Genomic DNA, 56,146 nt, shown 5'->3' with positions numbered 1-56,146 from the left:
CGGGTCTTGCCGATCCCCGGCGGCCCGGAGACGAGGACGAGCCCGCCGGAACCCCCGGCGGCGTCCACGATCCGGCCACGCAGGTCCGCCAGCTCGCCTGCCCTGCCCACGAATGGTTCCCGGCTCACGGAAGGAGTATCGCTCCCCGGGGCCGATTCCGTACCGGACTGCGTACTGGCACTGATGTCCCCGGACCGGCGACGGCGCAGAGTCGAGCACGTCCAACGGGAAAGGAAAAGCGCATGTACGCCACCGTCCACCAGTTCCGGCGTTCGCACGCCGACGAATCCGAGGGCTGGGGCCACGCCCTCGCCGCCGAACTCCACCCCGGCACCGGTTCGCCGGGAACCTGCACCCTGGCCCAGGTCGGCGGGCTGTCCGGACTCGTCGTCGCGCTGTGGCACGACCGTGGCTCCGCGCTCGCCGCCGCCGACCGCCGCACCCACGGCACCCTCGACGCCCGCGTGTTCGAGGTCTCCGACGTCGAAGGCGGTGCCGCCGAACCCCGGATCGCGCAGGCGACCTGGTTCGACCGGCCGCTCAGCCAGGCCGCGGCCGACGCCGCCGACTTCGGCGGACGCGAGCGGATCTGGCCCGCCGTCCGGAAACTCGACGGCGTCGGCGGGTTCTACGTCCTGACCGCCGAAGACCGCTCGACGCTCGTGCTCGGGTTCACCGAGTCGATCGAGGCGATGGAGACCGTCCAGAAGACGATCATGAGCACCGAACTGCTGCCCGGGGAGGATCCGGCGCTGCTGCCCGGCCCCGACCGGGTCGACGTGCACCGCGTGCTCCACACGTCCCTGCCCTCGCTCGGCCTGGTGGGTGAGCCGCGATGACCGCCGGGACGTCCTTGCGCACCGGTACCTGGACCGTGCTCGCCGACCGGACCGAGGCCACCTTCACCGTCCGGAACTTCGGTTTCCGCGAAGTCCGCGGCACGATCCCGGTCAGCCTGGGGTCGGTGCGGGTCGACGAAGGCCGCGTCAGCGCCGTCGAAGCCGCGCTCGACCTCGACGGCATCGACACCGGCAACGCCAAACGCGACGCCGACCTGCGCAAACCCGGTCTGCTGGCGATCGACACGCAGCCGGTGCTGACCTTCGCGGCGGACAGCGTCGAAGGCGGCTCCGGCACGTGGTCGGTCGAAGGCACTCTCGGCGCGCGAGGTGAGTCGTGTCCGCTCACGCTGACCGCGACCGGGCCCGAGGACAACGGCGACGGCACCTGGCGGGTTCACGCCAGAGGGGTCTTCGACCGGCAGGCGCTCGGTGTCCGCGCGCCGAGGTTCCTCATCGGCCGGGAGATCACGATCGAGCTCGACGTCGTCCTCACCCCGCCCCGCTGAGCGTCAGGCCCAGGCGGACAGTTCCTTGGCCAGCGCGGACGACCCGCCGGCGGTGCGCAGCGTCGGCGGTCCAGGCCAGCAGTCCTGGTGGTCACCGGTTCGCAGCGTCTCGGCGAACCGGGCCACCAGCCGCGGCTGCGACGCCGCCGTCCGGCCACCGAGGTAAGCGACGACGACGTGGTGGTCGTCGCCCGAATGCGTCGCGACCGCGGCGGACCAGCCGTGCTCCTCGTGCCACAGCAGGTCGACGTCGCGCTCGGGAAAACCGGGAAGACGCCAATTCAGCCGCATACGGGCGGTGACCGGACCGGTGAGGTCCGCCGTGCACGAATCCATCCGTATCCCCAAAGCCGAAGCCACGTCCTCCAGATACGCGTTCAGCCTGGTCATCAGATCCAGACCTGCTTCCGAGGGGGCGGGGGTCGAGGTCGTCACGGTCCTCAGCTTCCTGTCATCTTGAGTCGGCGTGACGGGAATTACCCACCCGGGCGCGGCTTCACACCCTTATTTCGTCACACCCAGGTTTCGGTTCGCTCAAGCCGTGGCTTCGATGACCCGGGACAGCGCCTTGTGCAGCGCCTCCAGCTCGGAGACCTCCATCCCGAGCTTCTCCACGACGCGATACGGGATCTTCTCCGCCTCGGCCCGGAGCGCGCGACCCGATTCCGTCAGCTCGACCGTCAGCAGGCGCTCGTCTTCGGAACGGCGCCGCCGCGTGACGTAACCGATCGTCTCCAGCCGCTTGAGCAGCGGCGAAAGCGTAGCGGGTTCAGCACGCAGGGCGACACTCAGGTCCTTCACCGCCTGCGGTCCCCGCTCCCAGAGCGCCAGCATGACCAGGTACTGCGGATGGGTGAGCCCGTGCGGCTCCAGCAGCGGACGGTAGATCGCGATGACACTGCGCGAAGCGACCGACAGCGCGAAACACACCTGACGCTCCAGCGCGAGCGGGTCCTCGCCCAGATCGATCGCCTTCATCCCCGGCCCTTCCGAACTCATGCCGCGATCCTAGCGGTGGCGTCGACAACACTAATGATTAGCACGCTAACCATTAGTGTACTGTCGCAGACGTCGAAGGAAAGGAGTCGCCCGATGCCCCGCAAGCGCCCGGACGCGATCCGCTGGCTGTGGTACTCGCTCGGCGGCAGGCTGCCCGAGCGCTACCACGACTGGATCCTCCACGACGCGACCGCCGGAAGCTGGCGCTGGCGGCACGTCGCCCGCAGCACGGTGATGATCGGGCCGCTCTGCGCGGTCTGGCTGCTCCTGCCCGGACCACTCCCCCTGCGGCTCGCGATCGTGCTGATGGCCGCGCTCGTCGCGTACTTCTATTCGACGGCGTACATGGAGGAGAGCATCGAGCACCGGCTCGCCAAGCACGGCTTCGAACCGGGCACCGGCCGCCGCATCCGCGCCGAAGCCACCGCGATCGCCGAGGCCGAGGTGACCGAGCGGTATCTCGCGCGCTATCGCGATCAGCCGGAATCCTGACCGGGTGCTCCCGGACGGCTTGCTTCCGGGCGGCTGCTTCGGATGTTGCGAAAGCCACTTTCGCAACGTTGGAGGTTGCGAAAGTGGCTTTCGCAACGTCCGGAAGTTATCCACAGTGGGGCTGATGTGGCGAGTTGTCCACAGGTCGGCGAAAAGGGGCTGGCGACCGACGGGGTGAGCGGCTGACGATCGTGGGGTGAAAACCGGAGACTGGGCCCGCGATCCCGAAGGGCTCTACAAACACAGCCGGGGTGGCGTGATCACCGTCGCCCGGCTCGGCGAACTCGGCGTTCCGTCGATGACGTGCTATCGGCGTTGCAGGCCGGGGAAGCCATGGCGACGCCTGCTGCCGGGCGTGGTGCTGTTGCACTCCGGCGAGCCGACGCGACGGCACTTGGTCGACGCCGCCCTCCTGTACGCCGGGCCGGATGCCGTGGTGACGGGAGCGGCAGCCTGTCGCCGGCAGGGGTTGCGAGCCTTGCCGGACCATCCGTTCCGTGTCCACCTTCTCGTGCCCCTTGAACACAAGATCTCCGGGTCGGGCCACGTGATCGTCGAACGGACGACCCGGATGCCGCAACCGATCGTCCACGATGGGATACCGCTGGCACCGTTGGTTCGAGGGGTTCTCGACGAATGCCGTCGCCTTGGCTCGCGACAGGCCGTCGCGGCCTTGCTCACCGAAGTGGTTCAGCGTGGCGTGGGTCTCCCGGAGTTGTTCGCCGAACTCGATGCCGGGAGTAGCCGTGGCACCGCGATCCCGCGTCAGGTGTTGCACCGGATCGCGGACGGGGCGCGGTCGGTCGCGGAGGTGGACGCGATGAGGGTCTGGCGCCTGAGCGGCTTGCCCGAGCCTCTGTGGAATCACGAATTGCGTGATGAATCCGGTGAGTACATCGCGACTTCCGATGGCTATTTCGTGGCAGCCCAGCTGGCCTGGGAGATCGATTCCTACGATTTTCACTTCGGCGAGCAACAGTACGCCGCGACAGTGGCGCGGAACGCCAGGTACGCGGCAGCGGGTATCGCGGTCCTGCAGACCTTGCCCAGCCGACTGCGAACGGAACCGAAGCAGGTGGCCGCCGAACTCGCCGCGGCTCACCGAGCCGCCGTTGCTCGACGCCGAGCTGCCTGATCGCCGCACGTTGCGAAAGCCACTTTCGCAACGTTGAAGGTTGCGAAAGTGGCTTTCGCAACACCGCAACACCGCGACGGCCGCCGATCGCACAGACCCCCGGCCCCTGATCCCGTCCGGCTAGAGTGCGCGGTGATGAGACGCAAGCTCCGCCCGCCGCTTCCGCCCCGGCACGGGCTCGATCCCGCGAGGCTGAAGATGCCCGCCGAGGGACCGTGGACGACGTTGCGGGAGCACCTCGTCGAACGGCTCCCCCGGGTCGCTCCCGAGCGGATCGAGGAGATGCTCCGCGAGGAGCGCATCGTCGGGCTCGACGGACCGCTGGGCGTCGACGCGCCGTTCGTGCCGGACTCGTTCATCTGGTTCCACCGCGATCTGCCCGACGAGGTGGACGTCCCGTTCGACGTCTCCGTCGTGCACCGTGACGAGCACATCCTGATCGCCGACAAGCCGCATTTCCTCGCGACGATCCCGCGTGGGCAGCACATCCTGCAGACCGCGCTGGTCCGCCTCCGCCGCGAGTTCGACCTCCCGCGACTCAGTCCCGCGCACCGGCTCGACCGGGTCACCGCCGGGCTCATCCTGTTCGTGATCACCCCCGAACACCGCGGCAAGTACCAGACGATGTTCCGGGATCGCTTGGTACACAAGGAATACGAGGCGATCGCGCGGTACGATCCGGACGTCGGGATGCCGCGCGAGATCAGCAGCCGCATCGTCAAGGAACGCGGGGTCATCGCCGCACAGGAGGTCGACGGGCCGCCCAACGCGGAGACCCGGGTCGAGCTCATCGAGCACCGCGACGGCCTCGGCCGCTACCGCCTGCTCCCCGCGACCGGCCGCACCCACCAGCTCAGGCTGCACATGAGCGGGCTCGGATTGCCGATCCTCGGCGACGACTTCTACCCCGAGCTGACCGAAACCCCGCTCGACGACTTCACCGAACCTCTGCAGTTGCTGGCCAAGGTCCTCGAGTTCACCGACCCGCTCACCCACGAACGCCGCCGTTTCGAGAGCGGGCAGACCCTCACGGCGTGGACGGACCTCGACGCTTGGCGCCGAGGTCCGTGACACCGGCTCCTCGCCCAAGTCCGTGAAAGCCTCCTTCCCTACGCTCAAGGTAGGGAAGGAGGCCTTCACGGCAGGCCAGGTGGGCTCACTTACGCCAGAACTTGACCCCACTCCACGTCACCTTCACCGGTCCGGCGCCACTGGCCGTCCGGTAGGCCCCGAACTTGTCGTAGTAGCTGCCACTGCTGCTGCTCACGGTCTGCTTCAGTGAGCCGTTGATGTAGACCTTGTGCGTGCTCCCGACCTGATGGACGGTGTTGACCCGCACCGACGTCCCGACGGTCGCCCCGCTGCCCAGGGTCTCCCCGCCGTGGACGGCGTAGAGCCGGCCGCCGCGTTCGACCGCGAGCATGAAGTACGGTCCGGCGCTCGGCGCGTCGCGGAAGGTCTGTTTCAGACTGATCCGGGTGCCCGCCATGCTGGTGATCCGGAACGAGCCCTCGAACTGCCGGGTTCCGCCGGTGTAGGTCACGTAGCGGCGCTCCGCCCGCTGGTCACCGCTGCCGGTGGAACAGGTCAGCTCGAAGTTGAGCCCGTCCACGGTGCCGCATCCGCGTTCCTGGACGTTGAACGAAGGACTCTCCGCCGTCCACGGCCCCGTTCCGACCTGCGCGCTCGCCGGCAGCGCCGACGCCATCAGGCCGAGGACGGCCGCCGCGATCACCCCGCCGGTCCGAAGTCGTCTCCGCATCCTGCCTCCTGCACACTCAGGGCGGCGGTGGTCCAGACCAGGACCAGATTGCGACTGTACGAGCACGAACCGTCATCGGACAAGGAGCCGGCGCCTCATCCTCCCGCTGACCGGGTAACGACGATGAACTTCTTCCTGCGGGCCCTCGAAAACGACTCCGCGCGGTCAGCGAGGATCCCGGTAGAACGCGCCGAGTTCCGGAGCCAGCCGCTCGGGCGGAACGTTGTGGAACTCGCCCTCCAGTTCGACATGCCGCGCGCCCGGGACCGCCTTCGCGGTGACCGCGGCCGCCGTCTTCAGCCAGTCCGTGCTGCCGTTGCTGTTCACCACGAGCGTCGGCGCCGTGATCGAGGCCAAGCGTTCCGCCGGGACCTGGGAGTCACCCATGACGCGGGCGTCGTAGACCAGCGTGGGGGCGAACGACCGGAGTTCGGCCCACATCGGCGTCGCCTTCGCTTCGGCGACGGCCTCCGCCGGCGACCCGACCGCGGACATCATGAACAGTGCGACGGCGTCGTCCCAGCGGTCCGCCGCGACGAGGTCGCGCATCTCGTCGGCGTATCCCTCGGGCACCTCTTCGACCTCGCCGCGATACGGGGGTTCGAAGACCGACAGCCGAGCCATCGGCACCCCGCTCGCCGCGGCGAGCAAAGCGAGCGCTCCGCCCGAAGAGATGCCGTGCACGATCACGGGTTCGCCGAGCGAGGCGACCACGGCGGCGAGGTCCTCGATCTCGCGCTCGACGGCGTAGGGCAGGTTGTCGCCACTGTCGCCCCGTCCGCGCCGGTCGTAGGTCACCACGGAGTACTCCGCCGTCAGCGCGGCGACCAGCGGTTCGTCGCCATGACGGTCGTTGCTCGCGCCCGCGACGATCACCACGACCGGACCCGCGCCCCGGCGCTCGACCACGATCGGCGTGCCGTCGGCGGAGATGATTGTGTCGATCATGCGACCCATCGTGCCGGGTGACGGCGTCCGGCGCAGGTCAATATTGGAATCGAACACGCGTTCGACAAATGGGCATCGCGGGGGTAGATTCGGTTGCCATGACCCCCGCGCTCCAAGCCTCGCTTTTCGACGAGTGCACCACCCTCGGGCTGGGCTCCCTCGGCGCGCTCCGGCGCACCGAGCTGACCCGTGGCGCCTGGATCGACGTGCTCCCGGGCTGGCTCACCGGCGCGGACGAACTGTTCACGCGCCTCGCCGAAGACGTGCCGTGGCATGCCGAACGACGGCAGATGTACGACCGCGTCGTCGCCGTCCCCCGGCTGCTGAGCTACTACCGCGACGGCATGCCGCTCCCCCACCCGCTCCTCACCGAAGCCAGGGAGACGCTCTCCGCGCACTACGCGGACGAGCTCGGCGAACCGTTCGTGACGTCCGGCCTCTGCTACTACCGGGACGGGCGGGACAGCGTCGCCTGGCACGGCGACGACACCGGCCGCTCGCGCACCGAGGACACCATGGTCGCGATCGTCTCGGTCGGCGCGGCCCGCCAGCTCGCCCTGCGCCCACGCGGCGGCGGCGAGACGATCCGGCACGCCCTCGGCCACGGCGACCTGATCGTCATGGGCGGCAGCTGCCAGCGGACCTGGGAGCACGCCATCCCCAAGACGGCCAAGCCGGTCGGGCCGAGGATCAGCATCCAGTTCCGGCCGAGAGGAGTCGCCTGAGACTCAGTCCAGCAGCACGGGCAACGCTTCGACGCCGTAGACGATCGAGACCTTCCGGAACTCCAGCTCGTCCGGTTCGATCGCGAGCCGCATCTCCGGGAACCGGCGCACCAGCGCGGGATAGGCGGTGCGCAGCTCCATCCGGGCGAGTTCGGCGCCGATGCACCGGTGGATGCCCCAGCCGAAGGCGAGATGCGACGTCGGCTCGCGGGTCGCGTCGAACTTCTCCATGTCCTCGCCGAGAACACCGTCACGGTTGGCGACGCTGAGCGAGACGAGCACGATGTCGCCCTTCGCGATCCGGACGCCGGCGACCTCCATGTCCTCCTTGGCGAACCGGGGGAAGGCCATCTGCACGACGGTCAGGTACCGCAGCAGTTCCTCGACGAACTTGTGGACGGCGTCGTCGTCGCCGCGGACGGTTTCGAACAGCTCGCGGTCCTTCAGCAACACGAGCGCGCCGAGCGCGAGCATGCTCGCCGTGGTCTCCAGCCCGCCGGTGAGCACGCCGTCCGCGAGGCCCGCCAGCTCGCGGTCGTCGATCTCGTCGCCGTGCTCCTTGATGAGCATGCCGAGCAGCCCGTCGCCCGGGTTCTCGCGCTGTTTCTTGACGATGTCGTCCAGATAGGACAGCGACTCGGTCATCGCACCGAGTGACGCGCCCGCGCCACCGAAGAGGTCGAAGCGCGCGGTGCTCAGCCGCTGGAAGTCGTCGCGGTCCTCGTACGGGACGCCCAGCAGCTCGCAGATCGTCAGCGACGGGATCGGCAGCGCGAAGGCCTCCCAGAGGTCGACGGGGCCGTCCGCCTTCTCCATCGCGTCGAGCTGGTCGGCGACGATCTCGTCGATCCGCGGCGTCAGCCGTGAAAGCCTCCGCATGGTGAACTCCGGCGTGAGCAGCCGCCGCAGCCTGGTGTGCACCGGAGGGTCGGCGAACCCGAGTCCGCCGGGGTTCTGGTCCTCGGTCACGCCCGCGCTGCCGACCAGGTTCGTGAAGTCGCTGCTGAACTCGGTCACCTTGCCGAGGACGGCCTTGGCCTCGTCGTAGCCGGTGACCAGCCAGCCGTTCATGCCGAACGGCAGATCCAGTTCGCTGATCGGCTCCTCGGCGCGGATCCGGCCCAGTTCCGGGACCGGGTCGAGACCGTCGCGCCTGAGCGGCGTCAGGAGGTTGTCCGGGATGAGGGACATCTTGGACAGGTCGAAGCCGTTCTTCTGCTGACGCGCGAGGTAGCGGCGGCCGATCCATGCCAGCACGCGCGAGCGAATGCTCCCCATATCTCGCACACTACTCCAGCCGCGTAGTACCTGACCTGGCACAACAGGCCGTGTTCGCCCGGCAGGGCAAGAATTTCGGCGTTCGTTCACCCGCCGTCCGACTCGATTCGTCACGTCCAGAAAGTCGGGTTCGGGCGGTGCGGGGTTCCCGGCGAGCGGGAGACGTCGATCACGAAGAGTGTTCGCGACCCGCGAGTAACGCCTGACATCCGGCGCGCGTCGTGAGATTGTCGGACCCAACTGGGAGGATTCGGGCATGTCAGCCGCGCTCATCGGACGTGACCATCCCGCGCGAATACTCCGCGCGGAGATCGGCCGCGCCGCCGAAAGCCACGGCGGGCTGGTGCTGGTCACCGGCGAGGCCGGGATCGGCAAGACCACGCTCGTCACCGGCGCCGCCGAAGAGGCGAAGCGTCTCGGCGCCCTGGTGCTCAACGGGTCCTGCTGGGACTCCGCCAGCGCACCGGGGTACTGGCCGTGGACGCAGGTGGTGCGCGGGCTGCGGCGTTCGGTCGAGCCGGGCCGGTGGACCGCGATGGCCGACAGCGAACTGGACGTCCTGCTCGGCGAGGCACGCGGCGACGGAGCGGCGGACGGCTTCCGCCTCTACGACGCGGTGACGAGCGCGCTGGTGGCCGCTTCCCAGGAACGGCCGGTCGTGGTGGTGCTCGACGACCTGCACTGGGCCGACACCGCGTCGTTGCGGCTGCTCGAATTCGCCGCGCAGCACACCTGGTTCGAACGGCTGCTGCTGATCGGCACCTACCGGGACGTCGAGGTCGAGACGACCGATCACCCGCTTCGCTCGCTCATACTGCCTCTGCTCGCGAAGGCCACTTCGGTCACGCTCACCGGTCTCGAACCGGACGAGGTCGGCGCGCTCATGGCGAGGACGGCGGGCGCGGAACCGGACGGTGACCTCGTCGCCGAAGTCCATCGCCGCACCGGCGGCAACCCGTTCTTCGTCGAGCAGACGGCGCGGCTTTGGCACAGCGGCGGTTCCGCCGAGACGATCGCGCCCGGGGTCGCCGACGCCCTGCAGCGACGGCTTTCCCTGCTCCCCCAACCGGTTCTCGATCTGCTGACCACCGCGGCCGTACTCGGCCGGGAGTTCCACCGCAGACTGCTCGCGGGGGTGGCGTCGGCGCCGGTGCCGCAGGTGGACAGGCTGCTCGACCAGGCGGTCGCCGCCCGGCTGGTCGCGGTGCACGGGCAGGGCCGGTTCGCGTTCGCCCACGACCTGGTCCGCGAGACGCTGTACGCGAGCCTGTCCGAATCGGAACGGGAGAAACTGCACTCCGCGGTCGTCGCGGCGGTCCGCGGTATGCCGAAGTCACCGGACCGGATCTTCCCCGCGGACCTGGCCCGGCACGCGCTGCTCGCCGGCCGGGAACTCGATCCGGACCAGGCCGTCGATCTGTTGCTGGCCGCGGCGGTCGACGCCACCGGGCGGATGGCGACCGAGGAGACCGCGACGCACTATCGCCGGGCGATGGACGTTGCCGCGGATCCCCGGCGGCGGGCGGTCATCGCGCTCGAACTGGGCGCGCAGCTGAACCGCCACCACGAGACCGAGGAGGGCAGGCAGGTACTGGACGAGGTCACCGCGGTCATCCGCGCTCTCGACGAGGACGATCTGCTCGCCCGGCTCGCGTTGACCCTGACCCGGACCGATCACAAGGGCCTGCGCGCCGCGGAGACCGCCGCATTGCTCACCGAAGCTCACCGGCGGCTGTGCGGCGGCAAACCGGGCGACGAGATCTCCGTCGACCGGATGACCCAGGAACTGACCGCGACGATCACCATGTCGGCCCGCGACGACCACGACGATTCCGCCCTGATGTTCGGGTTGTGGGCCCGGCACGACGCGATCTGGGGCCCCGGCAGCGCCGAGGAACGCGAAAGGCTCACCGACGAGTTGATCGTGGTCGGCCGCCGCACGGACAACGCGGAACTGGTGCACTACGCGTCGTCGTTCAAATGGGTCGCGCTGCTGGAGCAGGGCGACCCCCGCTACCTCGACCAGTACCGGGATTTCATCGCCATGTCCGGTGACGGCCAGGTCCCGAGTTCCCATCTGGCCTCGATGATCGATCAGAGCATCATCGCCACGGTCCAAGGCCGGTTCGCCGAGGCCGAAGCCTTTCTCCAGCAGGCGTTGCAGGGGCACGAGGGCCACCACGAACACCCGCACTTCGGCGACATGACCCGGCAGCAGCGGTGGATGCGCTGGTGTCTCGAAGGTCGTTACGAGGACCTCGCCAAGCTGCACCGCGAGGTGGCGAGGGAGGGCTTCACCTACGGCAGGATCATGGAGGCGATCACCGCCGCGGAGCGGGAAGACGCCGAGGAAGCCGTGCGGCTCACCGATCTGGTGGCCGAGGCGAAGCCCTATCCCCGCGAGCTGCAGCTGCTGTGGCTCCGCTGCCAGGCGCAGACCGCCGCGGTGTCGGCCGATCCCGCGCGCTGCGAAGCGGCACGTGCGGCGCTCGCGCCCTACAGCGGACAATGGGTGATCGCGTTGTTCGGATGCGACATCAGCGGGCCCGTCGATCTCTGGCTGGGCAGGCTGGACCTGGCTCAGGAGCGCTGGAACGACGCCATCGAGCGACTCACCGCGGCGGTGCGTTCCGCGGACCGCCTGCACGCCACGCCCTGGGCGGTCGAAGCCAGGTCCCAGCTCGCGAAGGCGCTTCTCGGGCGGAATCTCGAAGGAGACGTGGCCACGGTGACGGCCCTGCTGTCCGATTTGGACAGAGAAGCCGCCGAACTCGGGATGCGGCAGATCCCGGCCCGCGTCGCGGAGATCCGGAAACGCCTGCGGGGTCCGGTGGTGCCGTCGGCGGAGTTCCGCCGCGTCGACGCCGTGTGGACCCTGCACTTCGACGGCGTCACCACCCGCCTGCCCGACTCGAAAGGCTTGCGGGATCTGCATTTCCTGCTCGGCAGGCCGGGTTCGGAGGTGACGGCCGTGCGACTGCTCGACCCCGCGGGCGGCGAGGTGGTCGTCGCCGCCAAGAGCCTCGGCGGAGACGCCGTCCTGGACGACGAGGCGAAGGCCCGCTATCGCGCACGGCTCGACGAACTCGACGAACTGATCGACACCGCGACCGACCTGGGCCAGGACGAACGGGCCGCGGCACTGGATCGCGAGCGGGACACGCTCCTCTCGGAACTGAGGTCCGCCGCCGGGCTCGGCGGCCGAACCCGGCGGCTCGGCGACGAGGCCGAACGCGCCCGCAAGACGGTGACCGCCCGGATCCGGGACACCCTGCGCAAACTCGACGAGCAACATCCGGCGCTGGCCGCGCATCTTCGCGCGTCGGTCACCACCGGGTCGTCGTGCCGGTACTCGCCCGACGACAAGGTCCCCTGGCGGCTGTGAGCCACCAGGGGACCATGTCACCCCCGGATCATTTCCTGTTGTAGAGCCGCATCGTCAACGTGCCGAACACGGCGAGGATTACGCCGCCGACGATGAGCACCCAGGTGATCTCGCCACCGTCCCAGTTGCCGTCCATCATCGATCGGACCGCCGCGACCACATGGGTCACCGGGTTGACGTCGACGAAGGCCTGCAACCAACTCGGCATCGTCTCCGGGTTGACGTAGATGTTGCTGAGGAAGGTCAGCGGGAACAGCACCATCATGCTGACCCCCATCACCGACTTCTCGCTCCGCAGCAGCAGCCCGAACATCGTCCAGATCCACGAGAACGCGAACGAGAACGCCAGCAGCAGGAGGATCGCCGCGGCCACGCCGCCGACCCCGCCGCCAGGGCGGAAGCCCATGATCAGGCCGACACCAAGGATCACCAGCGACGCGATGAGGTAGCGCAGCATGTCGCCGAGCAGGTAGCCGACCATCGCCGACGGCCGCCAGATCGGCAGCGTGCGGAACCGGTCGAACACACCCTTCTCGATGTCGGTGTTGACCGCGAGCCCGGTGTACATGGTGATCATCAGGATGCTGCTCGCCATGATGCCCGGGAGCACGAACTGCAGGTACTCCGTCGGGGAGCCGGACAGCGCGCCACCGAACAGGTAAGTGAACATCAGCGTCATCATGATCGGGAACGCCGTGACGTCGAACATCTGCTCCGGCACGTGCTTGATCTTCAGCATCGCGCGCCACCCGAAGGTGACCGAAGCCGACAACGCGCTCGGGCGCCGCGGGCGATTCTTCGAGATCAGGATCGCGGCGAGGTCTTCGGGCTTCGGTGCCGCGAGGACGGGTTCGTTCTCTTTGACGGTTGTGGTGCTCAAGCTGCTTCCTCCTCGATGGCGCGCGCGTCCGCGATCGGGTCGCCAGGGCGCGTCTTGGAAACAAAGTTCCTGTTCGTCGGATAGGGCGCCCTGCCGCCCCGATAGCGGGGCGTTGCCGAAGCGCGCTCTGTGGTCACCGGCCATCCGGCCACCCGGCCGAACTCCGTGTTCATGCCGCACTTTCCTCGGGCGTGGCGGTGCGATCGGTCAGGGCCAGGAAGACCTCGTCGAGGCTCGGCTGGCCGAGGGAGAAGGTGTCGACGACGACGCCCGCGCGGGCGAGTTCGGCGAGGGCTCGCGCGGCGTGCTCGGCGGCGCCCTGTTCGGTGCTGTCGCCCGAAAGCCGGGCGGTCAGCGCGAGCGGGTCCGGTTCGAGCTGCACCTGCGCCCCGAGGATCCGGGTCAGCAGCGCCTCGGCTTCGGGCCGCTGGTCGGCCTCACGCAGCCGGACGTGGACGGCGCCCGCGCCGACCGACGCCTTCAGCTGCCCCTTGGTGCCTTCGGCGATGACCTTGCCGCTGTCGATGACCGCGATCCGGGACGCCAGCTGATCGGCTTCGTCGAGGTACTGCGTGGTCAGCAGGACGGTGGTGCCGTGCTGGACGATGGCGCGCACGATGTCCCAGACCTGGTTGCGGCTGCGGGGATCGAGCCCGGTCGTGGGCTCGTCGAGGAAGAGCACGTCCGGGGTGTTGAGGATGCTCGCGGCGATGTCGATCCGCCGCCGCATCCCGCCGGAGTAGTTCTTCACCTGCCGTCCCGCGGCCTCGGTCAGGCCGAACGCAGCCAGCAGTTCCGCCGCCCGCTCCCGCGCGGCCGGTTTGCGGTGCCCGGTCAGCCTGCCGATCAGCATCAGGTTCTCGGTTCCGGTCAGTTCCTCGTCGACCGAGGCGTACTGCCCGGTCAGGCTCACCATGGTCCGGACGGCGTCGGCGTCGCGGACGACGTCCTTGCCGAAGATCCGTGCCTCGCCGCTGTCGGGGCGGAGCAGGGTCGCGAGCATCTTCACCGCGGTGGTCTTGCCGGCGCCGTTCGGTCCGAGGACGCCGTACACGGAGCCCGCGGGGACCTTCAGATCGATCCCGTCGACCGCCCGGTTCTTCCCGAACACCTTGACCAGCCCCGAGGCTTCGATGGCCAGTTCACTCATTTTCCTTGTTCCTTTCAGAAGTTTCAGCAGACGTACGGGCGGGCGGTGCGTGCTTCGCGCAGGGCGAGGCCCCACCAGACGAGTTCGTCGATCAGGGTCGTCGCGGACTGTCCCTGGCCGTCGGCGTCGAAGGGGGTCCCGTCGCGGGCGAAAGTCCCGTCGAGGAGGTTGAAGGCGACCGTGTCCCGCATCGTCACGGTGTGCAGTTCGGTGAAGATCGTGCGCAGCTGCTCCACCGCGTAGAGGCCCTGCGACCGGTAGCCGTAGGAGACGAAACCGACCGGCTTCGCTCGCCACTCGTCGTAGGCGCAGTCGATCGCCTGCTTGAGCGACGCCGGGAAGCTGCGGTTGTACTCCGGGGTCACGACGACGAACGCCTCGGCGTCGTCCACCCTGGCTGCGAATCGCTTCATATCCGGCGTCGCCTGCTCCGGCAGCCCGGCCGGCAGGTCGAAGTCGACCAGGTCCAGGACGTCGAGGACGACGTCGTCCCTGGCTTCCGCGCGGCCGGTGAACCACTTCCCGACGGCGTCCCCCACCCGCCCCTCACGAGTGCTGCCGATGATCACCGCGACCCGCAGCGGGCTCTTGTTCATCTCCGACCTCCTCTCGCCTCACCCCTCAGGCGCGAGAAAGCCGCCGGGCCTTCGCTAGATCGGATCTAGCGAAGGCCCGGCGGCTTCGGTCCGTGATCGCGCTCAGGCGTCCAGCGCGATGGCGATCGCCCCCAGCAGGGAGGCGTCCTGGTCGAATTTCGCCGAGACCAGTTCCGGCGGGAACGGGACGGCCTGCGCGAGCCGTTCCCGCAGCGCGGGCAGGAGGACGTCGGCCGACCGCACCAGTCCCCCGCCCACGGCGATCCGCCGCGGGTCGAGCGAGATCGCGAGGTTCGCGACGTGCATCGAAAGCTCGTCGAGCGCGGCCGTGACCAGTTCCTTGGCCTGTGCGTTCTCCCTGGCGAGGCCGAACAGCTCGCCCGCGGTTACCGGGCGGCCGAGCAGCACACTCGCCCGGCCGCCCAGCCCACGCCCACCGACGGCTTCCTCCAGCGGCGCCGCTCCGCTGGCGAACCCGTCGGTGTCCTGCGGCGAGAGGAGGTTGTACCCGATCTCTCCCGCAGCGCCATTCGCGCCGGCCAGCAGCCGGCCGCCGACCAGGACCGCCGCCGCGATCCCGGTCCCCAGCGAGAGGAACACCGCCGGATCGGTGTCCGCCAGCGCTCCCCACCGCCATTCCGCGAGCGCCGCCGCCTTGGCGTCGGTGCCCACCGAGATCGGGACGCCGCCGAACTCTTCGGCGATCAGTTCCCGCAGCCGCAGTTGCTCCCAGCCCGGCACGTTGGGGGCCAGCAGGATGCGGTCCTCCAGCACGATGCCGGGGCTCACGACGCCGATCGCGGCGAGGTCGTCGGCGGCGCCTTCGTCGGCGAGCAGTTTCCGGGCGGCGGCGAGCGCGCGGCTCACCACCTGTTCGGCGCCCGCCTGCGCGTCGGTTTCGAGCCGCCGGGTGACCAGCAGGCTCCCGGCTCTGTCGGCCAGCCCGATCGCGACCTTCGTACCACCGAAGTCGATCCCCAGGATCAGCTCTTCCCCCGTCACTTCCCGGTCCCCTCTGCCGCCCCTGCGAACGATTCCTGAATCCCCTTGGGCCCGAACGGCCACACGCGTTCCGCCTTCGCGTAGGCGAGGAACGCGGCCACGCCGAGCGCGATCCACCCCACCGAAAGCCCGATCGAGAGCCACGTGGCGGAGAAGTAGATGTAGACCCAGCCGAGCAGCGCGATGATCGTCGGGATCGGGTAGAGCCACTGGCGGTACGGGCGGTCCAGCTCGGGCCGCCGTCGGCGCAGCACCACGATCGCCGCGACCTGCGCGAGCGACTGGACGATCACCAGCACCGTCACCGCCGCGTTGATCACCGCGGTGAGGGTGAACAGCGACCCGATCGCGGCGATGAGCCCCATCGTGAGGACACCGGCGGTCGGCAGATTGAGTTTCGGGTGCAGTTCGGCGAACACCGGCAGGAACACCTTGTCGCGTGCGGCCTCGAACGGGACACGCGAGCCGCCGAGCAGGCCGGCGAACACCGAGCCGACCGCGGCGATCACGATGAACACGGTGATGACCTTGGCCGCGCCCGTGCCCCACGCCTGTTCCAGCACGGTGGAGGCGACCGATGTCGCGTTCTTCAGTTCTTCCAGCGGGATCGAGCCGAGCACCCCGAGCTGCAACAGGAAGTACAGGCTCATGATGCCGAGGATCGAGAAGATGATCGACCGCGGCAGCGTCCGGCCCGGGTCGCGGACCTCGCCGCCGAGGTAGGCGCTGGTGTTGTAGCCGAGGTAGTCGTAGATCGCGATGATCAGGCCCGCGCCGAGCCCGGCCCAGAAGGCTCCGCCGCCGAACGAGAACGCGCCCGGCGTGAAGGCGAACGCTTGCGCGCCGTCGAAATGCGTGAAAGCGGCGACGATCACCGAAAGCGCCGCGAAGAGCATGATCGCGAACAGGACCGTGGTCAGCTTCCCGATCTCGCCGATCCGCCGGAACAGCGCCAGTACCACGAGCACGATGACACCGAGCCCGATGACCTTGCCGAGCGCGGTGGTCCCGCCCTCGTCCGCCACCCCCGGGATCAGGTACCCGAGGTACTGGACGAGGCCGATGATGCCGGTGGACATGATCAGCGGGATGAACAGCACCGCGCTCCAGGCGAACAGGAACGGCATGAGCCTGCCGGTGCGGAAGCCGAAGGCCTCGCGCAGGTAGACGTAGGTGCCGCCGGCACCGGGGAGGGCGGCGCCGAGCTCGGCCCAGATCAGGCCGTCGGCGAGGGCGATGATCGCGCCGATGAGCCAGCCGAACATGGCCTGCGGGCCGCCGAGGGTCGCCACCATCGCGGGGATGGTGACGAACGGGCCGATCCCGCACATCTGGGTCATGTTGATGGCGGTCGCCTGCAGCGGCCCGATCTTCCGCTCGAGCCCCGGCTGCGGGGGTGAACTCAAAACGCGCCTCCCTGTTAGTTAGTAAAGTTTCTTAACATAATTTCGAGCGTGTCGGAAGCCCGGTCCGGAAAGTTGTCGCGCTCCGGTCCGCCCGGAACTGCCCTAAAGGGCGGAATCAGCGAAATACCCCCGAACGGACCAAGCCGGGACGTATCAGGGAGCCCTCGTTCCGCGTCCTTACCCAGAAGGGCGTCTTCCAGGGACGGTGAGGTCCATGAAACGGCTGTTCAGCGCGGCGATGGCGATCGCCGCTCTCGGGTTCACGGCGGGCTGCGGCGGGGCTTCCCGTCCCCGGGACACCGCACCGGGCGATTCGACCGCGGACAGCGGGGTGACGACGGAGACCGCGCCGACGGCGTCCTCCTCGTCGTCCCCACCCGCCAAGGGTGGTGGCCGCACCGAGGATCCCGCTCCGCCCGGTGTGCCCGGCAGCCCGATCGTCTACGACCACACCCGGCTCGGCGCCTCTCCCCCGATCGCCAAATCGGATATCGAAGGCGACATCAGGAAGGCCTGCGGGGCGGACCTGTGCGGCGTCAAGGTCGTGATCACCGGCTCCGGCGAGTGCGTCAGCAGCATCACGCGTTCGCCGGTCGAACCCGGCGGGACCGTCACGATCAAGGCCGTCGAGTGCAAACCCGAGGTCACCGAGGAGACCACGACGTCGGAAAGCCCGGCTTCGACCAGCGAGCAACCCACAGAGACCACGTCCGGATGACCGTGCGGCGCGGGCTGCGCAGGCCCGAAGCGAAGGCGCCCGAACCTGATCCGGGGCCTCCGCAGGCGCTCAAGCTGGTCGGCACGGTGCTGGCCAACACGACCCTGCTCACCGCGCTGCTCTACTTCTTCGGATTCGTCGACACGCAGGTGTTCTTCGCGTACTTCCGCGTGCACTACACGCTGCTGGGGCAGACGCCGGACGAGATCTTCGCGCGCGGCGTCGACGGCGTGCTCCTGCCGCTCGCCGGGACCGCGGGCACGGTGCTCGGCTTCCTGATCGCCGTCCGGATCCTGCGCCTCCGCCTCACCGAGAACGGCTGGGCCCGGCTGCTCCGGATCTGCACCCCGATCGCGGCCGGGCTGGGTGCCGCGCTGATCGTCGCGACCGTGCTGATCGCGCTGAACCCGGTGCCGTTCCGCGACCGGCCGGGGCTACCCGGACTCGGGTTCGCGCTCGGCGTGCTGATGTTGCTGTTCGCCTGGCGTCAGTGGGATTCGGCGCCACGATCGAGCCTGCTGGAACTCGTCCTGGGCTACGTCCTGGTCAGCATCGGGTTGTTCTGGGCGGTCAGCGACTATTCCGCCGCCGTCGGCACTCGGCGCGGTTTCGAGGTCGCGGCGCAGATCGCCGTCCGGCCCGCCGCGACGATCTACAGCGCCGAAAGCCTCAACCTCACCGCCGCCGGCGTCCTGCAGGTGAAATGCGCGGATCCCGACGCCGCGTACAAATACCGGTACACCGGACTGAAACTGTTGCTGCAGTCCGGTGGCCAGTACGTGTTCGTACCGTCGAACTGGCGGGCGGGCAACGGCGTCGCGTTCGTGCTCCCGAAGACCGAGAAGCTACGGCTCGAATTCGGCCCGGCCCGGTCGGCGCCGCCCTCCGGTTGTTAGCCCAGACGGCGCGCCAGCCACTCGGTGACCGCGTCGTCGACGACCTTGGCGATCGGCAGTTGCGGCGCGGGTTCGATACCCGGGTCTTCGGCCAGCGGATGCGCCAGCCCGGCGACACGGCTCAGGCGGACGTCGTCCGGTGTGGCGTACTGCCCGCGCAAGGCGGAAACGAGCTCGTCCGCGTCCTCGCGGAACGAGGGGAAATCCTCCGCGCCGCTGACGACCAGAAGCGGAACCTGCGTTTCCCTGGCCGAGATTTCACCCGATCGTGCGACGAAGTCGAGCTGATCCGCCGCCTGGTTCGCCTCGTCGTTCCAGGAATACGGCTGCTCCAGCATGTTTTCGACCAAGCCGACCAGCGACCGCGCCCGGACGGCCGGATTGACCAGCGCCGCGGCACGCACCGGGATCTCCCGGGTGGCCAGGATCGTCAAGGCCACCGCACCACCGAGGGAACCGCCGACGACGGCCATTCGCGAAGTGTCGAAACCAAGGCGTTCCCGCAGTTCAGCGAGGGCGGCGGGGAACTCCAGCGCGGCCTGGCGGACGAACGGGTCGGCGTAGGCGAGCATCGCGTCGCGGCCGGCCCTCTCGACGATGGCGTCCATGCTGCCGTCGATCATTCTCGCACCGCACAACGGCATTCCGAGGTACACGCGCCACGCGGGCACCGCTGCCAGCGGCAACGCGGCCGCGAACGCGGCGTCGGTGCGCGGCGAATCGATCATATGCCAGGCGACGACCACCGGTGCCGGACCGCTGACCTCGACCGATGGCGGCAAAGCGGTGAACGGCACCCCCGCCGCCGTGCCGGTAACCGGATCTCCCACCACTGTCCTTCCCCGTATTCCGTCGATCTCCACGATATCCAGGACGCATCGGGGGTGGACCTCGTTCCGCCACAAGCGAAACAGTATCCCGACGAGGTCACCCCGACGCGCCGCGGAGGTGGTTGCGACCCGGCCGCGGCGGCCGAATAGTGTTGCGGCCCGGCCCTTTGGAGGTGAACCGCCCGTGCCCGACGTCGACTACTACGAGGTGCTCGGTGTGGGCAAGGCCGCCTCGGTCACCGAAATCAAGACCGCCTACCGGCGGCTCGCGAAATCGCACCATCCGGACGCCGGCGGCTCGGCGCTGACGTTCCAGCTGGTCCGCGAGGCCTACGACACGCTCAGCGATCCGATGCGGCGCGCGGGGTACGACGCCGACGGGCGCTCGGTACGCATGCCGATCCGGCCGCGGCCGAGACGTCGCTTCGGTGACGAACCGGGCTACGTCCCCGAAGCGGTCGTGATCGATCCGGACGACCTCGAATGGTGGGAATTCGCCGCACAGGACCACCGCGTGCGCCACGGACGACGGCGCGGTCCCGGGCACACCCCGGTCGTCGCGGCGGTCGGCGGGATGGTGCTGGTCCTGCTGCCGGTGCTGACCGGCGTCGGATTCTCCGCCCCGACACTGATCGTCTGGCTGATCCTGACCGCCGGAACCGCCCTGCTGGTGCAACGCCTCGCGCGCGGCTACCTCGCCGCCTCCCGCGCCAAGAACCGGTTCGCCGCCGAATTCGGCGGGAAACGCGTGTTCGGCAGCCCCGGCACCGAGTCCGACGAACTCGCCGAACGCCTCACCGCCGACCTGCTCGAGCGCTACCTGACCCGCCTGCCGGGCGCGCGGATCTTCCACGGCCTCTCCTGGCCGGACTCGGTGTTCGCCGACGTCGACCACGCCGTCCTGTGCGGAAAGCGGCTCGTCCTCGTCGAATCCAAGCTGTGGCTGCCCGGACACTACGAAACCGACGACGACGACCGCCTGCTGCGCAACGGCAGCGCCTTCCGCGGCGGCGGCAGCAGGCTGGCCGAAAGCCTCGCCGAATACCGGCGGATCCTGCCCGGCGTGACGCTGCGCGGCGCGATGATCGTGTACCCGAGCCGCACCGGTGAAGTCACCACCGACCACGATGACCCGTCGCTCACGCCGCCGATGACGCCGGAGCAGTTCCTGCACGAGATCGGCGGCTGGCTGGCGGCCGAGCCGTCCACAGTGGACTCCGCGACGATGCGGATCGTGCGGGACCGGGTCGTCGGCACCGTCTGAGCCCGGCGTCTCGTGAGTGGTAAGGGCGGTTGGAACCGCCCTTACCACTCACGAGCACAGGAGACCTACCGGCCGCCCGAGCGCTCCTTCTTGGCGCGCGCGGAACGGGTGCAGACCTCACCGACGTCGACCGTCTGGCCGCGGTCGATGTAGACGTCCGCCAGTCCGACGAGCTTGCCCTTCGGTGACGTACAGGTCAGCTGGTACGCCTCCTTGGGGCCGTAGGTCGGCGGGATCGGCGACTGGAACGAGACCCCGCCGGTCCAATCGTCCACAGTGGACGGGCTGGCCTGCGAGTAGTTGACCAGCACGGCCCGGTAGTCCCCGGCGGGCGGGTCGTACAGGATCGCGTGCTCTTCCGTGGTCGAACCGTTCGCCGACGACGAGACCATGTTGCCCGCCGAGTCGAAGACGTACAGGTCCCAGTCGGTGTCCTGGCTGGCCCACTTGACGTCGACGCTGAACTTGCCGTTGTCCACCTTCGGGAGACCGTCGACGTGGAAGGTGAAGCTCTCCGACGCCGGGTCGGTCGGATAGTTGGTGTTGATCGGCGGGACCCCGGCCGGGTTGGCCACCTGGATCGACGGCTGCGCCGGGCCCTGCGGTTCGCGGCCGTAGCGGCCCGCGACGTAGGGGCGGGTCGACGGGTTGATCGACCACGCGAACCGGCCGCCGGTGGAGCCCAGCGTCGAGTTCAGGTTGTCGGTCACGTAGATCGGCGGCTTCGTCGAGCCGTCCGGCTGCACCACCGGCGAGGTCGGCGTCTGGAAGGTCTTGTGCAGCTTCAGCTGGTAGCCCTTCGGCGCCGAACCGATCAGCGTCGAGTGCGCCGCCGGGTCGGCGGTGTTGGCCAGCATGTCGACGAAGGCCGCACGGTTGCCGCCCTTGCCCGCGCCCGCCGCGGGGGCGACGCCGGTGTACTCGGCGACGACACCGTTCTGGAACGGCGGGTGGAACTCGGTGTCACCGATCTCGAAGGTGAAGCCCCAGCCACCGGTGGCCCAGTACGACCAGTCCTCGGTCGAACCGGTGGTGTCGTAGAGCGCCCACGACGGCTGGCTGGTGTACCCGTTGCGCGTGGCCATCTTGTCGCCGAGCGCCTTGTACGCCGGCTCGTCGAGCGGCGGCCGGACGGCGGCGACACCCGGGACACGCAGCACGAGGTTCGAGAACGTGTGCAGCGTGATCAGGTTGGTGACCTGGCGGTTGGAGACGATCGAGCGGATGTTCTGCGTCTCGGGCTCGGAGAACGGGCCGGAGCCGCGGAACGTGTCGCTGCGCCACAGGGTCGACGCGCCGGCGCCGCCCCAGAAGCCCGCGTAGTTGCGGTTCGGGTCGGTGCCGCGTTCGCGGCCGGCGGGGTTCGCCTTGCAGACGCCGGTCGCGAACTCCTTGGGCGAGTCGTTGACGTTGCAGTTCTTGCGCTTCATCTCGTAGTCGAAGCGCGAGAAGTCGCCCTTGGGCTCGGCCTCCCGGGAGATTTCGAAGCCGTCCGGGTTGACGATCGGCACGATGATGTTGCGTGTCCGGCCGACCAGACCGCGGATTTCGGCGTTGTTGCCGGTGTAGCCCTTGACCAGCTCGATCGCCCATTCCATGGCGTGCTCGCCGGCGGGCCACTCCCGGGCGTGGTGCACGCCCATGGTGAAGTTGACGGGCTTGCCGTCGGCGATGTTCTTGACGTCGCTCGCGATCTCGACGCCGATGACGTCGCGGCCTTCCCAGGTCGGCTGCGGCAACGTGAACGCCGTGACGAGCTTGGGGTTCTTGCGGGCCAGTTCCTTGACCTCGAACTGGTAGTCGTAGAGGTGCCGGTAGCTCGTGCGCCCGGACGGCAGCGTGGAGCCCGGCGTCTTCGCGGCGTACTCGCGGTCGGTCTTGGCGTTCTGGATCGACTTCGCCGAAAGGTCGGCGTCGATCACCTTGGACTTGAAGCCGTTGTCCGCCAGCGTCTTGCGGTCGGCGTCGTTGGCGAGAACGACCTGGACACCGGTGGCGTCGGCCTTCTCGGTGACGTCGAGGCCGAGGCGGAGCAGCTTGTCCTTGTCCTGCTTGGCCGGGGTCTCGACCCGGACCAGTTCGGCGCGCTGCGGCGCGGGCGCGGCGCCGGTGGGCGTTCCCTGCGGTGTGAGCGCGAGGAAGTCGACACCCAGGACCGCGTCGCGCGTCTGCCCGTCGTACCGGCAGGTCTGCACGACCAGTTTCTGGTCCTTCTTCACGAATCCTTCGGCGAGCTCGTGGCTGCGCAACGCGGCCGACGCGGCGACGACCGCTCCGGTGGCCTTGTCGAAGACCGCGAGGTCCCAGTCACCTTCGGTGCCGCCGCGCGGCGCGAGGCGCGCCTGCAACAGACCGTCTACAGTGGACGTGAACTCCCGCCGGTCGGTGCCGGCGGTACCCGGCTTCTGCAACGCGGCGAAACAGGACCGCGGCACGGCCTGGTTGGCCCGCACCACGTTGTCCGCGGCCCCCGCCGTCGTGGCCGACGGAAGTGCCACGAAAGTGCCGGCGAGCACCAGGGTCGCCGCCGTCCATCCCGCTCTTCGCCGGTTTGGTGAATACCCCACAGACTGACCTCCTTGGACAGTCCGGTGACCGGGTGAGGTCACCGGTAGCGAGACCCTAGACCCGCGACCCCGTCGGAGGGACCCGCCACAAGTCGCCTGCACCCCTTTCGGCCCAACGATCTCACCGACAGTGCCGGAATGATCACCGGGGCGTGGGTCGTAGAATGGGACTTTCCTGTCGATTCCGACAGGTTGGCCTAAGAAAATCTTCAGGTTGGGTGGTTACCTTTCAACCATGACGACGCCCCAGGTCACCGCCAGGACCCCGCTGGCCCTGCTGGCCGCCGTGGCCTCGGTCGCCGGCGGAGCGCTGCTGATCCTGCTGCTGCAGGTGCTGCCCGCCACCAGCGACATCAGCCCGGTCCGCCGCACCATCAGCGAATACGCGCTCAGCGAGAACAAGTGGATCTTCGACGTCGCGGTCCTGCTGGTCGCGTTCGGCTCGGCGATCGGCTTCGGCGCGCTGATCCGCCGCAAGCACATCCCCGCCCTGTCCGCGGCGTCGATCTTCTGCGCGCTCTGGACGGTGAGCCTGGTGGCGATCGTGGCGTTCCCCAAGAACAACTGGGCCATCGGGCCGAGCACCGGCGGAACCGTGCACCGGATCGCGAGCGTCGTGGCCTTCGTCTGCCTGCCTCTGGCGGTGTGGTTCGCCGCGAAGGCCGTCTTCCCCTCCTCCCCCGCCCGCCGCGCGGTGACGCGGGTGCTCGCGGTGGCCGCGCTGGCCTGGTTCGGCGTGATCCTCGGAGCGATCGTGGTCTCGATGAACGGCGGCAGGCCGTGGTGGCAGGCGATCCCGCTGGGCCTGGTCGAACGCGCGATGGCGCTGACCGGGCTGATCGCACTGGCGTCGCTGCTCATCCCGGCCCGGGCGGCCGCACCGGTCACCGATGAGGCCGAGGCCCTGCAGGTCGCGTCCTGACCGCCGAACACCTGGCCCGCATCGCCCGCGGCTGGGACGAAGCCGCCGACGGGTACGAGGCCTACTACGTGCCCCGCTTCGCGCCGTGGGTCGACACGGCGGTCCGTGCCCTTCCCGAAGCCTTGCCCGACGGACCCGTTCTCGTGCCCTGCTGCGGGACCTTTCCGGAACTGGACGTGCTCACCGAGCATCTTCCGGGCCGCGAGATCGTCGGCATCGACCTGTCGGCGGGTATGGCGGCACGGGCGCGACGACGGGCGGCGGGTAACCCGCTCGTCCGCGTCCTCGAAGGCGATGCCTCGAAACTCGACCTCACCGCGGCGGCGGTCGTGTCGGTTTTCGGGCTCCAGCAACTCCCCGAGCCCGACGCCGCCCTCCGGTCCTGGGCCGGCGCGCTGCGCCCCGGAGGATGGCTCTCGGTCGTCTACTGGCCGCACAGCACCGAACCGGGCGGACCGTTCACGGTGTTGTCGGACGTTCTCCGCGAGCACATCCCGGCCGGGGACCGTTCGTGGGAATCCCGGCTCACGTCCTCGCTGGAGCGCACCGCGATCGAACGGGACGAGCAGGTGTCGTTCCCGATGGTCCATCCGGACGCGGACACCTTCTTCACGGCCCACACCCGCTCCGGACCGATGAGGCCGCTCGCCACGGCGCGTGGCGAGCGGTTCGTCGCGACCCTGCGCGAAGAGTTCCTCAGACGGTCCCCGGCAGGCGAATGGCGCCACCGGCCTCTTGCCCGGCATATCGTCGCGAGGGCGCCATCCCCGGCGTGACTTCGGGACGGGTTTCCTCCGCGTCCTTGCGGAATCGCGCCGTACAGACCGAGAGGTGCACCAGGTCGGCACGTTTGTGATGGCGATACACGTGGACGTCGGCGGCGAAGCACGCCGCGGCGAGCAGCTCCCGCCGCCCTTCGATGCGGTCGTAGCCGACCCCGGCCGGGCAGAACACGGTGACCTCGACCTCGTCGCCACGCGGTTTGGTCCACAGGATCATCGGGAGCCTGCCGTCGATCGTGCAGACCCGTGCCCGGGCGAACCCCGTCCGCAACCGGTGCTGCACGACGATCGACCGGAGCCGGTCACGGAGGAACCTCCGCGCCGAACGCCAATAGAACAGCCAGTTCGCGACACAGAACAGCACCACCGCCGCCCAGATCGGGCCGACGGCCTGGAACAGGGAGACCAGTGCGTAGGGAAGCACGATCAGCGCGGCGATCTCGTACCGCCAGTGATACAGGCCGGCGACCGGATTCGGTCGCCTGACCTCGGTGATCTCACTGGCCAGATCGGCGATCGCCTGGGGTTCCTGCCAACGGTTCATGACCTTCCTCCTGTCCGTCCGGCGATTTGCTCGGCGGCCACGGCCGCCACGGGAATGGAGCGGACGACCCCGACACCGGCGCAGTCCGGGCAAACGGCGTCTTCGTAAGGCCACCAACCGGTACCGCCGCACGGCTCACACGCGTGCAGGCCGTCCCAGCGGGGGTCGCGATAGACGCGACGTCTGCCGTTCGGCACTCGGGTGACCTGCCAGCCGCGAGCAGCGGCCCTGGCGTCGTCGTCGGTCGCGAAGAGCCAGTTGTGGAAATGGTCGAGCAATCGGTCGAACCAGGTTCGGGATGCGGCCGTGTTGTTCTCGTGGTGGGTCATGGGGTTCACCCCCGATGCTGCGAAGCGCGGACTCGGGTCGGCACACACGACGCCTACTACGGCATTCGTGTGGCCCGCAGACGGCTCGAGCCGAAATGGATGCGCAGCGTCACCTTCACATGGCTGACAGCATCCGTCTTCCGGTCGAACCCGGGTCGTACCGGCCCCGGTCGCCAGGCGGGTCACGCACACCAGGACCTGGTGGAACAGTTCGCAACACGCCGTAAGCGACCATTCGCCGGTGCGACCGCGCGAGCCGTTTCTCGTCCTGTACGCTCCCCGGTGTGTGCACGGTCAGTCACCACCTTACGTTGCCTACTAGAGGTAGGTAAGCCTGTGTCTAGTGCCTACATGAAGCCTACATCGGCCGGTGACCAGCCGGTAAGTCCTGGTGCGGAAACCGTTACCGCTTCGGGTGTCGGGCGTGAGCTGCGGCGACTGCGCAAAGCCGCCGGTGAAACGCAGGCACAGACCGCCCAGATCGTCGGGGTCACCCGGGCGAACCTCACCCAATGGGAGACCGGCAAATACCTGCCGTCCACGCACAACGCCCGCCAACTCGACGATCACTTCCGCGCCGCGAATTCTCTATTTTCCCTGGTCGAAGCAGCCAGATCGCCTCAAGACCACACGCCCGCCGCAGTCGACGTGCACATCGTCGACACGTCGCGCTCGCTGATGCAGGTCTTCCACACGGTCGGAAAGAGTCTCGTCGAACGCCTGATCATCGACGGCGAAGGCAGGCCCCTCGGCTGGCGGCACAACCTGCAGAAGAACACTGGTCCGAAAGCACTCAGCACCGCGTACGGAATCACCACGATGCTGGTGGTAGGCGAACCCTACATCGACCTACATTTGCTCGCCGAAGATCTCTACGGGCTACAGAAAGAACATGGCTGGCAAGGCCGCTCCGGCAGCCGACGGCCGGAGACCACCGCGGCAGTGGTGGATGCGTTGTTCCGCACGAGCACGATGTCGGCCGACGAAGGGCTGGCCGTACTGAAGGAATCGCTCGACCTCTACAGCAAGACCCGCCCCTATCTGTTGTCTGCTGTGCTCCACACGGCTGTCCGGCTGCGACCGGACGCCCCGCTGACCGACGAGTTGGTCGACGACCTCTTGGCTACCCGGCTCGACTTCGGCGGTACACACCTGTGGCCGGAGAAGAACGAGGCGGGCCTCGCCGGCCCGGAGGCGTCGGTCGTGCACACCGCACGGTCCGTCGTCGCTCTCCGGGATTTCCTCCGCAGTAGAGATGATCGCAATGACGTCCGGGACGCGGCCGACGAAGCCACACAATGGCTCACCGACCCGTCCCATTCGGACGATGGCGTGGCCGAGGATCTGGAAAGACCTCGCCCCGACGGGGACGGAACGACCCGGATCATCATCCGGCACTTCACTCCCGCCTGGGTCGTCCAAGCGCTCGCCGCCGCTCCCCTCCTGCCGCTCCCCCGGCTCAACCGGGCACTCGGGACCCTTTGGGAGCGTTACGACGCCGACAAAGGCTTGTGGGCGTGGGGAAACGGGGACCTACCAATCTGGCAGACCTTGGACGCCGTCACCGCTCTTCGTGTGGCCGCGCTTACCGTGGCCACACCCCCGCTCAGCCCTCCAGGAACGACCCATGAACGATGATCCGCCTTCGATCGCCCTGGCCGATCCATCAGGCACACACCTTTTTCTCCTTGCCATCATGGAGAAACGGCCCAGCGACAGCGACGCGGATATCCCCTGGTTACGCGCGGTCGCGTGCCGGATCCAGGACGACCCCGGCACTTTTCTTGCCTGGCTGGAGGAAATCCTCGTCGACGAGGAATCCGTCCGCGCTGCGGCGAAGCGTTCTTATTGGCATCCCAACGGTTTCGCTAAAATAGTGCTCCACGCGTCCGCCGATTTCCGGATTCGGCTCCATGTCTGGCCGGACTCCGAGAAACCCTCACGCGGAGAGTCCAATCCGCACAGTCACCGATGGGAATTCGCTTCGACCATCATCGTCGGCGAAGGCATGCACATGGTGGAGTATCGCGAAACGACCGAAGGTGGGAAACCCCATACTCGCTACCGGTACGGCGCCGATCCGGCCGATCCGGCCGCATTGCACGCGGACGGCGAAGCCCGGCTGAAGAAGGTGTACTCGCCGCACGTCCTACGCGGAGAAGTCTATTCCTGCGACACCCGGATCGTCCACACGGTCCGGCCGATCGACGCGGGTTTGACGGCGACGGTGGTGATCCAAGGCCCTCATCGCACTCCGACCACGGTCGTCTACTGCGAGCCCGGCCAGACGGACGACCAGCCCAACGGCGAGCTGACCGAAGCCGATTTCCGGAAGCTCGTCGGTGATGTCGTGGCGGCGTTCAGCAAGGGGGCAGTGTCATGTCGATGACCTGGCCCGTAACGGGAATCTCGTTCTCCAAACGCCGGATCGCACGTCGTGGCATCCTCACCGACCGGGCGATCAGGCGGGCTCACGGAAGCGGGGAACTCACGATCACCCCGTTCGACCCGCGTCTGGTCCGTCCCGCCGCGATCAGCCTGCGGCTCGGGTACAAGGCCTTCGGCTTGGAGTCCACGGGAGTCGTGGACATCGCCGACCGGACCACGTATCCAGACCTCCGGCCGAAGGATCTCGACGGCGAAGGCAGGCTGCGGGTCGAGCCCGGTGAGGTGGTCCTCGCGCCGACGCTGGAAAAGATCGGGCTTTCGGAGAATCTCGTCGGACTCCTCGACGGCACGAGCGACTACGCCAGGCTCGGTATCAGCGTCGTCCTTTGTGGTCAGGTCAGTCCCGGCTTCGGCAGCGAGACCGGCGCCGTGCTGACCCTGGAGATCGTGAACCACCTACGGCACGCGGTGCTCCTGCACCCCGGCACGCGGATCTGCAATCTCATGCTGTTCGCCTCCGCCGGAAGCGAACGTCCTTATGGCGCGATGCCGCACAATTACTCCAGCGACCACACCGTGGCGCCGTCCCGATTGGCGGATCATGCAGGTCGTGAGTGAGCCCTCACCCGTCGGAGACGACGTCCTCCTCGGCGACGTCGGCGAGCAAGCGATCCTGAAACACATCCTGCGGCCACGCTACGGCGGTATCCGCGGATTCGGCGACGACTGCGCCGTTCTCGATGCCCCGGATGGGTTGAGCGGCGGCGAGCTGGTCGCCACCACCGACAGCTGTCCGACGCCGCTGGTCACCATCCTGGGTGAAACGGATCCGTACCACGCGGGCTGGCTGCTGGCGACGATCAACCTGTCCGATCTGGCGGCGGCCGGGGCCACCCCGCTCGGGCTGGTCGTCAACTACACCCTGCCGAAGACGACCACCGCCGGGGAATTCCGGCGGTTCCTCGACGGCGTGGACGAATGCACCTCGATACACGGGACCAAGGTCGTCGGCGGGGATCTCCGGGACGGCCCTGTCCGGCAACTGACCGCCACCGCGATCGGCCGGTGCGTCCCGGAGGGGCGGCTCGGGCGCGGCGGCGCGACCGTCGGCGACCGCCTGATGCTGGTCGGTTCACCCGGCTATCTCTGGGCATACGCGCTGTTGGCAGAAAAACAGGCGGAGCTTCCGGAAAGCGACGTCGCCAAGATCCGCGAGCGCGCCTGCCGTCCGATGGCGCAGGTGACCGCCGGGAAGATCCTCGCCACGAGCGGGCTGGCCCGTGCGGCGATGGACGTGTCCGACGGTCTCTTCCCGACCGTGCGGACGTTGTGCGACGCCAACGGTCTCGGCGCCAGCATCACCACGGACATCCGGCTGGATCCCGGACCCGCCGCCGTCTGCGCCCAGACCGAGCTCCGCCCGTTCGACCTCGTGCAGGCTTGGGGTGACTGGACGCTCGTCGTCGCCGTCCGGCAGCAGGACGTCGAACTCACCAAGAAGACCCTCGCGGCAGAGGGCGTCACTGCGCGCGAGATCGGTGCGCTTACTTCTCACGAGAAGGGCATCCTGCTGGATGACGGCGGGACGACCGAGCCGTGGCAAGGGATCTCGCAGGAACGGTTCTCGTCCAGTTCGTGGCACGGTGGCGAACTGCCCCGGCTGATCACCGAGGTCCTCGGCAGCCGGGCGAGTTAGGCCTCACCGACAGACGACCCGATCAGGCAGCGAAATCCTGCTGTCTGACCGGGTCGTCTGTCGGTGGCTCGCTGGCTTCGATGGTGTCGGGCATGGGTACCTCGCTGGCATCGCCGTTGGGATGAACATCGACAGTCGGACCCGGCACACGCGATACCTGGCCGAAGAAGCCCGTCCAGAACAGCGGCGGGCAAAGCTCGATCTCGCACTGCCAGAACCGGATCGCCCCGGTCTGCGGCCCACCAGTTCGGTGTCGGGATCCACGGCCTCGACCGGCGACGAGCTGTCCCATAGGTCCTCGGGGCCACGGGACTATGCCGGCGATGGCGAGTTCGGCCTGTTGGCAGGCGGTACGTAGAACTGCGATCCACCAATGCGGCAGGACTGACATGGCCGCACTCTCCTAACGGCGCTGATCCGATCCGCTCAGATGGCCACATGCAACGCGTCACCCCCATTTCCCGCCGTACTTCACAGCGTCGGCGATGCGCCGTCCGGGTGGATCCCACGATCCAGCAGAGCATTGTGGGAAATGTGGGAGACCGCGAATCAGAACACCGTCCTCGCTGTGCTTCATGCCGAAACTACAACCGCGAAGGCGCCGATCGGACGTCAAAACAAGTCCTTGTGGCGCTGTAAGACCTCTGGAAAGAGGGCACACGCACGTCGGGTCAGGCAGGTTCTTTCGGCACAAGCCGCTGGAAAGCCTGCTAGGCGGCGATAGTCGCATGAGCCTGACCGCCGTCGTCCTCGCAGCCGAGACCGGCTTGCCCGGCGGCGACCGTGTGCTCGCGTTGGTGGGTTCGGCCACCGCAGTGACCAGTGCCGTACTCCTATGGCTCTACGACCGAGCGCCCCGATGGAACCGAGCGCCCCTCGCCGAGGACCACTCCCCCACGCCAGTCGACTCTGTCACCGACCATCGGCGCCGCGAAGAGGATGCCTTGCACGGGATGCACCAGCGTCGAGAGAACGAGTTCGACTATGTCCTCCGCAGCCGTCGGGCACGCAATCGAGGAGCCGCGATCGCCGGCGCCGGCGCGGCGGCTGTACTGCTGACCGGACTGGGTCTCGTGGTCGTCGGGACTGTCGGCGCCGGTTTCGCCATCTCGCTCATGAGCACTGTTCCCACAGTGGTCGCCACCCTGTTCTACGCCCGCACCCGCGAGGCCGACGCCGAAGCACGCGCGATCCGCGACGACATCAACCGCATCATCCTCCTCGCGGACATGACACCAGGACCGGCCAAGGACGCGCTCATCGCGGATCTGATCCGGGGCTCGATCGCTCACAGCGGACCTGCGGCTTCTTCGTTCGAGCATGAAACCCCCTCGGCATCGCGTCCGTGACGTCCGTCCCGGACGCGTCCAAGAGTTCGACCAATGCGAGTTCCACCTCGCTCGCGTTGGCCTTCGACGACAGGTGGATCGAGACGGGAATCGTAGACGGCTCGGCCGTCGACGTCGCCGGTTCGACCGCTTGGAAGATGCGTCCACGACCCGAGCGGGCGGCTTCGTAAGCATGCTCCGGAGCAGCACGGCAGGTCGGCGCCAAACCAGATCGGCACGGCCTGCCGTCCGCCTTGTCCGAAGACGTCGCCGCAAGCCGGCCTTTTCTCGTACGGAGCAGCTCGGGGTGAGCATGCGACCAGCCAGTGGCCTGGGCGCGGCGGCATCCCCGATGACCGCCCTGGTACGTCTGTCATCATCGAATACGGGATTGGTCTCCTGCCCTCTCTGGAAAGCGACCGCTTAGTACGGCAGACTCGGCGTCAACTTGTACTCGACGACGAGGAGTCACCCGTGACCGACCACCCCTCCCGCGTAGCGATCGTCACCGGCGCCGGCCGTGGCATCGGCGCCGCCGTCGCCAGGCGGCTGGCCTCCGACGGGTTCGCCGTCGGCCTGCTCGACCTCGACGAAACGGGCGTCAAGCAGGGAGCCGAAGCGATCGTCGCCGAGGGCGGCAAGGCCGTCGGTGTCGCGCTGGACGTCAACGACGCCGCTCAGGTCGAGGCCGCGGTGACCCGGGTCGCCGAAGAGCTCGGCGCGCCGACCGTGCTGATCAACAACGCCGGCATCACCCGCGACAACCTGCTGTTCAAGATGACCGAACAGGACTGGGACTCGGTGCTCGGCGTGCACCTGAAGGGTTCGTTCCTGATGACCCGCGAGGTGCAGAAGTACCAGACGCAGGAGAAATGGGGCCGCATCGTCAACCTGTCCAGCACCTCGGCGCTGGGCAACCGCGGGCAGGTCAACTACTCCGCGGCCAAGGCGGGCATGCAGGGCTTCACCAAGACCCTCGCGATCGAACTGGGCAAGTTCAACGTCACCGCGAACGCCATCGCGCCGGGCTTCATCGCCACCGACATGACCGCGGCGACCGCCGAGCGGGTCGGCATGTCCTTCGAGGACTTCAAGGCCGCGGCCGCGTCGCAGATCCCGGTGCAGCGCGTCGGAACGCCCGACGACATCGCCAACCTCGCCTCGTTCCTGGTGAGCGACGGCGCCGGGTTCATCTCCGGCCAGGTCATCTACGTCGCCGGCGGACCGAAGGACTGAGTCATGCGTGAATTCGCCTCCCTGCAGGAGTTCGAGAACGCCGTCGGCGAGCACTTCGGGTACAGCGAATGGCTGACGCTCACCCAGGAACGGGTGAACCTGTTCGCCGACGCCACCGACGACCACCAGTGGATCCACGTCGACGTCGAGAAGGCGGCCGAGGGACCGTTCGGCGGGCCGATCGCGCACGGGTTCCTGACGCTCTCGCTCATTTCGGGGTTCGTCGGGAAGCTCTACCGCGTCCACGGGCTCACGATGGGCATCAACTACGGCCTCAACAAGGTCCGCTTCCCGCAGCCGGTCAAGGTGGGCGCGAAGATCCGGGCGGGCGCCGAACTGATCGAGGTCACCGACGTCACCGGCGGCAAACAGGCCGTCGTGCGCTGGACGATCGAGATCGACGGCGAGCCCAAACCGGCGTGCGTCGCGGAGATGGTCGTCCGGCTCATCGCCTGACCAGGTGACCTGCGGCACGCGCGACGGGCCACCACTACCGGACATACCGACTGGTCGGTACCGTACTCGGAAAGTCAGACTCTGGAGGCACCATGAACCAGACCGACCTGCCGGGCCTCGACCTGGCCAGGCTCAGGGCCCACCTGGACGAGAACCGGCCGGGGCTCGTCACCGGTGAGCTGAGCGGCCAGGTCGTGGAAGGGGGCCGGTCCAACCTCACCTACATCGTGGGCGACGGGCGGTCCCGTTGGGTGGTCCGCCGCCCGCCGCTGGGCCACGTCCTGCCGACCGCGCACGACATGGGCCGCGAGTTCAAGGTGATCTCCGGCCTGCGCGGCACGGCCGTCCCGGTGCCGGAGACCGTCCTGCTGTGCGAGGACACCGACGTCATCGGCTCGCGGTTCTACGTGATGGAGTTCGTCGAGGGCACGCCGTACCGCGCGGACACCGAACTGGCCACGCTCGGCCCCGCCCGGACGAAGGCGATCGCGGACGCGCTCGTCGACACCCTCGTCGACCTGCACGCCGTCGATCCGGAATCGGTGGGGCTGGGCGATTTCGGCCGGCCGGAAGGCTTCCTCGAACGCCAGTTGCGGCGCTGGAAGAAGCAGCTCGACGGCAACCGCAGCCGTGACCTGCCCGGGGTGGACGAACTGCACGACCGGCTCGCCTCGTCCGTGCCGGTTTCGGGCAGGCCGTCGATCGTCCACGGGGACTACCGGCTGGACAACGTGCTGGTGAACGCCGACGACCGGATCACCGCGGTGCTGGACTGGGAGATGTCCACGCTCGGCGATCCGCTGACCGACCTCGCCCTGCTGGTGGCCTACGCCGAACGCGACACGGGGGGTGGGTCCCTCGGAGAGGGGGGCGGGAGAAGGCCGGTCTCGTTGCAGTTAGTGTCCAACGCCAGTTCGGCGCCGGGTTACCCGCGCAACGACGAGGTCGTCGCCCGGTACGCCGAACGTTCGGGCCGCGACGTCTCCCGGCTCAACTGGTACGTGGGCTTCGCCTTCTTCAAACTGGCTGTGATCTTGGAAGGCATCCACCTCCGCTACAGCAACGGCCAGACCGTCGGCGCCGGATTCGACGGCATCGGCGCGGGCGTCGTCCCCCTGATCGCGCATGGCAACGAGACTCTCAAGGAAGAGGGATAGAGATGGACTTCGCCTTCGACGCGAAAACCGAGGAACTGCGGGGGAAACTCCTGGAGTTCATGGATTCGCACGTCTACCCCGCCGAATCGGTCTTCGAGGAGCAGTTGGCCGAGCGCGACAGTGAGTGGTCGCAGCCGCCGATCGTCGAGGAGCTGAAGGCCGAGGCCCGCAAACGCGGTCTGTGGAACTTCTTCCTCCCCGGCGACCACGGCGCCGGGCTGACGAACCTGCAGTACGCGCCGCTGGCCGAGATCACCGGCCGCAGCCTCCGGCTCGCCCCGACCGCGCTCAACTGCGCGGCACCGGACACCGGGAACATGGAAGTCCTCACCATGTTCGGCAGCGAGCAGCAGAAGAAGCAGTGGCTGCAACCGTTGCTGGACGGCGAGATCCGGTCCGCGTTCGCGATGACCGAACCCGACGTCGCCTCCTCCGACGCCCGCAACATCGCCACCAGCATCCGGCGTGACGGCGACGAGTACGTCATCAACGGCCGTAAGTGGTACATCTCCGGCGCGATGAACCCGAACTGCAAGATCTTCATCGTGATGGGCAAGACCGATCCGGACGGCCCACCGCACAAGCAGCAGAGCATGATCCTGGTCCCCCGCGACACCCCGGGCATGACGGTGAAACGCGGCATGCACGTGTTCGGCTACACCGACGGCGACCACGGCGGCCACGCCGAGGTGATCTTCGACGACGCCCGCGTCCCGGCGGAGAACCTCATCGCCGGCGAGGGCGACGGATTCGCCATCGCGCAGGCCCGCCTCGGACCCGGGCGGATCCACCACTGCATGCGTGCCATCGGCATGGCCGAGCGCGCGCTGGAACTGATGTGCCGCCGCGCCCTGTCTCGCGAGACTTTCGGCAAACCGATCGCCGAACAAGGCGTCGTGCAGGACTGGATCGCCGAGGCACGGGTCAAGATCGAACAGCAGCGGCTGCTGGTGCTCAAAACCGCGTGGCTGATGGACACCGTCGGCAACCAGGGCGCGCACACCGAGATCCAGGCGATCAAGATCTCCACCCCGATCACCGTCGAATGGATCCTCGACAAGGCCGTGCAGCTGTTCGGCGCGGGCGGGGTCAGTCAGGACTTCCCGGTCGCCGAAATGTGGGCGCAGGTACGGACGCTGCGCCTCGCCGACGGCCCGGACGAGGTGCACAAGCGTTCGCTGGCGCACCGTGAGCTGAAGAAGTACCGCACGGAGGCTGGAAAGTGACCACTGTGGAAGATCTCAAGCGGCGCGTGGCCGACCTGCTGGTCGCGTATCCGCCGGAAAGCACACCGCGCCAGGAGTTCCTCGACGCGCGGTTCGACGCCGGGCTGGCGTGGATCCACTTCCCCGAGGGCCTCGGCGGCATCGGCGCCCCGCGTTCGATGCAGTCCCTTGTGGACGCCGAACTCGGCGCGGCGGGCGCTCCGGACAACGACAAGCGGCGGATCGGCATCGGGCTGGGCATGGCCGCTCCGACCATCCTCGCCTTCGGCACCCCGGAACAGCACCAGCGCTTCCTGCGTCCATTGTGGACCGAACGGGAGGTGTGGTGCCAGCTGTTCAGCGAACCGGGCGCCGGATCCGACCTCGCCGCGCTGGGCACCCGCGCGGTCCGCGACGGCGACGACTGGGTCGTCACCGGCCAGAAGGTCTGGACGTCGGGCGCGCACAAGTCGCAGTGGGCCATCCTGGTCACCCGCACCGATCCCGACGTCCCGAAGCACCGGGGCATGACGTATTTCCTGTGCGACATGACCGCTCCGGGCGTCGAAGTCCGGCCGCTGCGCCAGATCACCGGCGAGGCCGAGTTCAACGAGGTCTTCCTCAGCGAGGTCCGGATTCCCGACGCGCACCGCCTCGGCGCGGTCGGCGAAGGCTGGAAGGTCGCCCAGACCACGCTGATGAACGAACGCGTCGCCATCGGCGGGGCCGGTTTCCCGCGTGACGGCGGCATGGTCGGCGCCGTCGCGAACACCTGGCGCGAGCGTCCGGAACTGCGCACCGGCGAACTGCACGACAGGTTGCTCAAGTTGTGGGTGGAGGGTGAAAGCCTGCGCCTGGTGAGTTCGCGGCTGCGGCAGCAACTCGCCGCCGGCGCGCCCGGGCCGGAGGGTTCCGCGGTCAAGGTCGCGTTCTCGGAGCTGAACCAGGCCGCGTCGGGGCTGGAGATCGAACTGCTCGGCGAAGAAGGCCTGCGTTACGACGACTGGACGATGCGGCGCCCCGACGGCGTCGACTTCCTCGGCCGTGAAGCCGGCTACCGCTACCTGCGCGCGAAGGGGAACTCCATCGAGGGCGGCACCTCGGAGGTCCTGCGCAACATCATCGCCGAACGCGTGCTGGGGCTGCCGTCCGAGCCGCGGATCGACAAGGACGTCGCCTGGAAGGACCTGCCCCGATGAGCGACCTGTTGTATTCCGAGGTCGAAGAGGACCTTCGCGCCAGCGTCCGCGACCTGCTCAAGGACCGGGCGGAACCGGCCGCGCTGATCGCCAGGACCGAAACGGCCGAACCGTACGACCTCAAGCTGTGGCGCACACTCGCCGCCGATCTCGGCGCGGCGGGCCTCGCCGTCCCGGAGGCACTGGGCGGACACGGCGCTTCGGCGCGTGAGGTCGCCGTCGTGATGGAGGAACTCGGGCGCAGTGTCGCCCCGGTCCCCTATCTCGGCAGCGCCGTCCTGGCGACATCGGCCTTGCTGGCGACCGACACGTCACAGGCCGAAGTGGCCGAACGACTGGCGAAACTGGCCGCGGGCACGCTCATCGGCGCGCTGGCCGTGCCGCTGTCGGCCGCGCCCGGCACCGAGTTCCCGTCGACGGTCACCGCCGACGCGGACGAGACGCTGAGCGGGCAGGTCAGGAGCGTCGCCGACGCCTCGGTCGCCGAGCTGATCGTCGTCCCGGCGGTGGGTCCCGACGGACCCGGCCTCTACACGGTCGACGCGGCTTCGGCGGGCGTGACGGTCACCGAGGCGATCTCGCTGGACCTGACCCGGCGCATCGCCGACGTCACCCTGGAAAACGTCGCCGCGAAGCGCGTCGCCGACGCCTCGAAGGCGGCGTCCGCCCTGGACACGGCGCTGGTGACCGCGGCGGGACTGCTGGCGTCGGAACAGCTCGGGATCGCCGAGTGGGCGCTGACCGAAACGGTGCGCTACCTCAAGGAGCGCTACCAGTTCGGCCGCCAGGTCGGATCGTTCCAGTCGCTCAAGCACCGGCTGGCGAACCTGTACACGGACCTGGTCAACGCCAGGGCGACGGCGCGGTACGCCGCGGACTGCCTGGCCTCCGGCGAGGACGTCCCGATCGCCGTCGCGGTGGCACAGGCGCGCAACTCCCTCATCGCCGTCCACGCGGCCGAAGAGGCGATCCAGTTGCACGGCGGCATCGGCATGACTTGGGAGCACCCGGCGCATCTGTACCTGAAGCGCGCGAAGAGCGACGAGATCGCCCTCGGCACCCCAGGACGGCATCGCGCGGCCCTCGCGCCGCTGATCGACCTGCCTGCCTGATTCGTTGCGGCGGGGTCCGGAAAGTGTCGGACCCCGCCGGTACAACCTGTTCGAACATCAGAGCGAACAGGGAGTCATCATGAAACTGCTCGTAGCAACCTCGAAGACCCAGGGCGCGCGGGAGAACGACTTCGACCACTGCGTCGAAGGCGAACTGATCTGGATCGCCCCGAGCTGCACCGAAGGCGACACCTCCCCCGATTCCGAATGCGGGTGCAGCCGCGCTTTCGGCGGGTTGAACTCGCACTGCGGGACGACGACGGCTCTCGTCGCGGAACTGCCCGGCTTCACCTATTCCGACTACACCGAGGCACTGAGATCGAGTCTGGCCGACCAGGGCTGGCCACCCGAAGCCGCCGACGAAGTGGCGACGGGCCTGCTGGCGTTCGCCTCCGGCTGGGAGGTGGGCACGGTGCTCGAACGGCGCTGCGAGTGGTTCGCCGAACGCCTCGTGCCCGCGCCACCGGGCTGAGCCGCGGGCTATTCGGGTCGCAGCGCGGCCAGCAGCAGATCGGCGTAGTGGTCGCCGATCTGGCGGGCCGAGAGCGCGCCTCCGCGCCGGTACCAGGAACCGAGGTGGTGTACCGAACCGAAGAAGAAGTCGACGATCACGTCGGCCGGTTTGTCCGCGCGGAATTCGCCGGACTCCTGGCCTTCCTCGATCAGTGTGCGGAACCGCTCGTGGTACTTGCGGCGTTCCGCGCGGACGGCCTTCTGCTTCTCCACGCTGAGCTGGTGCATGGACTGCATGAAGATCGTGTTGTCGTCGAGGTTGTCGATCGTGCTGACGACGACGTCGGAGGCGGCCGAGCGCAGCCGCTCCCGCAGCGGCGCCTCGCTCGAGGCCACCTTCTCCAGTTGCTCGGTCTGCGCGCGCAGCACCCGGGCGTAGATCTCGTAAAGGAGGTCGTCCTTGGAACCGAAGTAGTGGTACATCGCCCCCTTGGTGACCCCGGCCGCCTCGACGATCTCCTGCACGGAGGTGCGGTCGAAGCCCTTCTTCGCGAAGAGCTTCGTGGCGTGCGACAGCAACCGGCGAGGTACCGCGGCCTGGTCGTCGCCGCTCGCCTCGGCCGTACCCGCCTTGCGGGTGGTCGCTCGTGTCATGGCCGGCTCCTTCTCGTGCGGACGCTTCAGCATACCGGCCGGTTTGTCGACGTCCGGTGCACGGGACGCACCGCGCGCCGAACCGCCCACCCCAGGGCGGTGACCGGGAGAATTACCGGTCACCGGTGATCTACCACGGTCCCCTCGGCCCGGTTCATACGGTTGGGTGACGGTTCGCCCGGCCCGATCCTGGTGAACTGGGCGCATGGGCACGAGGCACAGGGAGAACGGGACCGGACCGCGGGCGGACGTCCGCGTCGAGGACATCGGACTCCTGCGGGACGAGGCCGGTCCCGGGACGGCACCGCTCACCGTGCTCGCGGGCGAACCCGGTTGCGGGCGCAGCACGGTGCTCGACAGGCTCGCCGGGGAACTCACGGCGTCCGCCAAGGTCCTGGTGCTGCGGCTGGCCGAACTCGACCGGGAGCTCCCGTACGGCGCGATGTTCCGGCTCCTCGTCCTCCTCGGCGCGGACAGGGCCGAGGAGGAGCCCGCGCGGCGATCCGTGCTGGCGATGCTCGCCAGGGCGGGTGAGGTCACGCAGAGCCCGGAGACGGTCGCGAAGATCGCGACGGCCGTCTTCGCCCTCCTGCGTACCCAGACCCCGCTGGTCGTCCTGATCGACGACGCGCAGTGGGTCGACGAGCACAGCGCACGGCTCCTGAGTCCGCTGCTGCACCGATCTTCGCCGGAGACCCCGATCAGCGTGGTCGCGACGCTGCGCATCGGCCCGGGGAGCGGCATGTCCGGGGATGCCGCGCTGCGGATGGCCTACGCCCGATTGCGGGCGAGCGGCCTCGCCAGGTTGCGGTTCCTCCGGCCGCTTTCGCGAGCGCAGTCCCGGTCCCTGGTGACCGGGCTGGTCTCGGCCAGGCCCGACGCCGGCCTGGTGGACGAACTGCACACGGTGGCCAGGGGAAACCCCGCCGCGCTGACCGCGCTTGTGCACGGCTACCGCTCTGCCGGTGCCCTGCGGATAGTGGACCGCACCGCCTACCGTGTCGAACGGGTCGACCTGCCGGTGGCCACGGTGGACCATCCGCTCCTGCGGGCGGTGACCGAGGCGGGAGACGACGTGCGGACGGTCGCCGAGACGATGGCGGTGCTCGCCCCGCTCGAGACGGCCGCCGTCCGGTTGACCGCGACCGCGCTCGGACGCCCGGAGGAAGACCTCCGCCCGGTGCTCGACCGGCTCGTCGCCGAGCGCGTCCTGGTGAAGCACCGGGACGGCGGGCACCGGTTCCGGGTCCCGGCCGTGCAGGAGGCCCTGCTGGCGCAGATCGGCCCGTACGCCTGGCGGAGCCTGGCCGCCCAAGCGGTCCACGCGGTGTGGGAGGGCTCGGCTTCGGTCACCGACGAGGACCTGGTGCTCGACTGGATCGCCCAGGCGGGCTCGCTCCTCGACACACGCCGGTCGGCGGACGAACTCCTCCGGCACGGACGGCGTGTCCTGTTCACCGACGGCGCCAAGGCGGAACGCTGGCTCCACGCGGCACTCGACTGGGTGCCCGAACCGCCCGAGCGCACCGGTGTGCTGATGCTGCTGAGCGCCGCCAAGGCCCTGCACTACCGGGCGGCCGAGGCCGGGGACTGCGCGCGCCAGGTCCTCTGCAAGCACCTCTCCCACCTCGAACAGGCACAGGCGCAGGAACTTTCGGCCGTGTTCATCACCGGGCTCTCGGCCCGCTCGGAACACGGTGAACTCGCCGAGATCGCCGCGGGCGCGTCCGCGGTGCTGCCGGACGACCCCGCCCTGATGGTGGTCAACCGGGCCTACGCCCTGTTGCTGAGCCTGCGCTGGGTCGAGGCCCGCGATCTGCTCGAACGGGAACGTACGGTGTGGACCGGCAGCAACCCGATCACCACCGACTTCGCCACCATGTTCCTCGCCGCCTGCGGTGTCGTGCTCGGCGATCCGTCCCAGCTGCGCACGCTCATCGCGCATCCGGAACTGTGGCGCTCGGGGGATCTGCCGCAGTACAGCATCGAACAGCGCCGGTTCGAAGTGGAGATGCTGCTGCAGCTCGGCGAATATCGGGAAGCCCGCCGCCGGATGGCCGACGCCGGTTTGAGGTCCGATCAGCTTCCGGGAGCCAACCGGTTCGCCTTGAGCTACCTGGGCGGGGACTGGCCGGAGGCGATGGAGCTGGCCCGCCGGACGATGCTGGGCGGCAACGACCCCGCGCGTCCGCTGCACAGCATGCTGACGCAGAGCGCGATCCGGATCCTCGGCGCGCAGGGCTGGCTTTCGAGGGCCAGGGCGCTGGCCGCCGACAGCCGTCAGTTCGGCATATCCCACGCGATCGACCACGCGGAGTTCACCGTCCTCAGCAAACTCGGCGACGGCGAAGGCGCCGACGCGTTGCTGTACTCGGCCGCGCGCGGTGCCGACGCCGGCGGCTATCTGCTCGGCACCGAAGACCTCTGGGCCGACCTGGCCCGCTCCGCGCTGCAGCGCGACAAACAGCGTGAGAGCGAGCACTGGGTCCGGCGCTCGGCGCGCACGGCGACACAGCTCGACACCGCCCGCGCGCACCAGAACCACTACCTGGCCCGCGCGGCGGTCTACGGCGACTCCGCCGCCGCCCGGCGTGCCGCGGCGATCGCACGCGAACGCCGCGACGTCCCGTACGAATCGGCGATGACGTTGCTGCGGGCGGGCCACGCCGGACACCAGCCGGAGCGTTCGTGGACCGAGGCGTACGAGCTGTTCGGCGAGGTCGGCGCCTGGTTCTGGCGCGCCCGCATGCGGAAACTGTTGCGTGACAACGGCTTCACCGGCCCGGGCCGAGCTGAGACGACGGCGGAGAACGAACGGCTGCTGGCGATCCTCGTCGCCGAGGGACTCACCAACCGGCAACTCGCGGGCGTCCTCGAAACCAGCGAGAAGAGCGTGGAAGGCCGACTCAGCCGGCTGTTCTCACGCACCGGGTACACCTCCCGCGTCGAACTGGCGGCGGCGATCCTGACCGGCGAATACCTGACCTGACCCCTCCCCCCGCCCATCGCATTCAGAGGACTAATTGCGGTCCACTCCCCATCGCGACCTTCTGGGCGAGTGAGCAAGGGCCGAAGGCGTCCCTGTCGATGGACGTCTCGCGTGACTGGACGGACGTCACCCGTGACTGGGCGGACGTCTCGCGTGACTGGGCGGACGTCACCCGTGATGGGATGGACGACGCGCGTGACGTCCATTCGGTCACGCGAGTTGCCCTTAGGAGCACGTGAGCTTTTCGTGGCCGCGACGCGAGTAACCGCATTTAGAGGGCGAAATGCGGGGCGCGCGCGGGGTAGCAGGTGGAATGTCCACAGTCAACACATCGGGCGGTAACTGGCATCGTTCTCGGGTGCCACTGGCACCGAGCCAGTATCGGCTCTTCAGCGTTGTCGGGGGTGGGGGTGGAGGGCCACCGTGGAGATCGTCTTCGCAAGCTCCGAACAAGGTGGTGACCCGTGCGTTTCGACCTCCTCGGCCCCTTCAACGTCGTGCACGACGGACGTCCGGTCGTGCTGCGCGGGGCGACCCAGCGAGCCGTGCTCGCCTATCTCCTGTTGCGCCACAACGAGGTCATCGCGACGAGCACGCTGTTGCAGGCGATCTGGGCGGACGAGATCCCCAACACCGCCCGCAAGATGGTGCAGAACGCCGTTTCTGGGCTGCGCTCCACGCTGGCCCAGCGCACCGGCGACACCGAGCAGGCGATGCTGCTCACCCACGCGCCCGGTTACCTGCTGCGCGTCGACAGCGACCAGGTCGACGTCGCCCGGTTCCGCAAGCTGGCGACGGACGGCCGCGCGGCGCAGGCCGGTGGCGACGGCGAGCGGGCCGTCACGGCTTACCGTGAGGCGCTCGCCCTGTGGCGGGGCCCGGTGCTCGCCGACCTCACCGAGACCGGCGTGGTGTGGCCGGAGCTGGTCGCGCTGGAGGACCAGCGGATCGCGGTCCACGAGGATCTGTTCGGTCTGGAGCTGGACCGTGGGCGGCACCACGAGGTGCTTCCCGATCTGCGTCCGCTGGCCGAGGCCAACCCGAATCGCGAACGGCTCAACGCCCAGCTGATGACCGCGCTCTACCGCTGCGGCCGCCACGTCGACGCGCTGGAGGTCTACCGCGCGACGCGGGCCAGTCTCGCCGATGGGCTCGGGCTCGAGCCCGGCAAGGAGCTGCGGGAGCTGGAGCGCGCGATCCTCCAGCATGACGAAACCCTGCTCACCCGGCGGCCGGAACCGGCGCCGCGGCCCGAACCGGCTCCCGCGCCCGCCCCGGTGGTCGCGCCACTGCCGTTCACACCGGCCCCGGTGATCGCCATGCACCGCACGGAGCCGGTGGAGAGCGAGCGGAAGCCGGTCGTCGCGATCGGCGTCGCCCTCGCCGCCACGCCGGACGACGACCCCGAGGAGGCCGTGGAGATCCAGGCGCGGCTGCGGGACGTCGTCGAGGAGGAGGCCGCCGCGGCGGGCGCTCACCTGCCCGGTGACTCGGGTCCGGTGGTGCTGGCCCTGTTCGGGCTGCCCCGGACCGATGACGACGACGCCGTCCACGCGACCCGGACCGCGCTGCGGATCCTCGACAGGCTGTCCTCGGCCGGGATCGCCTCGCAGGTCGGTGTCGACAGCGGTGACGTGCTCGTCGAGTACACCACCGCCGGCCCCGGGCAGGTGGCCGGGCCCGTGCTGGACCGCTGCGTCCGCTCCGCGCTGCGTGCGCCGGAAGGCCGGGTCCGCGTTTCGGACGCGGTCCGCGAAGCCGCGGAACCCACCGTGGTGCACGAGGCGTCGGAGGACTCCCCCGGTTGGTGGCACGCCGTTTCGGCTCGCCAGAAGCCGGTGGCGGAGCCCGCCGACCCCGGCGGTTTCGTCGGCCGCGAGCACGACCTCGATCTGCTGGGGCACCTTCTCGGTTTCGTCGAGCGCGGCGGGCGCCCGCACCGGGTGACGGTGCTCGGCGAGCCCGGCATCGGCAAGACGCGCCTTCTCGCCGAGTTCGCGGAAGCGCTGGCGGAGCACCCTCGGATCCGGGTGGTGGACGCTCGCGCCGACGTCGTCGAGGCGTTCGCCGTCATGCCGGGCCTGCTCCCCCAGACGGCCTCAAGGCTGCGCGCCGAAGGCGGCGACGCGGCGCTGAGGGGTGCTGCCACCGAGCTGACCGCATACGGGCCGCTGGTGGTCCTGGCCGACGACCTGCACCGCGCCGACCCGGAGTCCCGCGACGCCGTCGACAGGCTCGGCGAAGCCTGCGCGGGCCTGCCCGTGCTGATCGTGGCGTCCGCCCGGCCGGGTCTGCTGGACACCGGACAGGGCGAACGCTGCGGCACGACGGTGTCGCTCTCCTCGCTCTCGGACGACGCCGTCGGCAAGCTGCTCGACAAGCTGTTGCCCGGCACCGCCCGGCTGATCCGCGGCAGGCGCGAGCTGATCGCCCGGATCGGCGGGAACCCCCGGTTCGCGCACGCGTACGCCCAGGGCGCGCACGGCCGGACCACCCCGTTCACCGCTCTGGGCCAGTCGGCGACTCCCCCGCTGGTGCGCCGGACCCTCGCGGCGCAGCTCGACAACCTGCCCCCGGCCGAGAAGTCCCTGCTCAAGGCCGCCAGCCTGACCGGGGACGCGTTCACCGCGGAGGACGTCGCGGCGGTCTGCGGACGCGACACCGCCGAAGTCGAAGGAGCCCTGTCGCGGCTCGCGAGCCTCGCGGTCCTGCGCCGCGAAGACGACGAAGCCGGCTACACCTTCCGGCGTGCGACGTTGCGCGAACTCGTCTACCAGCGCATCCCGCGCGCGACCCGCACCGCGCTGTCGCGGCGTCCGGCCGTGCGACCGGGTCTGGTCGAGGCCCTCGCCTGAACCGCCCAGGACGAAAGCCCCCGGTCGCTCGGCGACCGGGGGCTTTTCGCGGTACCGCTCAGCTCGCGGGCCGCTGCATCACGTCCGAGGTGTACTTGACCGACGAGGCCTCGTGCCGCGAGGTGTACGGGCACTTCCAGTCCTCCTCGGTCATCCGGCCGGAGAAATGGCGGGAGGGCATCTGGTACTCGTACGTCGTGAAGCTCGGGTTGACCGAGCCGTTGTTGGTCGTCTCGCGTTTGCGGATCGCGTCCTGCATCGAGAAGAACTTGTCCCCCAGCAGCATGAACTGCATCAGCGAGTTGAAGGCGATGGCCGGCCGCGAGAAGCGGCGGCTCGCCCGGGAAGCGCCCGGGTGCATGCCGACGATGAAGAACGAGTGCCCCGCGACGTGGAAACCGAAGTTGGGCTCGTTCGGGTCGGAGGTCGCGCCTTCTTCGAGGCCGTAGGTCCGGCTGTCGATGTCGTGCATGTACTGGAGGTGCTGCCACAGCAGGCGTTCGTGTTCCTCCTCGTCGAGGATCCCGCCGGGTTCCTCGAAGGTGGAGACGAACGTGCGGAAACTCTTGTCCGACAACGTGGGCCGGATGTCTCGCGCGTACGCGAGCAGGTCGCGGTAGTGGGCACGCGCCGAAGCCGCGTCGCCCAGCGCCGGGTAGTGCCCGTGGACGATCGAGCCCTTCTTCAACGCCGCGCGGGCGCCGAGACAGCTGAATTCCGTGGTCTGGATGAACTCTTCGAGCTCCGCTTTCGGGTCGCTCATTTCACTCCGCCTTTCCGGTGCTCCCGTGCCGGTCGCCGCCTGCCGGGAAGCCAATCGAAGGCGCGCACGGTGACCGCGCGCGCCGGGACGGCCAGCGCGGCCGCGTGGCCCGCGCCGGCGTCCAGTTCGGTGATCGTCCATTCCGGACCGTCGTCGAGTTCGACGTCGCCGCCGGTGAGGGTGAAGGCGGGCCCCGGCAGTCCGGCCAGGCCGCGGCCGTCGACCTTCAGATAGGCCTCTTTGCAGGCCCAGTAACGGAAGAACGTCGCGGGCTCGTGCACCGCGTCGGCCTCTTCGGGCCGCAGTGTCCGCGCGGCCAGCCCGTCGTGGTCGACCTCGCGGACCTCCTCGACGTCGACGCCGACCCGGATCCCGGCGGCCACCGCGATCAGCGCCAGCCCGCCGGAGCGGGACAGACTGAACTCGATTCCCGTAGCCCCGGCCAGCGCCGGACGGTCGCCGTCGCGGGTGAACTCGAGCGCCGTCGGCGCGATTCCCGTGTAGCCGGCCAGGATGTCGCGCAGGGCGACGTGCGAGGCCAGGAATCCCGCCCGTTCCTCGTCCACCGCGATCCCGGCGGCGCGGCGCCGTTCCTCGCCGGAAAGCCCGCCGAGCAGGCCGTAGACCTCGGGCGAGCCCGGGGCGAGTACGCGGGCGAGCGGGATTCGCCAGACGTGTGCGTCCCGGCCGGGGCGGAGCCGTTCGAACAGCGCGCCCGAAGGCTGCGTCCAGGCCGAGAACCACTGCGTCGTCATCGGGCGAGCTTTCGGTGGATCACGCCCAGCAGCTCCGGGACACGCTGTTCGAGATAGAAATGCCCGCCCGGGTAGGTGACCATCGTCGCGTCGGCGGCGAGTTCCAGCCAGGCGGCCAGTTCGTCCAGATCGGCCCGAGGGTCACGGTCGCCGCCGAATACGGTCAGGGGCACCGGCAACGGCTCCCCCGGCACGTGCCGGTAGGTCTCGTTGACCGCGAGATCGGCCCGCATCAGCGGCAGGAACATCGCCAGCAGCGACGGCTCGCGCAGCAGGACGTCCGGCAGCCCGCCGAGCGCGTTGAGTTCGGCGGCGAGCCGGTCGTCGGGCAGCGCTCGCAGTTGCAGCCGGGTGTCGGGCAGCTGAGGCGCCGCCCGGCCCGAAACGAACAGATGCTTCGGCAGCGTGGCGCCGCGTTCGGCGAGCCTGCGGGTGAGCAGGTACGCGGTCAGGGCGCCGACGCTGTGGCCGAAGAACGCGAAGTCCCCGGTGAGCGCGTCGCCCAGACCGTCGATGGCCGCTTCGACAAGGCTTTCGACGTCTTCGTGCGGTGTCTCGCGACCGCGTTCGGCCCGGCCGGGCAGCTGGACCGGCAGGACGACCAGGCCGTCACCCGCCGCGGCGCCCCACTCGCGGTAGACGGCCGCGCTGGCCCCGGCGTGCGGGAAGCAGAACAACCTGGTCGCCGCGCCCGCCGGAACTCCGCCGGGCAGCCAGGGCCGCTTCGTGATCGGTGCGGTCATCGCACCTCCAACGTCAGATAGGGCGGCGGCGGCTGGATCGTGCTCAGGTCGGACTCCAGGACGAGCCGGTCGCCGTCGCGCGAGATCTCGGTGAAACCCGCGAACGCGTAGGTCACGTACATGACGCGGTTGCGGCCCGTCTCGACGAAGTCCGCGCGCAGTTTCGCGCCGTCTTCCTTCGCCAGCCCCATGATGTGGTTGAGCAGGACCGTGCCGACGCCGCGCGACATCACGCGGCACGACATGAGCATCATCCGCAGATGCCAGGCCTCCGTGCCGCGTTCGGCGAGAGCGAGGCCGATCTTGCCGTAGCCGCCGTACTTGTCCGAAAGGGACGCGACGAGCAGCACGTGATCAGGTGAGGTCCGCAGCTCGTCGAGCTCGTCGTAGGAGTACGTCCGGCCGGTCGAGTTGAGCTGATTGGTGCGGACGGTCAGTTCCTCGGCCCGCTGCAGGTCTTCCCGCTGGGCCCTGGCGATGGTGAACTTCATGTCCAAAGTGGACAGGAATTCCTCGCTGGTGCCCTCGTGGTCCTGTTCGATCCGGTCCCGCACCGCGGCCGCGCGGTAGAGGTCGCGGCGCACCTTCGACTCGTCGGTGACGAACTTGGGCCGGAACTCCTCCGACGCCAGGGTCTCCCCCAGCTTCGCGACGTCGACGGTCTTGACCGCCGGCAGGGCGTGGGCGACCTCGGCCAGTTCGAACGGCTGGTCGTCGACGAACGCGATCGCGTCGAGGCCGATGTTGAGCGATTTCGCGATCCGTTCCACGGAGCCGGATTTGGGGTTCCAGGTGATCTGCGGGTACAGGAAGTACTCGTCGAGCCCGGCCGCCTTCAGCCGTGTCATCGCCGCTTCGTGGTCGTTACGGCTGGCCACCGAATGCAGGATGCCCAGTTCGTCGAGCCGCTTGATCTCCGCGACGACCTCCGGCCGCACGGTGACCTCGCCGTCTTCGAGCAGGGTGCCGTCCCACACCGTGTTGTCCAGGTCCCACACCACGCATTTGATCCGGCCCCGCTTCGGTTTCTCCGCAACGGCGGTCATCCCGCCACCTCCCGGTACGCCTCGTCCGCGATGGTCAGCTCTTGGATCTGTGTGCTGCCTTCGATGATTTCCATGACTTTCGCGTCGCGGTACAGCCGGGCGACCGGGTAGTCCGGGCCGCAGCCGTTCGCGCCGTGGATCTGGACCGCGTCCGAACCCGCCTTGGCCGCGGCGGTGGAGGCGAAGTACTTGGCCACCCAGGTCGCCATGATGGTCGCCGGATCGCCCGCGTCCTTGAGCCTTCCGGCCTTCTCGCACAGCAGCCGGGCGGCGTCGCGCGCGGTGACCATCTCGCTGATCATGGCGCGGATCTGCGGCAGGTCCCGCAGCAGCCCGCCGCCGGCCGAACGCGCCGACGTGTAGGCCGCGGACGCCGCCAGCGCGGCCCGCACGATCCCGACCGAACCGCACGCGACGCTGTAGCGTCCGAGGTCGAGCGCGCCGGTCATCACCGTGCCCGCGGCCCAGCCCGGCGGCCCGACCAGCGCGGACGGATCGAGCCGGACGTCGTCGAACTCGATGGTCGCCAGCATGCTGGCCGTGGTGCCGAGCATGTGCCGGACCGGCGTCACGGTGACACCGGGGTGATCGGCGGGCACCAGGAACGCGCTCATCCCGGTGGCCGTGCCGGCGAACACCAGCAGCAGCCCGGCGACCTGGCCGCCGGTGATCCACGTCTTGCGGCCCCGCAGCGTCCAGACACCGTTCTCGGCGACGGCCACGGTCCCCGCGGCGGTCGAGTCGCTGCCGCTGAAATCCGGTTCGGTCAGGCAGAACGCGCCCCGCGTGCCACCATCGGCGAGCTCCGGCAGCCAGCGCTCGCGTTGTTCGTCGTCACCCCAGCGCTGCACGGTCGCGGTCACCATCGTGTGCACGGTGAGCAGGCTCCGCAGCGACGAACAGCCGCGGCCGACCTCCTCGTGCACCCGGCCGAGGGTGACCATGTCCATCCCGGTGCCGCCCGCTTCGACGGGGAGGAACGGGGCCCACAGTCCCAGCTCCCCCATCCGCCGCAGCACGTCCCCGGGGATCCGTTCCGCCCGGTCCCACGCGTCCGCGTGCGGGCAGACCTCCTCGTCGACGAAACGCCCGACCACCTCGACTTCGGGGGCTTCGGGCCGTGTCCTCGCCCTCACGTCACGTCTGCCGTTCAGTGGGCGGCCGCGGCGGTGCGCCGCTCGACCAGTTCGGTCATCCGCGTGACGGTGCGGAAGTTGTCCAGCTTCAGCTCGTCGTTGGGGATGCGCGTGGCGAACGCCTTCTCGATGAACATGACCAGTTCCATCGCGAACAGCGAGTTGACGAAGCCGAGGGCGAAGATGTCCTGCTCGTCGGTGAACGACAGGCTGGGGAACTTCGCCCCGATGAAGGCGCGGATCTCGCCGCGGACGTCCTGCGACATGGTGGATGCCTTTCGTGGGTAGTGGGAGGTCAGGCGATGGTGATGTGGTGGGCCCAGGGGGTCGTGAGTGGCAAATAGGGTTAGAACACGAATCGCCACTCACGACCCTCGACCCAGCGCGATCTGCCGGGACAGACGGTGTTGCGAAAGCCACTTTCGCAACGTTGAAGGTTGCGAAAGTGGCTTTCGCAACCTGGCCTGCCCGCGCGACCGTCTGAGGCTGGGGGTCGTGAGTGGCGATTCGGGTTAGAACACGAATCGCCACTCACGACCCACCCAGCCGGCACGTGCACCGCCATCAGCCGCTGTAGTTGTAGAAACCCTTGCCGGACTTGCGGCCGTGCAGTCCGGCCGCGGTCATCTGCTTGAGCAGCGGGCACGGGCGGTACTTGCTGTCGTTGAACTCGTCGTAGAGCACTTCGACGCTGTAGAGGATCGTGTCGACGCCGATCAGGTCCGCCGTCTCCAGCGGGCCCATCGGGTGGCCGAAGCAGCCGCGGAACACCTCGTCGACGGTCTCCGCGTCCGCGACGCCTTCGTGCACGAGGAAAGCGGCTTCGTTGACGGTGAGCATGAGGACGCGGTTGGAGACGAACCCGGAGGCGTCGTTGACCGGGATCGGCTTCTTCCCCATCGACAGCAGCAGCTCGCGCACGATGTCCTTTGTGGACTCGCTGGTGTGGTAGCCGGGGATGAACTCGCACGACGGCTTCATCGGCACCGGGTTCATGAAGTGCACGCCCATCACCTTGTCCGCGCGTCCGGTGAGCGCGGCGACCTTGGTGATCGGGATGGCGGAGGTGTTGACGACGAACACGGTGTCGGCCTTGCAGGCCTCGTCGAGTTTGGGGTAGAGACGGGACTTCAGGTCCCAGTTCTCGGTGATGTTCTCGATCACGACCTCGGCCTCGGCGAGCAGTGCGAGCTCGGTGCCGAAGGTGATCCGGCCGAGTACGGCGGCCGCGTCGATCTCCGGGCCGCCGAGCATGCGGCTCATCCGGCATTCGAGTTCGATCCGGTCGCGGGCGTCGGCCAGTTTGCCCGGGTCGACGTCGATCAGCACGACCTCGTGCTCGCTGGTGGCGAGATTCTGCGCGACCCCGGTGCCCATCACACCGGCGCCGACGACTCCGACGAGGGTCATCGTTCCTCCTTGGCTGCGTTGCTCGTGGTCAGGTCCAGCACGCCGTCGAGGCGGCCGTGAGCGGCCCGGACGGCGTCCGCGCCGCCGGGGTGCTCGTCGGCGAACACGACGGTCGCGCCGAGTTCGGCGCCCAGCCGCATACCCAGGTCGCGGGCGGTGACGTCCAGTTCGCCCTCGACCAGGTAGACCGGCCGTGCGGCCTTCTCGCCGGCCGCACGGGCGCCGAGGGCGACGTCGGCGGGCGCCGTGGTCGGCTCGATCCAGTAGCGGTCGTGCTGGAAGGGATAGCCCGGCAGCGTCGTCTTCCTCGGGTCGCGGCCGTCGTGGTAGGCCCGCCAGTCGATGTCCGCCCCGGACAGCCAGGCCCGGCCGAGCGCTTCGGTGAGCACGGCGGTGTCCTGGCGGGGGTCGGCCTCGCCGGGCAGGGTCGGTACCAGCAGCGGCCACGAGGTCTGCGGGAATTCGGGGTGGCCGCGGAACATCGAGCCGAGCGACTGCCCGGCTCCCAGTTCCAGCAACACGGTATCCGGGTTCGTACTGGCAAGATGCTCGATCATCGCGGCGAATCGCACCGGACGGCACATGTGCTCGGCCCAGTAGCCGGGATCGTTCAGCTGCTTCGCGGTGATCGGCGCACCGGTGACATTGGACAGGTAGGGCACCTCCGGCTCGCGCGGCGTGAGGTTCTTGCGCGCCCACGCGGTCAGTTCCGCGGCGGCGGGGCGCAGGGCGCGCGAGTGGAAGGCGTGCGTCGTGCGCAGCGGCCGGGCCGGGACGCCGTGTTCGGCGAGCGCGGCGGCCAGCTTCTCGACGCCGTCGCCCGCGCCGGACACCACGATCATCCGCGGCCCGTTCAGCGCGGCGACGTCGACGCCGAACGCGGTCACGTCGCCGACCAGTTTGGTGAGTTCGTCGGCACCCAGCGGAACAGCGGCCATCGCGCCGGGCGGGAGCTTCTCGATCAGCTTCGCCCGGGTCGCGACCAGCGCGGTCGCCTCTTCGAGCGTCAGCGCGCCGGAAAGCGCGGCGGCGGCGAACTCGCCGACACTGTATCCGGCGAGCACCGAAGGCCGGAGACCCCAGGCGCGCAGCAGCCGTCCGAGCGCGTAGCCGAGGGTGAACACCGCGGGCTGGGTGACGGACGGTGCCGCGTCCTCGGTGTCGGTCGCGCGGCCCAGCAAGCGCGCCAGGTCGCCGCCGCCGGAACCGCGAGCGCCGTGCAGGCTCGCCGTCGGGTCGGTGCCGAGATGAGCCTTGAACAGCGCGGCGCATTCGTCGACGGCGGCCTTGAATTCCGGCTCGCTGTCGTAGAGCCCGCCGGCCATGCCGCGGTACTGTTCGCCGACCCCGGCGAGCAGGAACCCCGCCTCGCGCGGAGCCGAGTCCGCTTCGGCGACCACGCGCGTCTCGGAGGCGAACGCGTCGGCGGCGTCGTCCGCGGAGGACACCACGGTCATCCGGCGGTGCTCGAAGGCCTTCCGGCCGTTGTGCAACGTGTAGGCGACGTCGGCCAGATCAGTCCACTCAGGACGGTCGGCGGCCAGCCTGCCGGTCATCGCGTCGGCCGCTTCGGGGGTCCGCGCGGACCAGGCGAGCAGTTGGTGCGGCCGGGCGGCCGGACGTTCGGGCAGATCTTCCGGCGCCTCTTCGATGACGACGTGGGCGTCGGTGCCGCCGAAGCCGTACGCGCTGACCCCGGCCAGCCGCGGCCGCTCGCCGCGCGGCCAGTCGCCCAGTTCCGTCTGGACGACCAGCTTGTCGCCGCTGTGGGCCAGCTGCGGGTTGGGCTTCTCGAAGTTGACCGCGGGCGGCAGCTTCTCGTGATGCAGCGCCAGCGCGGCCTTGATCAGCCGGGCGATCCCGCCCGCCTGGTTGATGTGGCCGAGGTTCGCGTCGATCGAGCCGAGCGTGATCCGCTCGACGCCGTCGACGTCGAAGATCTTCTGCAGCGCGGAGATCTCGGCGACGTCGCCGAAGGGAGTGCCCAAAGTGGACACTTCGATATGGTCGATCTCGGCGGGTTCGACGTCGGCGGCGGCCATGGCCTCGGCGACGACGGCGGCCTGACCGGGCACACCCGGCAGGTTGAAGCCCTGGCGTGCGCGGTTGCCCTCGTGGTGGATGGCCCAGCCGCGGATCACCGCGTAGATCCGGTCGCCGTCGGCCTGCGCGTCCTCGAGGCGCCGCATCACGACGACGCCGAGGCCGTTGCCGGGAACCTTGCCGTTGGCTCCGGCGTCGAGGATCCGGTTGATGCCGTCGGGCGCGAACCGGCTGCCTTCGCGGTAGAGGTAACCGGGTTCCTGGGGCACGACAACGGAAACCGAACCGGACACCACCAGGTCGGACTCGCCGGTGAGCAGGCTGGAGCAGCCCTGGGCGACCGCGGCGAGCGCGGTCGAACTGCAGCTCTGGACGCTGACCGACGGGCCGGTCAGATCGAGCGCGTACGACAGCCGGGACGCGATCAGGTCTTTTTCGTTCTGCAGGATCAGCTGGTCCGGGCCGACGGTCAGCGCGGTGACGTCGTTCGACAGCAGATTCGACAGCAGGTACGTACTGGGCGCGCCGCCCGCGAAGACCCCGGCCAGGCCTTCGATGCGGTCCGGGTCGACACCGGCGTCCTCCAGCGCGTGCCACGCGCATTCGAGGAACAGCCGGTGCTGCGGGTCGAGCAGCTCGGCGTCGGTGCGGTCGTAGCCGAAGAAGTCGGCGTCGAAGCGGTCGATGCCGGGCAGGAGGCCGGCCGCCGGGACGAACGCCGGGTCGTCGGCCACCTCGGGCGGGACACCCGCGGCGAGCAGTTCGGCCCGGGTCATCCGGGTGATGCCGTCGCGGCCGGCGCACAGGTCGGCCCAGAACTTGCCGATGTCGGGCGCGCCGGGGAAGTTCCCGGCCATGCCGACGATCGCGATGTCGCCGCCGGTGTCCCTGCTGGGCGTGGTCATGGGGTGGTTCACCTTCCGGTCCGGCTCGGGCGCTTGCGGAGGTTCGCGGCGCGGGCGCGGCGGCGTTCGCCGCGGGCGGAGACGTCTTCGGCGGGCTCGGCGGCCGCCGCCGGGGCCGCGCCCGGTTCGCCGAGCAGCGTGACGAACTCGGCGATGGTCGGTTTCTCGAACAGGCTCGCCGGGGCCAGTTCGACGCCGAATTCCTTGGCGACGCGGCCGATCAGCACCAGGCCGATCAGCGAAGTGCCGCCGAGGTCGAAGAACGGGTCGTGCACGCCGACCTCTTCCAGGCCGAGGCAGTCGCACCACGCGGCGGCGACGCGTTCCTCGGCCGGGGTGCGCGGCGCGACGAGCGCCGTGCGCAGATCGGGCCGGGGGTAGCGCTCGCCGGTGGGGATGGCGGCGTCGGCGCCGACCAGCGCGTCGACCGAACCCATCCGGGCCAGCGCGGCCAGCACGTCGGTCAGCGGGAGCGGCAGCACGGTCACCTGCGGCTCGCCGGAGACGATGATCCGCGAGAGCAGTTCGGTGCCTTCTTCGGCGCCGATGCCGAATTCCTCGCGGAACTTGCGGGAACCCTCCTGCGCCTCGGCGGAACCGGACAGCCCGGACGCCGTCCAGGCGTCCAGCTGCCAGGGCCCCCACGCGACCGACACGACCTGCTTGGCCGGACCGCGCCCGCCCGCCTCGGTGGCCGCGACGCCGTCGAGGAAGGCGTTGGCCGCCGAGTAGTCGATCTCGCCGACGCCGACGGTGAGCGTCACCGTCGAGGAGTACAGGACCAGCAGGTCGACCGGTTCCACGCTCAGTGCCTCGGTCAGGGCGAGGGTGCCGTCGACCTTCGGTGCCAGCACGGCTGCGGCCTGCTCGCGGGTCTTGTTCTGCATCAGCCCGCCACCGGCGATCCCGGCCGCGTGCACGACACCGTCGAGGTAACCGAAGTACCCGCGGACCTCCGCCAGCAGCGCCGCGGCGTCGCCGGGAACGCTGACGTCGGCCCGCAGCGTGAGCACGTCGGCGCCGAGGGCGCGCAGATCCCGGACCGCCAGCAGCACGCTGCTCGTGCGGTCGTCCACGCCGTGGTCGCGGATCCAGTCGTCCCAGGTCTCCTCCGGTGGCAGTTCGGAACGGCCTGCCAGCGCGAGGTTCACGCCGAGCGGGGCGAGCCGCCGTGCCAGCGCCAGGCCGAGAACGCCGAGACCACCGGTGATCAGGTAGGTCCCGCCGGGCTTCCAGGCCACCGAGTCGTCGGTTTCGGGCAGCTCGACGACGTCGAAGCCCCGCAGCCAGCGTCGTCCGCCTCTCCAGGCAGCGACCGCGACCCCGTCGACAGTGTCCACAGTGGACACCGCGAGCAGATCGAGTTCGTGCGTGGCCTGGGCGACCTTGTCACCGGTGCGGTCGAAGTCCGCGTACTGCGCGTGGACCAGGGGGTACTCGGCGGCGATCGCGTCGGTCGTCGCGGCGATCGTCGGGGCGAAGGCGTCGGTGGCGTCCCCGCCGAGGACGTCGAATCCGCCGCGTCCCAGGGAGAGCAGGTCGACCCGGCGGCCGGCGCATTCGGCACCGATCGCCTTGCCCAGCCACATGAGGCTGTAGAACCCGGACTCGAGGTCACTGGCGGTGAGGCCGTGGGCGTGCACGATCCGCAGCGGTCCGTCGCCGCTCACCGAGGCGAGCACCCGGCGGTATCCGTCCATATCGGACGGTTCGATACCGGCGACGGTCACGCGGTGCCCGGCCGCCTCCGCCGCGGCCGCGAAACCGTCGGCGAACGCGCCCGGCTCGGCGAACAGCACCAGGTCGCCCGGCGTCGCGGGCACGCGGCGGGTGGTGTCCCGATGCCACGTCGGCGTGTGCGCGGCCAGGCCCGCACGGACCGGGGTCTCGGGCTCACCGGCCGACATCTGCGTCAGCGACCAGCCGTTGCCGCGAGAAGCGACCTCCGGCCAGTAGCGGGTGCGCTGGAAGCGGTACCCGGGCAGGGAAACGAAGCGGCGGTCCGGTCCGGCACCGGTCGCCCAGTCCACTCCGACGCCGTGCTCCCAGAGCGCGCCGAGCGCGGCCAGCCAGGCGCGGCGGCCGACTCCGGCCGCCGGCTCCGGCAGCAGCGAGACGACCGGCGTCTGCGGCAGGTAGCGTCCGGCCGCTTCGGCGCCCTTGTCCCCGAGTCCGGCTTCCACCAGGACATCGGCGTACTTCGCGAGGGCCAGCAGGCCGTCTTCAAAACGGTCGTCCGCGATCCGCCAGTGCGCCGCGTCCGCGGCTTCGGCGGCGGTGAGCACCGCGCCGGTCCGGGGCGAGATCACCGGCACCGTCGGCGTTCCCGCCTGGGGCACCGGCCCGCCGAGTGCGAGTTCGAGGCCTTCGGCGAGGCCGAACAGCCCTCCCGCGACGGCGGCGACGCACTCCCCGGTGCCGCGACCGAGCAGGACGGCCGGTTCGAGACCCCACGCCGCCAGCAAGCGGGTGAAGGCGTACTCGACGGCGAAGACCACGGCTCGTTCGTCGGCTTCGGCCGTGCCGTAGAGCGCGCCGAGCAGGTCCACACGTCCTTCCAGCAGGGCCGCGCATTCGTCGATCGCCGCGCGGAACGCGAGTTCGGTGCGGTACAGCTCGTCGGTGGTGCCCTGCCAGGCGTCGCGCGTCCCGGGCAGCA

General features: G+C 69.4%; 52 protein-coding genes. 27 read left to right on the top strand and 25 right to left on the bottom strand.

The annotated features are described in order from the left end of the window. Positions 1–242: 242 nt before the first annotated feature. Complete coding sequence (locus tag H5J31_RS39625) at positions 243–839, top strand: hypothetical protein (protein WP_207898810.1); 597 nt, start codon at positions 243–245, stop codon at positions 837–839. Next, entirely contained in the window at positions 836–1,348 is a 513-nt protein-coding gene (locus tag H5J31_RS26125; RefSeq protein ID WP_181775285.1) for a YceI family protein, read from the top strand. Before H5J31_RS39625 ends, H5J31_RS26125 begins: the two co-directional genes overlap by 4 nt. 3 nt (positions 1,349–1,351) lie before the next feature. On the opposite strand, the gene H5J31_RS26120 is transcribed toward H5J31_RS26125, so the two are convergent. Further along, complete coding sequence (locus H5J31_RS26120; RefSeq protein ID WP_181775284.1) at positions 1,352–1,783, bottom strand: DUF6292 family protein; 432 nt, start codon at positions 1,781–1,783, stop codon at positions 1,352–1,354. Between the two features lie 99 nt (positions 1,784–1,882). After that, positions 1,883–2,326 (bottom strand): MarR family winged helix-turn-helix transcriptional regulator, encoded by a 444-nt coding sequence (locus H5J31_RS26115; protein ID WP_181775290.1) that lies wholly within the window; start codon positions 2,324–2,326, stop codon positions 1,883–1,885. 114 nt (positions 2,327–2,440) lie between these two features. On the opposite strand from H5J31_RS26115, the gene H5J31_RS26110 reads away from it, so the two are divergent. The 3 genes from H5J31_RS26110 (at position 2,441) to H5J31_RS26100 (ending at position 5,045) form a co-directional block, all read left to right on the top strand. Beyond that, a complete protein-coding gene (locus H5J31_RS26110) occupies positions 2,441–2,839 on the top strand; it encodes a DUF5313 domain-containing protein (protein WP_181775283.1) in 399 nt (132 codons plus the stop codon). 196 nt (positions 2,840–3,035) lie between these two features. Next, entirely contained in the window at positions 3,036–3,974 is a 939-nt protein-coding gene (locus tag H5J31_RS26105; protein ID WP_181775282.1) for a hypothetical protein, read from the top strand. 135 nt (positions 3,975–4,109) lie between these two features. Continuing rightward, complete coding sequence (locus tag H5J31_RS26100; RefSeq protein ID WP_181775281.1) at positions 4,110–5,045, top strand: pseudouridine synthase; 936 nt, start codon at positions 4,110–4,112, stop codon at positions 5,043–5,045. A gap of 85 nt (positions 5,046–5,130) precedes the next feature. On the opposite strand, the gene H5J31_RS26095 is transcribed toward H5J31_RS26100, so the two are convergent. Both H5J31_RS26095 and H5J31_RS26090 read right to left on the bottom strand, forming a co-directional pair. Next, positions 5,131–5,736, bottom strand: a complete 606-nt coding sequence (locus H5J31_RS26095; RefSeq protein ID WP_181775280.1) for a LamG domain-containing protein — start codon at positions 5,734–5,736, stop codon at positions 5,131–5,133. 165 nt (positions 5,737–5,901) lie between these two features. After that, entirely contained in the window at positions 5,902–6,684 is a 783-nt protein-coding gene (locus tag H5J31_RS26090) for an alpha/beta fold hydrolase (RefSeq protein ID WP_236005392.1), read from the bottom strand. Between the two features lie 98 nt (positions 6,685–6,782). On the opposite strand from H5J31_RS26090, the gene H5J31_RS26085 reads away from it, so the two are divergent. Beyond that, the gene (locus H5J31_RS26085; protein WP_181775279.1) at positions 6,783–7,409 is read left to right on the top strand and encodes an alpha-ketoglutarate-dependent dioxygenase AlkB; all 627 of its coding nucleotides are present in this window, start codon (positions 6,783–6,785) and stop codon (positions 7,407–7,409) included. A gap of 3 nt (positions 7,410–7,412) precedes the next feature. Here the strand turns inward: H5J31_RS26085 and H5J31_RS26080 are convergent, their stop codons facing one another. After that, the gene (locus tag H5J31_RS26080; protein ID WP_181775278.1) at positions 7,413–8,687 is read right to left on the bottom strand and encodes a cytochrome P450; all 1,275 of its coding nucleotides are present in this window, start codon (positions 8,685–8,687) and stop codon (positions 7,413–7,415) included. 256 nt (positions 8,688–8,943) lie between these two features. Here H5J31_RS26080 and H5J31_RS26075 point away from each other — a divergent pair, with 256 nt between their 5' ends. Next, on the top strand, positions 8,944–12,072 hold the full coding sequence (locus H5J31_RS26075; protein ID WP_181775277.1) for an ATP-binding protein: 3,129 nt from the start codon (positions 8,944–8,946) through the stop codon (positions 12,070–12,072). A gap of 28 nt (positions 12,073–12,100) precedes the next feature. Here H5J31_RS26075 and H5J31_RS26070 read toward each other — a convergent pair whose 3' ends face one another. The 5 genes from H5J31_RS26070 to H5J31_RS26050 form a co-directional block, all read right to left on the bottom strand. Next, the gene (locus H5J31_RS26070; protein ID WP_181775276.1) at positions 12,101–12,952 is read right to left on the bottom strand and encodes an ABC transporter permease; all 852 of its coding nucleotides are present in this window, start codon (positions 12,950–12,952) and stop codon (positions 12,101–12,103) included. Between the two features lie 169 nt (positions 12,953–13,121). Beyond that, a complete protein-coding gene (locus H5J31_RS26065) occupies positions 13,122–14,102 on the bottom strand; it encodes an ATP-binding cassette domain-containing protein (RefSeq protein ID WP_181775275.1) in 981 nt (326 codons plus the stop codon). Between the two features lie 23 nt (positions 14,103–14,125). Continuing rightward, complete coding sequence (locus H5J31_RS26060) at positions 14,126–14,698, bottom strand: NADPH-dependent FMN reductase (RefSeq protein WP_181775274.1); 573 nt, start codon at positions 14,696–14,698, stop codon at positions 14,126–14,128. A 102-nt stretch (positions 14,699–14,800) separates the two neighbouring features. After that, positions 14,801–15,700 (bottom strand): ROK family protein, encoded by a 900-nt coding sequence (locus H5J31_RS26055; RefSeq protein WP_181775273.1) that lies wholly within the window; start codon positions 15,698–15,700, stop codon positions 14,801–14,803. Next, complete coding sequence (locus H5J31_RS26050) at positions 15,697–17,106, bottom strand: APC family permease (RefSeq protein ID WP_181775272.1); 1,410 nt, start codon at positions 17,104–17,106, stop codon at positions 15,697–15,699. The genes H5J31_RS26055 and H5J31_RS26050 overlap by 4 nt, the downstream gene beginning before the upstream one ends. Positions 17,107–17,320: 214 nt before the next feature. On the opposite strand from H5J31_RS26050, the gene H5J31_RS26045 reads away from it, so the two are divergent. Further along, positions 17,321–17,824, top strand: coding sequence for a hypothetical protein (locus H5J31_RS26045; protein ID WP_181775271.1), 504 nt, complete (start codon positions 17,321–17,323; stop codon positions 17,822–17,824). Next, positions 17,821–18,720, top strand: coding sequence for a hypothetical protein (locus tag H5J31_RS26040; protein ID WP_181775270.1), 900 nt, complete (start codon positions 17,821–17,823; stop codon positions 18,718–18,720). The genes H5J31_RS26045 and H5J31_RS26040 overlap by 4 nt, the downstream gene beginning before the upstream one ends. Here H5J31_RS26040 and H5J31_RS26035 read toward each other — a convergent pair. Next, the gene (locus H5J31_RS26035) at positions 18,717–19,550 is read right to left on the bottom strand and encodes an alpha/beta hydrolase family protein (RefSeq protein ID WP_328701610.1); all 834 of its coding nucleotides are present in this window, start codon (positions 19,548–19,550) and stop codon (positions 18,717–18,719) included. The genes H5J31_RS26040 and H5J31_RS26035 overlap by 4 nt on opposite strands. 184 nt (positions 19,551–19,734) lie before the next feature. Between H5J31_RS26035 and H5J31_RS26030 the strand changes: the two genes are divergently transcribed. Beyond that, positions 19,735–20,814 carry a J domain-containing protein gene (locus H5J31_RS26030; RefSeq protein ID WP_181775268.1) on the top strand — a complete coding sequence of 360 codons (1,080 nt, stop codon included), beginning with the start codon at positions 19,735–19,737 and terminating at the stop codon, positions 20,812–20,814. Between the two features lie 65 nt (positions 20,815–20,879). Here H5J31_RS26030 and H5J31_RS26025 read toward each other — a convergent pair whose 3' ends face one another. After that, positions 20,880–23,381 (bottom strand): M14 family zinc carboxypeptidase, encoded by a 2,502-nt coding sequence (locus H5J31_RS26025; RefSeq protein ID WP_328701609.1) that lies wholly within the window; start codon positions 23,379–23,381, stop codon positions 20,880–20,882. 235 nt (positions 23,382–23,616) lie between these two features. On the opposite strand from H5J31_RS26025, the gene H5J31_RS26020 reads away from it, so the two are divergent. Both H5J31_RS26020 and H5J31_RS26015 read left to right on the top strand, forming a co-directional pair. Continuing rightward, positions 23,617–24,303 carry a DUF998 domain-containing protein gene (locus tag H5J31_RS26020; protein ID WP_181775267.1) on the top strand — a complete coding sequence of 229 codons (687 nt, stop codon included), beginning with the start codon at positions 23,617–23,619 and terminating at the stop codon, positions 24,301–24,303. Positions 24,304–24,371: 68 nt separating this feature from the next. Beyond that, entirely contained in the window at positions 24,372–25,079 is a 708-nt protein-coding gene (locus H5J31_RS26015) for a class I SAM-dependent methyltransferase (protein ID WP_207898809.1), read from the top strand. Here H5J31_RS26015 and H5J31_RS26010 read toward each other — a convergent pair. After that, complete coding sequence (locus H5J31_RS26010; protein ID WP_181775266.1) at positions 25,000–25,629, bottom strand: hypothetical protein; 630 nt, start codon at positions 25,627–25,629, stop codon at positions 25,000–25,002. The genes H5J31_RS26015 and H5J31_RS26010 overlap by 80 nt on opposite strands. After that, the gene (locus H5J31_RS26005; protein WP_181775265.1) at positions 25,626–25,958 is read right to left on the bottom strand and encodes a hypothetical protein; all 333 of its coding nucleotides are present in this window, start codon (positions 25,956–25,958) and stop codon (positions 25,626–25,628) included. Before H5J31_RS26005 ends, H5J31_RS26010 begins: the two co-directional genes overlap by 4 nt. Positions 25,959–26,309: 351 nt before the next feature. Here H5J31_RS26005 and H5J31_RS26000 point away from each other — a divergent pair, with 351 nt between their 5' ends. The 4 genes from H5J31_RS26000 to H5J31_RS25985 are packed head-to-tail and all read left to right on the top strand — an operon-like array spanning position 26,310 to position 30,042. After that, complete coding sequence (locus H5J31_RS26000) at positions 26,310–27,596, top strand: helix-turn-helix domain-containing protein (RefSeq protein WP_181775264.1); 1,287 nt, start codon at positions 26,310–26,312, stop codon at positions 27,594–27,596. Continuing rightward, complete coding sequence (locus H5J31_RS25995; protein WP_181775263.1) at positions 27,586–28,347, top strand: hypothetical protein; 762 nt, start codon at positions 27,586–27,588, stop codon at positions 28,345–28,347. The genes H5J31_RS26000 and H5J31_RS25995 overlap by 11 nt, the downstream gene beginning before the upstream one ends. Further along, on the top strand, positions 28,338–28,964 hold the full coding sequence (gene dcd, locus H5J31_RS25990; protein WP_407925062.1) for a dCTP deaminase: 627 nt from the start codon (positions 28,338–28,340) through the stop codon (positions 28,962–28,964). The genes H5J31_RS25995 and dcd overlap by 10 nt, the downstream gene beginning before the upstream one ends. Further along, positions 28,948–30,042, top strand: a complete 1,095-nt coding sequence (locus H5J31_RS25985) for a thiamine-phosphate kinase (protein ID WP_181775261.1) — start codon at positions 28,948–28,950, stop codon at positions 30,040–30,042. Before dcd ends, H5J31_RS25985 begins: the two co-directional genes overlap by 17 nt. Positions 30,043–30,064: 22 nt before the next feature. On the opposite strand, the gene H5J31_RS25980 is transcribed toward H5J31_RS25985, so the two are convergent. Then, positions 30,065–30,334 (bottom strand): hypothetical protein, encoded by a 270-nt coding sequence (locus H5J31_RS25980; RefSeq protein ID WP_181775260.1) that lies wholly within the window; start codon positions 30,332–30,334, stop codon positions 30,065–30,067. 436 nt (positions 30,335–30,770) lie between these two features. On the opposite strand from H5J31_RS25980, the gene H5J31_RS25975 reads away from it, so the two are divergent. The 8 genes from H5J31_RS25975 to H5J31_RS25940 all read left to right on the top strand — a co-directional run bounded on the left by H5J31_RS25975 (position 30,771) and on the right by H5J31_RS25940 (position 38,207). Then, positions 30,771–31,391, top strand: a complete 621-nt coding sequence (locus tag H5J31_RS25975; protein WP_181775259.1) for a hypothetical protein — start codon at positions 30,771–30,773, stop codon at positions 31,389–31,391. A 453-nt stretch (positions 31,392–31,844) separates the two neighbouring features. Next, positions 31,845–32,606, top strand: coding sequence for a 3-oxoacyl-ACP reductase FabG (gene fabG, locus H5J31_RS25970; RefSeq protein ID WP_181775258.1), 762 nt, complete (start codon positions 31,845–31,847; stop codon positions 32,604–32,606). 3 nt (positions 32,607–32,609) lie between these two features. Next, positions 32,610–33,062, top strand: a complete 453-nt coding sequence (locus H5J31_RS25965; protein WP_181775257.1) for a MaoC family dehydratase — start codon at positions 32,610–32,612, stop codon at positions 33,060–33,062. A 92-nt stretch (positions 33,063–33,154) separates the two neighbouring features. Next, complete coding sequence (locus H5J31_RS25960; protein ID WP_181775256.1) at positions 33,155–34,219, top strand: phosphotransferase family protein; 1,065 nt, start codon at positions 33,155–33,157, stop codon at positions 34,217–34,219. Positions 34,220–34,221: 2 nt separating this feature from the next. After that, positions 34,222–35,445 (top strand): acyl-CoA dehydrogenase family protein, encoded by a 1,224-nt coding sequence (locus H5J31_RS25955; RefSeq protein ID WP_181775255.1) that lies wholly within the window; start codon positions 34,222–34,224, stop codon positions 35,443–35,445. Next, entirely contained in the window at positions 35,442–36,623 is a 1,182-nt protein-coding gene (locus tag H5J31_RS25950) for an acyl-CoA dehydrogenase family protein (RefSeq protein ID WP_181775254.1), read from the top strand. The genes H5J31_RS25955 and H5J31_RS25950 overlap by 4 nt, the downstream gene beginning before the upstream one ends. Further along, a complete protein-coding gene (locus tag H5J31_RS25945; RefSeq protein WP_181775253.1) occupies positions 36,620–37,735 on the top strand; it encodes an acyl-CoA dehydrogenase family protein in 1,116 nt (371 codons plus the stop codon). The genes H5J31_RS25950 and H5J31_RS25945 overlap by 4 nt, the downstream gene beginning before the upstream one ends. A 79-nt stretch (positions 37,736–37,814) precedes the next feature. Then, a complete protein-coding gene (locus H5J31_RS25940) occupies positions 37,815–38,207 on the top strand; it encodes a DUF7715 family protein (RefSeq protein WP_181775252.1) in 393 nt (130 codons plus the stop codon). A gap of 8 nt (positions 38,208–38,215) precedes the next feature. Here H5J31_RS25940 and H5J31_RS25935 read toward each other — a convergent pair whose 3' ends face one another. Continuing rightward, complete coding sequence (locus H5J31_RS25935) at positions 38,216–38,842, bottom strand: TetR/AcrR family transcriptional regulator (protein WP_181775251.1); 627 nt, start codon at positions 38,840–38,842, stop codon at positions 38,216–38,218. Between the two features lie 205 nt (positions 38,843–39,047). Between H5J31_RS25935 and H5J31_RS25930 the strand changes: the two genes are divergently transcribed. From H5J31_RS25930 to H5J31_RS25925, 3 genes are all read left to right on the top strand, one after another. Next, positions 39,048–41,831, top strand: coding sequence for an AAA family ATPase (locus H5J31_RS25930; RefSeq protein ID WP_181775250.1), 2,784 nt, complete (start codon positions 39,048–39,050; stop codon positions 41,829–41,831). Between the two features lie 98 nt (positions 41,832–41,929). Beyond that, a complete protein-coding gene (locus tag H5J31_RS39620) occupies positions 41,930–42,070 on the top strand; it encodes a hypothetical protein (protein WP_207898808.1) in 141 nt (46 codons plus the stop codon). 225 nt (positions 42,071–42,295) lie between these two features. After that, positions 42,296–44,686 carry a BTAD domain-containing putative transcriptional regulator gene (locus tag H5J31_RS25925; RefSeq protein WP_181775249.1) on the top strand — a complete coding sequence of 797 codons (2,391 nt, stop codon included), beginning with the start codon at positions 42,296–42,298 and terminating at the stop codon, positions 44,684–44,686. A 58-nt stretch (positions 44,687–44,744) separates the two neighbouring features. Here H5J31_RS25925 and gntA read toward each other — a convergent pair whose 3' ends face one another. From gntA to H5J31_RS25880, 9 genes are all read right to left on the bottom strand, one after another. After that, positions 44,745–45,449: a guanitoxin biosynthesis heme-dependent pre-guanitoxin N-hydroxylase GntA gene (gene gntA / locus H5J31_RS25920; protein ID WP_181775248.1), complete on the bottom strand. Its 705-nt coding sequence runs from the start codon at positions 45,447–45,449 to the stop codon at positions 44,745–44,747. Next, the gene (locus H5J31_RS25915; protein WP_181775247.1) at positions 45,446–46,204 is read right to left on the bottom strand and encodes a 4'-phosphopantetheinyl transferase family protein; all 759 of its coding nucleotides are present in this window, start codon (positions 46,202–46,204) and stop codon (positions 45,446–45,448) included. The genes gntA and H5J31_RS25915 overlap by 4 nt, the downstream gene beginning before the upstream one ends. Further along, positions 46,201–46,947: a thioesterase II family protein gene (locus tag H5J31_RS25910; RefSeq protein ID WP_181775246.1), complete on the bottom strand. Its 747-nt coding sequence runs from the start codon at positions 46,945–46,947 to the stop codon at positions 46,201–46,203. Before H5J31_RS25910 ends, H5J31_RS25915 begins: the two co-directional genes overlap by 4 nt. After that, on the bottom strand, positions 46,944–47,993 hold the full coding sequence (locus tag H5J31_RS25905) for an HAD-IIIC family phosphatase (RefSeq protein ID WP_181775245.1): 1,050 nt from the start codon (positions 47,991–47,993) through the stop codon (positions 46,944–46,946). The genes H5J31_RS25910 and H5J31_RS25905 overlap by 4 nt, the downstream gene beginning before the upstream one ends. After that, complete coding sequence (locus tag H5J31_RS25900; protein ID WP_181775244.1) at positions 47,990–49,129, bottom strand: acyl-CoA dehydrogenase family protein; 1,140 nt, start codon at positions 49,127–49,129, stop codon at positions 47,990–47,992. Before H5J31_RS25900 ends, H5J31_RS25905 begins: the two co-directional genes overlap by 4 nt. A 14-nt stretch (positions 49,130–49,143) precedes the next feature. Beyond that, positions 49,144–49,395: an acyl carrier protein gene (locus H5J31_RS25895; protein ID WP_181775243.1), complete on the bottom strand. Its 252-nt coding sequence runs from the start codon at positions 49,393–49,395 to the stop codon at positions 49,144–49,146. A 298-nt stretch (positions 49,396–49,693) separates the two neighbouring features. Next, positions 49,694–50,539, bottom strand: a complete 846-nt coding sequence (locus H5J31_RS25890; RefSeq protein WP_181775242.1) for a 3-hydroxyacyl-CoA dehydrogenase family protein — start codon at positions 50,537–50,539, stop codon at positions 49,694–49,696. Then, the gene (locus H5J31_RS25885) at positions 50,536–53,487 is read right to left on the bottom strand and encodes a type I polyketide synthase (protein ID WP_181775241.1); all 2,952 of its coding nucleotides are present in this window, start codon (positions 53,485–53,487) and stop codon (positions 50,536–50,538) included. The genes H5J31_RS25890 and H5J31_RS25885 overlap by 4 nt, the downstream gene beginning before the upstream one ends. Positions 53,488–53,495: 8 nt before the next feature. Beyond that, on the bottom strand, positions 53,496–56,146 hold a 2,651-nt coding region (locus H5J31_RS25880), incomplete at its 5' end, for an SDR family NAD(P)-dependent oxidoreductase (protein WP_181775240.1).

This window comes from Amycolatopsis pittospori (assembly GCF_013870525.1).
Taxonomy (GTDB): Bacteria; Actinomycetota; Actinomycetes; order Mycobacteriales; family Pseudonocardiaceae; genus Amycolatopsis; species Amycolatopsis pittospori.
Note: the sequence above shows the minus strand (reverse complement) of the source record. Positions and strands in the feature narration are given on the sequence as shown.

Excerpts from the sequence above, each read along its gene's own strand:
- H5J31_RS25915 (WP_181775247.1), bottom strand. The coding sequence starts at position 46,204 with ATGACGACGCAGTGGTTCTCGGCCTGGACGCAGCCTTCGGGCGCGCTG.
- H5J31_RS25935 (WP_181775251.1), bottom strand. The coding sequence starts at position 38,842 with ATGACACGAGCGACCACCCGCAAGGCGGGTACGGCCGAGGCGAGCGGC.
- H5J31_RS26095 (WP_181775280.1), bottom strand. The coding sequence starts at position 5,736 with ATGCGGAGACGACTTCGGACCGGCGGGGTGATCGCGGCGGCCGTCCTC.
- H5J31_RS26100 (WP_181775281.1), top strand. The coding sequence starts at position 4,110 with ATGAGACGCAAGCTCCGCCCGCCGCTTCCGCCCCGGCACGGGCTCGAT.
- H5J31_RS39620 (WP_207898808.1), top strand. The coding sequence starts at position 41,930 with ATGGACGTCTCGCGTGACTGGACGGACGTCACCCGTGACTGGGCGGAC.
- H5J31_RS25945 (WP_181775253.1), top strand. The coding sequence starts at position 36,620 with ATGAGCGACCTGTTGTATTCCGAGGTCGAAGAGGACCTTCGCGCCAGC.
- dcd (WP_407925062.1), top strand. The coding sequence starts at position 28,338 with ATGTCGATGACCTGGCCCGTAACGGGAATCTCGTTCTCCAAACGCCGG.
- H5J31_RS26045 (WP_181775271.1), top strand. The coding sequence starts at position 17,321 with ATGAAACGGCTGTTCAGCGCGGCGATGGCGATCGCCGCTCTCGGGTTC.
- H5J31_RS25985 (WP_181775261.1), top strand. The coding sequence starts at position 28,948 with ATGCAGGTCGTGAGTGAGCCCTCACCCGTCGGAGACGACGTCCTCCTC.
- H5J31_RS25910 (WP_181775246.1), bottom strand. The coding sequence starts at position 46,947 with ATGACCGCACCGATCACGAAGCGGCCCTGGCTGCCCGGCGGAGTTCCG.
- H5J31_RS26125 (WP_181775285.1), top strand. The coding sequence starts at position 836 with ATGACCGCCGGGACGTCCTTGCGCACCGGTACCTGGACCGTGCTCGCC.
- H5J31_RS26115 (WP_181775290.1), bottom strand. The coding sequence starts at position 2,326 with ATGAAGGCGATCGATCTGGGCGAGGACCCGCTCGCGCTGGAGCGTCAG.
- H5J31_RS26065 (WP_181775275.1), bottom strand. The coding sequence starts at position 14,102 with ATGAGTGAACTGGCCATCGAAGCCTCGGGGCTGGTCAAGGTGTTCGGG.
- H5J31_RS25940 (WP_181775252.1), top strand. The coding sequence starts at position 37,815 with ATGAAACTGCTCGTAGCAACCTCGAAGACCCAGGGCGCGCGGGAGAAC.
- H5J31_RS26110 (WP_181775283.1), top strand. The coding sequence starts at position 2,441 with ATGCCCCGCAAGCGCCCGGACGCGATCCGCTGGCTGTGGTACTCGCTC.
- H5J31_RS25980 (WP_181775260.1), bottom strand. The coding sequence starts at position 30,334 with ATGGGACAGCTCGTCGCCGGTCGAGGCCGTGGATCCCGACACCGAACT.
- H5J31_RS26060 (WP_181775274.1), bottom strand. The coding sequence starts at position 14,698 with ATGAACAAGAGCCCGCTGCGGGTCGCGGTGATCATCGGCAGCACTCGT.
- H5J31_RS26075 (WP_181775277.1), top strand. The coding sequence starts at position 8,944 with ATGTCAGCCGCGCTCATCGGACGTGACCATCCCGCGCGAATACTCCGC.
- H5J31_RS26020 (WP_181775267.1), top strand. The coding sequence starts at position 23,617 with ATGACGACGCCCCAGGTCACCGCCAGGACCCCGCTGGCCCTGCTGGCC.
- H5J31_RS25965 (WP_181775257.1), top strand. The coding sequence starts at position 32,610 with ATGCGTGAATTCGCCTCCCTGCAGGAGTTCGAGAACGCCGTCGGCGAG.
- H5J31_RS26005 (WP_181775265.1), bottom strand. The coding sequence starts at position 25,958 with ATGACCCACCACGAGAACAACACGGCCGCATCCCGAACCTGGTTCGAC.
- H5J31_RS26040 (WP_181775270.1), top strand. The coding sequence starts at position 17,821 with ATGACCGTGCGGCGCGGGCTGCGCAGGCCCGAAGCGAAGGCGCCCGAA.
- H5J31_RS26080 (WP_181775278.1), bottom strand. The coding sequence starts at position 8,687 with ATGGGGAGCATTCGCTCGCGCGTGCTGGCATGGATCGGCCGCCGCTAC.
- H5J31_RS26085 (WP_181775279.1), top strand. The coding sequence starts at position 6,783 with ATGACCCCCGCGCTCCAAGCCTCGCTTTTCGACGAGTGCACCACCCTC.
- H5J31_RS25895 (WP_181775243.1), bottom strand. The coding sequence starts at position 49,395 with ATGTCGCAGGACGTCCGCGGCGAGATCCGCGCCTTCATCGGGGCGAAG.
- H5J31_RS25930 (WP_181775250.1), top strand. The coding sequence starts at position 39,048 with ATGGGCACGAGGCACAGGGAGAACGGGACCGGACCGCGGGCGGACGTC.
- gntA (WP_181775248.1), bottom strand. The coding sequence starts at position 45,449 with ATGAGCGACCCGAAAGCGGAGCTCGAAGAGTTCATCCAGACCACGGAA.
- H5J31_RS26000 (WP_181775264.1), top strand. The coding sequence starts at position 26,310 with ATGAAGCCTACATCGGCCGGTGACCAGCCGGTAAGTCCTGGTGCGGAA.
- H5J31_RS26010 (WP_181775266.1), bottom strand. The coding sequence starts at position 25,629 with ATGAACCGTTGGCAGGAACCCCAGGCGATCGCCGATCTGGCCAGTGAG.
- H5J31_RS25955 (WP_181775255.1), top strand. The coding sequence starts at position 34,222 with ATGGACTTCGCCTTCGACGCGAAAACCGAGGAACTGCGGGGGAAACTC.
- H5J31_RS25890 (WP_181775242.1), bottom strand. The coding sequence starts at position 50,539 with ATGACCCTCGTCGGAGTCGTCGGCGCCGGTGTGATGGGCACCGGGGTC.
- H5J31_RS25885 (WP_181775241.1), bottom strand. The coding sequence starts at position 53,487 with ATGACCACGCCCAGCAGGGACACCGGCGGCGACATCGCGATCGTCGGC.
- H5J31_RS25975 (WP_181775259.1), top strand. The coding sequence starts at position 30,771 with ATGAGCCTGACCGCCGTCGTCCTCGCAGCCGAGACCGGCTTGCCCGGC.
- H5J31_RS25995 (WP_181775263.1), top strand. The coding sequence starts at position 27,586 with ATGAACGATGATCCGCCTTCGATCGCCCTGGCCGATCCATCAGGCACA.
- H5J31_RS25960 (WP_181775256.1), top strand. The coding sequence starts at position 33,155 with ATGAACCAGACCGACCTGCCGGGCCTCGACCTGGCCAGGCTCAGGGCC.
- H5J31_RS26090 (WP_236005392.1), bottom strand. The coding sequence starts at position 6,684 with ATGATCGACACAATCATCTCCGCCGACGGCACGCCGATCGTGGTCGAG.
- H5J31_RS39625 (WP_207898810.1), top strand. The coding sequence starts at position 243 with ATGTACGCCACCGTCCACCAGTTCCGGCGTTCGCACGCCGACGAATCC.
- H5J31_RS25905 (WP_181775245.1), bottom strand. The coding sequence starts at position 47,993 with ATGACCGCCGTTGCGGAGAAACCGAAGCGGGGCCGGATCAAATGCGTG.